Annotated in this window: 49 protein-coding genes, 4 tRNA genes and 3 pseudogenes (1 of these 56 running past the window's edge); 24 read left to right on the forward strand and 32 right to left on the reverse strand. The window is 37.5% G+C overall.

From position 1 onward, the window contains the following. Nucleotides 1-1,415, forward strand: partial view of a serine protease gene (locus PMEL_RS03205; protein WP_120173941.1) — the 3' portion only. Its footprint begins 268 nt before the window's first position; only the last 1,415 of its 1,683 coding nucleotides appear in the window; its start codon lies beyond the left edge, outside the window; its stop codon occupies nt 1,413-1,415. An 87-nt stretch (nt 1,416-1,502) separates the two neighbouring features. After that, a tRNA-Arg gene (locus tag PMEL_RS03210) sits at nt 1,503-1,577 on the forward strand. Between the two features lie 162 nt (nt 1,578-1,739). Here the strand turns inward: PMEL_RS03210 and PMEL_RS03215 are convergent. The 7 genes from PMEL_RS03215 to sppA all read right to left on the reverse strand — a co-directional run bounded on the left by PMEL_RS03215 (nt 1,740) and on the right by sppA (nt 8,287). Beyond that, complete coding sequence (locus PMEL_RS03215; RefSeq protein ID WP_120173942.1) at nt 1,740-2,723, reverse strand: transposase; 984 nt, start codon at nt 2,721-2,723, stop codon at nt 1,740-1,742. Then, a complete protein-coding gene (locus tag PMEL_RS03220; RefSeq protein ID WP_120173943.1) occupies nt 2,689-3,075 on the reverse strand; it encodes a hypothetical protein in 387 nt (128 codons plus the stop codon). The genes PMEL_RS03215 and PMEL_RS03220 overlap by 35 nt, the downstream gene beginning before the upstream one ends. Nucleotides 3,076-3,221: 146 nt before the next feature. After that, nucleotides 3,222-3,294, reverse strand: a tRNA-Phe gene (locus PMEL_RS03225). Nucleotides 3,295-3,426: 132 nt separating this feature from the next. Then, the gene (locus PMEL_RS03230) at nt 3,427-4,536 is read right to left on the reverse strand and encodes a thiamine-phosphate kinase (protein ID WP_120173944.1); all 1,110 of its coding nucleotides are present in this window, start codon (nt 4,534-4,536) and stop codon (nt 3,427-3,429) included. 93 nt (nt 4,537-4,629) lie between these two features. Then, the gene (locus PMEL_RS03235; RefSeq protein WP_231999403.1) at nt 4,630-5,394 is read right to left on the reverse strand and encodes a purine-nucleoside phosphorylase; all 765 of its coding nucleotides are present in this window, start codon (nt 5,392-5,394) and stop codon (nt 4,630-4,632) included. Next, nucleotides 5,324-6,502 (reverse strand): tetraacyldisaccharide 4'-kinase, encoded by a 1,179-nt coding sequence (gene lpxK / locus PMEL_RS03240; protein WP_120173946.1) that lies wholly within the window; start codon nt 6,500-6,502, stop codon nt 5,324-5,326. The genes PMEL_RS03235 and lpxK overlap by 71 nt, the downstream gene beginning before the upstream one ends. Nucleotides 6,503-6,508: 6 nt before the next feature. Continuing rightward, complete coding sequence (gene sppA / locus PMEL_RS03245; RefSeq protein WP_120173947.1) at nt 6,509-8,287, reverse strand: signal peptide peptidase SppA; 1,779 nt, start codon at nt 8,285-8,287, stop codon at nt 6,509-6,511. 94 nt (nt 8,288-8,381) lie between these two features. On the opposite strand from sppA, the gene PMEL_RS03250 reads away from it, so the two are divergent. Both PMEL_RS03250 and PMEL_RS03255 read left to right on the forward strand, forming a co-directional pair. Then, nucleotides 8,382-9,434 (forward strand): glycerate kinase, encoded by a 1,053-nt coding sequence (locus tag PMEL_RS03250; protein ID WP_120173948.1) that lies wholly within the window; start codon nt 8,382-8,384, stop codon nt 9,432-9,434. 135 nt (nt 9,435-9,569) lie between these two features. Further along, nucleotides 9,570-9,782, forward strand: coding sequence for a hypothetical protein (locus PMEL_RS03255; RefSeq protein ID WP_120173949.1), 213 nt, complete (start codon nt 9,570-9,572; stop codon nt 9,780-9,782). Between the two features lie 8 nt (nt 9,783-9,790). On the opposite strand, the gene PMEL_RS03260 is transcribed toward PMEL_RS03255, so the two are convergent. Further along, nucleotides 9,791-10,387, reverse strand: coding sequence for a hypothetical protein (locus tag PMEL_RS03260; protein WP_145985344.1), 597 nt, complete (start codon nt 10,385-10,387; stop codon nt 9,791-9,793). Between the two features lie 578 nt (nt 10,388-10,965). On the opposite strand from PMEL_RS03260, the pseudogene PMEL_RS12315 reads away from it, so the two are divergent. Next, nucleotides 10,966-11,191: pseudogene (locus PMEL_RS12315) on the forward strand (hypothetical protein); the annotation flags it as partial. A gap of 120 nt (nt 11,192-11,311) precedes the next feature. Here the strand turns inward: PMEL_RS12315 and PMEL_RS12555 are convergent. The 5 genes from PMEL_RS12555 to PMEL_RS03285 form a co-directional block, all read right to left on the reverse strand. Then, nucleotides 11,312-11,416, reverse strand: a complete 105-nt coding sequence (locus PMEL_RS12555) for a hypothetical protein (protein ID WP_410524635.1) — start codon at nt 11,414-11,416, stop codon at nt 11,312-11,314. Between the two features lie 212 nt (nt 11,417-11,628). Beyond that, the gene (locus PMEL_RS03270) at nt 11,629-12,114 is read right to left on the reverse strand and encodes an ankyrin repeat domain-containing protein (protein WP_120173951.1); all 486 of its coding nucleotides are present in this window, start codon (nt 12,112-12,114) and stop codon (nt 11,629-11,631) included. A 55-nt stretch (nt 12,115-12,169) separates the two neighbouring features. Continuing rightward, on the reverse strand, nt 12,170-12,286 hold the full coding sequence (locus PMEL_RS03275) for a GH-E family nuclease (protein ID WP_197715120.1): 117 nt from the start codon (nt 12,284-12,286) through the stop codon (nt 12,170-12,172). 306 nt (nt 12,287-12,592) lie between these two features. Then, nucleotides 12,593-12,997, reverse strand: coding sequence for a hypothetical protein (locus PMEL_RS03280; RefSeq protein ID WP_145985345.1), 405 nt, complete (start codon nt 12,995-12,997; stop codon nt 12,593-12,595). A 2-nt stretch (nt 12,998-12,999) separates the two neighbouring features. Further along, nucleotides 13,000-13,269, reverse strand: a complete 270-nt coding sequence (locus PMEL_RS03285) for a hypothetical protein (RefSeq protein WP_145985346.1) — start codon at nt 13,267-13,269, stop codon at nt 13,000-13,002. A 985-nt stretch (nt 13,270-14,254) separates the two neighbouring features. Here PMEL_RS03285 and PMEL_RS03290 point away from each other — a divergent pair. The 8 genes from PMEL_RS03290 to PMEL_RS03325 all read left to right on the forward strand — a co-directional run bounded on the left by PMEL_RS03290 (nt 14,255) and on the right by PMEL_RS03325 (nt 21,394). Then, entirely contained in the window at nt 14,255-15,670 is a 1,416-nt protein-coding gene (locus tag PMEL_RS03290) for a threonine/serine exporter ThrE family protein (protein ID WP_120173954.1), read from the forward strand. Between the two features lie 319 nt (nt 15,671-15,989). Further along, nucleotides 15,990-16,062: transfer RNA gene (locus tag PMEL_RS03295), tRNA-Lys, on the forward strand. Nucleotides 16,063-16,101: 39 nt separating this feature from the next. Then, nucleotides 16,102-16,174: transfer RNA gene (locus PMEL_RS03300), tRNA-Lys, on the forward strand. Nucleotides 16,175-16,270: 96 nt separating this feature from the next. Further along, nucleotides 16,271-17,695: a S8 family peptidase gene (locus PMEL_RS03305; RefSeq protein WP_120173955.1), complete on the forward strand. Its 1,425-nt coding sequence runs from the start codon at nt 16,271-16,273 to the stop codon at nt 17,693-17,695. 25 nt (nt 17,696-17,720) lie between these two features. Beyond that, on the forward strand, nt 17,721-19,025 hold the full coding sequence (gene xseA, locus PMEL_RS03310; RefSeq protein ID WP_120173956.1) for an exodeoxyribonuclease VII large subunit: 1,305 nt from the start codon (nt 17,721-17,723) through the stop codon (nt 19,023-19,025). 40 nt (nt 19,026-19,065) lie between these two features. After that, on the forward strand, nt 19,066-19,254 hold the full coding sequence (xseB, locus tag PMEL_RS03315) for an exodeoxyribonuclease VII small subunit (protein WP_120173957.1): 189 nt from the start codon (nt 19,066-19,068) through the stop codon (nt 19,252-19,254). Between the two features lie 127 nt (nt 19,255-19,381). Then, on the forward strand, nt 19,382-20,398 hold the full coding sequence (locus tag PMEL_RS03320) for a branched-chain amino acid aminotransferase (RefSeq protein ID WP_120173958.1): 1,017 nt from the start codon (nt 19,382-19,384) through the stop codon (nt 20,396-20,398). Nucleotides 20,399-20,908: 510 nt separating this feature from the next. Further along, a complete protein-coding gene (locus PMEL_RS03325) occupies nt 20,909-21,394 on the forward strand; it encodes a ferritin (RefSeq protein ID WP_120173959.1) in 486 nt (161 codons plus the stop codon). Nucleotides 21,395-21,784: 390 nt separating this feature from the next. On the opposite strand, the gene PMEL_RS03330 is transcribed toward PMEL_RS03325, so the two are convergent. From PMEL_RS03330 to PMEL_RS03365, 8 genes are all read right to left on the reverse strand, one after another. Next, entirely contained in the window at nt 21,785-22,300 is a 516-nt protein-coding gene (locus PMEL_RS03330) for a hypothetical protein (protein ID WP_120173960.1), read from the reverse strand. Between the two features lie 3 nt (nt 22,301-22,303). Continuing rightward, nucleotides 22,304-24,076 (reverse strand): AAA family ATPase, encoded by a 1,773-nt coding sequence (locus PMEL_RS03335; protein ID WP_120173961.1) that lies wholly within the window; start codon nt 24,074-24,076, stop codon nt 22,304-22,306. Between the two features lie 62 nt (nt 24,077-24,138). Further along, entirely contained in the window at nt 24,139-26,664 is a 2,526-nt protein-coding gene (locus PMEL_RS03340) for a transglycosylase domain-containing protein (protein ID WP_120173962.1), read from the reverse strand. 78 nt (nt 26,665-26,742) lie between these two features. Continuing rightward, nucleotides 26,743-27,654, reverse strand: coding sequence for a tRNA (adenosine(37)-N6)-dimethylallyltransferase MiaA (gene miaA, locus PMEL_RS03345; RefSeq protein ID WP_120173963.1), 912 nt, complete (start codon nt 27,652-27,654; stop codon nt 26,743-26,745). Between the two features lie 115 nt (nt 27,655-27,769). After that, complete coding sequence (lpxA, locus tag PMEL_RS03350; protein WP_120173964.1) at nt 27,770-28,540, reverse strand: acyl-ACP--UDP-N-acetylglucosamine O-acyltransferase; 771 nt, start codon at nt 28,538-28,540, stop codon at nt 27,770-27,772. Nucleotides 28,541-28,558: 18 nt separating this feature from the next. Beyond that, nucleotides 28,559-29,947: a bifunctional UDP-3-O-[3-hydroxymyristoyl] N-acetylglucosamine deacetylase/3-hydroxyacyl-ACP dehydratase gene (locus tag PMEL_RS03355; RefSeq protein ID WP_120173965.1), complete on the reverse strand. Its 1,389-nt coding sequence runs from the start codon at nt 29,945-29,947 to the stop codon at nt 28,559-28,561. Nucleotides 29,948-29,952: 5 nt separating this feature from the next. After that, on the reverse strand, nt 29,953-30,993 hold the full coding sequence (gene lpxD / locus PMEL_RS03360; RefSeq protein WP_120173966.1) for a UDP-3-O-(3-hydroxymyristoyl)glucosamine N-acyltransferase: 1,041 nt from the start codon (nt 30,991-30,993) through the stop codon (nt 29,953-29,955). 49 nt (nt 30,994-31,042) lie between these two features. Beyond that, nucleotides 31,043-32,263 (reverse strand): HD domain-containing protein, encoded by a 1,221-nt coding sequence (locus PMEL_RS03365; protein ID WP_120174623.1) that lies wholly within the window; start codon nt 32,261-32,263, stop codon nt 31,043-31,045. Nucleotides 32,264-32,501: 238 nt separating this feature from the next. Between PMEL_RS03365 and PMEL_RS03370 the strand changes: the two genes are divergently transcribed. Both PMEL_RS03370 and PMEL_RS03375 read left to right on the forward strand, forming a co-directional pair. Further along, the gene (locus PMEL_RS03370; RefSeq protein WP_120173967.1) at nt 32,502-32,708 is read left to right on the forward strand and encodes a hypothetical protein; all 207 of its coding nucleotides are present in this window, start codon (nt 32,502-32,504) and stop codon (nt 32,706-32,708) included. Between the two features lie 118 nt (nt 32,709-32,826). Next, nucleotides 32,827-34,368 (forward strand): phosphotransferase, encoded by a 1,542-nt coding sequence (locus PMEL_RS03375; protein ID WP_120173968.1) that lies wholly within the window; start codon nt 32,827-32,829, stop codon nt 34,366-34,368. Between the two features lie 155 nt (nt 34,369-34,523). On the opposite strand, the gene PMEL_RS03380 is transcribed toward PMEL_RS03375, so the two are convergent. Both PMEL_RS03380 and trxA read right to left on the reverse strand, forming a co-directional pair. Further along, complete coding sequence (locus tag PMEL_RS03380; protein ID WP_120173969.1) at nt 34,524-34,880, reverse strand: MarR family transcriptional regulator; 357 nt, start codon at nt 34,878-34,880, stop codon at nt 34,524-34,526. A gap of 9 nt (nt 34,881-34,889) precedes the next feature. Then, entirely contained in the window at nt 34,890-35,399 is a 510-nt protein-coding gene (gene trxA, locus PMEL_RS03385) for a thioredoxin (RefSeq protein WP_120173970.1), read from the reverse strand. Nucleotides 35,400-36,424: 1,025 nt separating this feature from the next. On the opposite strand from trxA, the gene PMEL_RS03390 reads away from it, so the two are divergent. Continuing rightward, nucleotides 36,425-37,636, forward strand: coding sequence for an esterase (locus tag PMEL_RS03390; RefSeq protein ID WP_120173971.1), 1,212 nt, complete (start codon nt 36,425-36,427; stop codon nt 37,634-37,636). A gap of 86 nt (nt 37,637-37,722) precedes the next feature. Here the strand turns inward: PMEL_RS03390 and sucD are convergent, their stop codons facing one another. From sucD to PMEL_RS03410, 4 genes are all read right to left on the reverse strand, one after another. Then, nucleotides 37,723-38,595 (reverse strand): succinate--CoA ligase subunit alpha, encoded by an 873-nt coding sequence (sucD, locus tag PMEL_RS03395; protein WP_120173972.1) that lies wholly within the window; start codon nt 38,593-38,595, stop codon nt 37,723-37,725. A gap of 12 nt (nt 38,596-38,607) precedes the next feature. Then, nucleotides 38,608-39,747, reverse strand: coding sequence for an ADP-forming succinate--CoA ligase subunit beta (gene sucC, locus PMEL_RS03400; protein ID WP_120173973.1), 1,140 nt, complete (start codon nt 39,745-39,747; stop codon nt 38,608-38,610). A 69-nt stretch (nt 39,748-39,816) separates the two neighbouring features. Further along, nucleotides 39,817-40,881 (reverse strand): butyrate kinase, encoded by a 1,065-nt coding sequence (gene buk / locus PMEL_RS03405; protein WP_120173974.1) that lies wholly within the window; start codon nt 40,879-40,881, stop codon nt 39,817-39,819. Nucleotides 40,882-40,912: 31 nt separating this feature from the next. Beyond that, complete coding sequence (locus tag PMEL_RS03410) at nt 40,913-41,824, reverse strand: phosphate acyltransferase (protein WP_120173975.1); 912 nt, start codon at nt 41,822-41,824, stop codon at nt 40,913-40,915. 149 nt (nt 41,825-41,973) lie between these two features. On the opposite strand from PMEL_RS03410, the gene PMEL_RS03415 reads away from it, so the two are divergent. The 3 genes and pseudogenes from PMEL_RS03415 to PMEL_RS03425 form a co-directional block, all read left to right on the forward strand. Beyond that, nucleotides 41,974-43,365: a toxin-antitoxin system YwqK family antitoxin gene (locus PMEL_RS03415; protein WP_120173976.1), complete on the forward strand. Its 1,392-nt coding sequence runs from the start codon at nt 41,974-41,976 to the stop codon at nt 43,363-43,365. 167 nt (nt 43,366-43,532) lie between these two features. Continuing rightward, nucleotides 43,533-45,449: a polysaccharide biosynthesis protein gene (locus PMEL_RS03420; protein ID WP_120173977.1), complete on the forward strand. Its 1,917-nt coding sequence runs from the start codon at nt 43,533-43,535 to the stop codon at nt 45,447-45,449. A 35-nt stretch (nt 45,450-45,484) separates the two neighbouring features. Continuing rightward, nucleotides 45,485-46,087 (forward strand): annotated as a pseudogene (locus tag PMEL_RS03425) (nucleotidyltransferase family protein); the annotation flags it as partial. Between the two features lie 25 nt (nt 46,088-46,112). Here PMEL_RS03425 and PMEL_RS03430 read toward each other — a convergent pair. After that, complete coding sequence (locus PMEL_RS03430; protein WP_120173978.1) at nt 46,113-47,051, reverse strand: IS30 family transposase; 939 nt, start codon at nt 47,049-47,051, stop codon at nt 46,113-46,115. 177 nt (nt 47,052-47,228) lie between these two features. Between PMEL_RS03430 and PMEL_RS03435 the strand changes: the two are divergent. Next, a pseudogene (locus PMEL_RS03435) lies at nt 47,229-47,756 on the forward strand (hypothetical protein); the annotation flags it as partial. 221 nt (nt 47,757-47,977) lie between these two features. Here the strand turns inward: PMEL_RS03435 and PMEL_RS03440 are convergent. Further along, nucleotides 47,978-48,850 carry an endonuclease/exonuclease/phosphatase family protein gene (locus tag PMEL_RS03440; RefSeq protein WP_120173979.1) on the reverse strand — a complete coding sequence of 291 codons (873 nt, stop codon included), beginning with the start codon at nt 48,848-48,850 and terminating at the stop codon, nt 47,978-47,980. A 308-nt stretch (nt 48,851-49,158) separates the two neighbouring features. Here PMEL_RS03440 and PMEL_RS03445 point away from each other — a divergent pair, with 308 nt between their 5' ends. Beyond that, nucleotides 49,159-49,563, forward strand: coding sequence for an OsmC family protein (locus PMEL_RS03445; protein WP_120173980.1), 405 nt, complete (start codon nt 49,159-49,161; stop codon nt 49,561-49,563). Nucleotides 49,564-50,333: 770 nt separating this feature from the next. Here PMEL_RS03445 and PMEL_RS03450 read toward each other — a convergent pair. Then, nucleotides 50,334-51,062 carry an HAD family hydrolase gene (locus PMEL_RS03450; RefSeq protein WP_120173981.1) on the reverse strand — a complete coding sequence of 243 codons (729 nt, stop codon included), beginning with the start codon at nt 51,060-51,062 and terminating at the stop codon, nt 50,334-50,336. A 491-nt stretch (nt 51,063-51,553) separates the two neighbouring features. Here PMEL_RS03450 and PMEL_RS03460 point away from each other — a divergent pair, with 491 nt between their 5' ends. Both PMEL_RS03460 and PMEL_RS03465 read left to right on the forward strand, forming a co-directional pair. Beyond that, nucleotides 51,554-53,095 (forward strand): sulfatase family protein, encoded by a 1,542-nt coding sequence (locus PMEL_RS03460; protein WP_120173983.1) that lies wholly within the window; start codon nt 51,554-51,556, stop codon nt 53,093-53,095. A 123-nt stretch (nt 53,096-53,218) separates the two neighbouring features. Further along, nucleotides 53,219-54,091, forward strand: coding sequence for an abortive infection system antitoxin AbiGi family protein (locus tag PMEL_RS03465; RefSeq protein ID WP_120173984.1), 873 nt, complete (start codon nt 53,219-53,221; stop codon nt 54,089-54,091). A gap of 108 nt (nt 54,092-54,199) precedes the next feature. Here PMEL_RS03465 and rpmA read toward each other — a convergent pair whose 3' ends face one another. Together rpmA and rplU are read right to left on the reverse strand one after the other, a co-directional pair. Further along, on the reverse strand, nt 54,200-54,490 hold the full coding sequence (rpmA, locus tag PMEL_RS03470) for a 50S ribosomal protein L27 (protein ID WP_004361192.1): 291 nt from the start codon (nt 54,488-54,490) through the stop codon (nt 54,200-54,202). Nucleotides 54,491-54,506: 16 nt separating this feature from the next. After that, nucleotides 54,507-54,824, reverse strand: a complete 318-nt coding sequence (gene rplU, locus PMEL_RS03475; RefSeq protein WP_120173985.1) for a 50S ribosomal protein L21 — start codon at nt 54,822-54,824, stop codon at nt 54,507-54,509. 845 nt (nt 54,825-55,669) lie between these two features. On the opposite strand from rplU, the gene PMEL_RS03480 reads away from it, so the two are divergent. Next, on the forward strand, nt 55,670-56,236 hold the full coding sequence (locus PMEL_RS03480) for an NUDIX hydrolase (protein ID WP_120174624.1): 567 nt from the start codon (nt 55,670-55,672) through the stop codon (nt 56,234-56,236). Nucleotides 56,237-57,671 lie beyond the last annotated feature (1,435 nt).

A 57,671-nucleotide genomic window follows, 5' to 3' on the forward strand; every position in this document is an offset into this window, starting at 1 on the left:
ACGAGGTGGAATGCCTGCTTGGTGCCAATGAGATTTATGACATTGTTAAGTTTCAAGTGAGCGGTAAGACTGTTGCTGCCCCTTTGGCAACAACTGTTTCTGCAGGGGATGAAGCATGGGTTACACCTATGTCAAAGGGTGGTAATGCAGAGAAAGCAGATGTGTCAAGTGTTGAAAAGTTCATGGATAAGTATAATTATACGATTCTGAAATCTTCAGCTACCGATAAGTTGAATGGTGCTCCTGTCTTTAATACTAAAGGACAGGTTATCGGTTTGTTTAATTCTGCTGGCGAATCTCAGAGTTCTACAGATGCAAACTATGCAAAGGACTTTATTGTTAAGGGACTATCACAGAATGATATTACTCTTCGTCAGAGTGATATTCGTATTGGTTTGCCAAATACGATAGAAGAGGCTGTTGTTGCTCTGATGCTCTCTTCTGAGAAACCAGCCAATATTCATGAAGCTGTTGTCAACGAATTTATTACAAAGTTCCCACAGGCAAATGATGGTTATTATGCTTTAGCGAATTTACAGATAGCAAAAGGTGAGGTCGCTAATGCTGATAAAACTATGCAAACTGCTATTAGTAAGGTCGCAGCAAAGGATGAAGCACATTATAACTATGCTCGTCTGATTTATCGTAATGCACTTATTCAAGAGTTTGCTGAAAAGACAAAGTCTGTAGGATGGACATTGGATAAGGCTTTGGATGAGATTAAGAAAGCTCAAACTGCTAAAGCAAACGATGCATATCGTCATCTTCAGGCACAGATTATCTTCGCAAAAGGTGATTATGCAAAGGCATATACAGAGTTTGAAGCATTGACAAAGACTAAGTTTAATAATCCAGAACTTTACTTAGAGATGGCGCAGAGCCGTCAGCATTTGGGAGCTAATGACCAAGAGATTCTTGAATTACTTAATAAGAGTATCGAACTTTGTGATACACCATACGTATCTACTTCTGCTCCATATTTTTATACACGTGGTCAGCAATTAGAGAAGATGGGGGAGTATCGCAAGGCTGTACAGGATTATTATACGTATGAATATTTTAATCAGGGACGTCTTGGTGCTGCTTTCTATTATATGCGTGAACAGTGTGAGGTGAAGGGACGTATGTGGCAGCAAGCTCTGCAAGATATTCTTATTGCTTCACAACTTGACCCTAAAGAAGCTTTATATCCAACAGAGGCAGGTAGCCTTTTGTTACGTCTAAACAAGGTAGATGCTGCTATTAGTGCTGCTCAACAGGCAATTCAACTTGATGCTTCTTTACCTGATGCCTATCTTATTCTTGGCATTGCTCAATGCGAAAGCAAACAGAAAGAAGAAGGTCTAAAGAATATTCAAAAGGCTAAGGAACTTGGCAATACACAAGCTGATACTTTCCTGCAAAAATACAAATAAATTCACTATATAAGTTTGTTGTAACGAAATTTGGGGAATGGAATTTGGCAGAACCGAATTAAATCCGTACCTTTGCACTCGCATGATGGTTCCGTAGCTCAGTTGGATTAGAGCAACAGCCTTCTAAGCTGTGGGTCTTGGGTTCGAACCCCAACGGAATCACTTAGTGTTATAAGAGGGATATCCGCAAGGATATTCCTCTTTTTATTTTGAAGATTAGTGAGTTATAAGAAGCTTTTCTACTGAGCCCTTGCTAAACTATATGCGTATCCCACTGAATATCTACTGACCCATTAAAAGGGCTCAGTAGGAAAAAGGTGGGGATTATGCATATAGTTTTTTGATTCTAAACAAAAAGAAACTTTTGTCTTTGACTCCTCTCAGATTGGTTCTGAATAATTTTATTTTTGAGTTGAAAGATTCTGCTGCTGCATTTGATGCTCTATTGTTGTAGAAGTTTAGGATATCATCATAATGCTCATAGAATGTAGCTGCAATAACATTGAAAGAATCAAACCCTGCCTCTTCCACCTTATTGTACCATTTAGCCATTGATAACCTTGCTGCATTTTTGATGGTATTCTTGGCAAAAATCATTCTTAAGGAATGACACAGACCATAGGCCGTCTGAAGCTTAGGATAAAGTTCGAAGAGTATCTTAGCTCTCTGTTTCTGTGAGTCTGTCCATTTCTCTGAAGACTTGAACAGAAGATATCTACTCTTGGCTAGCAGTTCCTTCTTCGTATCTCCATTCTCAAAGGTGCGAGGTTGATACTTCTTTCCTATAAGTTTGGCTTCCTGCATTTCATCATTTGCCTCCTGTATGGCTCTCCAACGATAGTCTATCCTCATCTGCTGTACAGCATCACAGGCAAGCTTTTGAACATGAAACCTATCAATGACTCTTTTGGCTTTAGGGAAGCTATGGCGTACTATCTTACGCATACTGTCTGACAAATCTAGTGTTACCTCCTCGACCTTCTCACGCTTTTGTTCATCTATCCTATCGAGGGCCTCACATACCTTCTCAGACTTTGTTCCAGTAACCACTGCTACAAGGCAGCCCTTCTTGCCATATCTATCCCTATTAGTTACTATCGTATAAAGTTCTCCGTTGGAGAGAGCGGTCTCATCTATAGCAAGATGTGAACCAATATTATCAGGAAACAGAAGCCAGTCCTCAGCGTGATCTAGCTGATCCCAATCCCTATAGCTGCTAAGCACCTCCTTATATTGTTTCTCAAACTGATGTCCATCGATATGATAAAATTCCTCAAGCGTACGGCAGGTCACTGGGGATGTCTCCATACGTTTCTTTTAAAAAAGCTCCGAACTCTTTGGAATAACGAGTACCGGAGGCTGTAATATCAACCTGTAAAGGAAGAGAGAAACTCTTGCCTGTACGCGTATCTAACCAACGACGACGGCGAAGAACAAGAATAACTTTATGGTCACGAATAGGGAAGTCTGTCACTTCGACAGCATCCATAAAGCCTTTAGACTCAAAATGAAGGTCATCGGAAAGTTCTTTCTCCATCTTCTCATCAAGATGGATACGCAATAATGAAGGACTAGGTTCTATTTTAACTATAGAGAAGTATTTCAATACATCCTTAGGGAGAACCGACGATGCTAAATGATATAGATAAGTATCTTCCATAATGCAAAGGAAAGAAAAAGATATCAAATAAAGAAATTTCCCCACCTTTTTCCTACTGAGCCCTTTTAATAGGGTGGCGTTAAACTGGAAAAGGAGAATAAAAAAAGAGCGGCCTCTTACGAGAACCGCCCTGATGAAAGGAGGAGTGGTACCACCAGGAATCGAACCGGGGACACAAGGATTTTCAGTCCTTTGCTCTACCAACTGAGCTATGGCACCATCATTATTTGCAATATTTTTGAAACTTATATGCTTGTTTTCTCAATTGCGATGCAAAGGTAGTACTTTTATTTTATTCCTCCAAACTTTTCAAAAAAAAAATATTTGTATTTACATCCTTTAACAGATGAGCTATTTCTCGTTTACAGGCCAACCTTGTGCTATTAATTCAAACTCATTACCATCACGGGCAATAAGGAATGAACCCAAGCTTTCCTTTGTAATATAACCTATCTGTCTGATATTCTCCATTTTATCAATTTTCTCATGATCACCAATAGGTATTGTAAAGAGAAGTTCATAGTCTTCTCCACCATTCAAAGCTGCTGTTGTAAGGTTCATATTGAACTCTTCGCAGGTTGCTGCAGTTTGATAATCGATAGGAATATTTTTTTCGTAAATTCTGCATCCGCAGTGACTTTTCTCACAAATATGCTTTAATTCGCTTGCTAATCCATCAGAGATGTCAATCATTGAAGTAGGGTGTATTCCTGCTGCACGAAGCTGATTGAGGACCTCACCACGTGCTTCTGGCTTCAACTGACGATCAATAAGGTATTCTTTTCCTGCAAAGTCTGGTTGGAAATCCTCTATTGCTGCTCGTTCCTGGCGTAATACTTCAAGTCGTTTCTCGTCTTTATTGCTTTGCGCTTCCTTTACCTTATTATTATACTCTTGCACTTGTTGGTAATAAACAGTCTTTTCACGTTCGAGAATTTGTAGACCCATGTATGCAGAGCCAAGGTCACCTGTTACGCAGATGAGGTCAGTTTCATTTGCTCCACTACGATAGATGATATCATCCTTTGCGGCTTCACCAATGCAAGTGAGATTAATAGCAAGGCCCGTATATGAAGATGTAGTGTCGCCTCCTACAATGTCTACGTTCCATTTAGCGCAAGCTTTATTTAGTCCTGCATAGAACTGATCAAGGTCTTCTACCTTGAAACGTTTACCAAGTCCTAATGAAACAATAAGCTGACGTGGCTGTCCATTCATTGCGAAGATGTTACTCATTGCAATCATAGCCACCTTATAAGCAAGATGCTCCATGTCTATGTAAGTCAAGTCAAACTGTACACCCTCCATAAACATCTGTGATGAGATAAGCGTTTCTTTGTCCGAATAATGTAAAACAGCAGCATCGTCGCCCACGCCCATAATAGTAGAGCTGTTAACAGGTTGAATATCTTTTGTGAGACGGTTGATTAGACCGAATTCACCAAGGTCTTTTATTTCCATTTTATTATAACTTAGTGATATAATGTCTAAGACGTCCTTTATCTATGTTTTATAGAGTAAAGAACGCCTTAGTATAGTGTTATATTTTTTGCTCTATGAGTGTTTAATCATCTCACGCATAATCTCGGTCATACGTGGTTGTGCAGCATTTGCAGCCTCCTGAACTTCTTCATGGCTTACCTTTACAGGAACATCAAAGCCTCCAAGATCAGTAATTACACTGATACCAAATACCTTAATACCACTATGGCGAGCAACGATAACCTCTGGAACTGTACTCATACCAACGGCATCACCTCCCATCTTGTGGTACATACGATATTCTGCAGGTGTTTCAAAGGTAGGACCTTGTACACCCATGTAAACTCCGTGTTGAACCTCAATATTTTTCTCTTTAGCAATTGAGTCAGCCAATTCTACCAACTTATGATCGTATGCCTCGTGCATATCAGGGAAACGTGGACCTGTTGGGAAATTACGCCCACGTAGCGGATGTTCTGGGAACATATTGATATGATCAGTAATAATCATAAGGTCACCAATCTTGAATGATGGATTCATACCTCCAGAAGCATTTGAAACAAACAATGTTTCGATACCTAACTCGTGCATTACACGAATTGGGAATGTAACATCCTTCATGTCATATCCCTCATAGAAGTGAAAGCGACCTTTCATGGCCATGATATCCTTACCTCCAAGTCTTCCAAAGATAAGACTTCCTGCATGTCCTTCTACTGTAGAAACAGGAAAATTAGGTATATCTTGATAAGAAAACGCGTAACTATCAGTTATCTCTGAAGCTAATTGTCCGAGGCCTGTGCCCAGAATGATGGCTGTCTTTGGACTTGTGGTCATCCTCTCTTTTAGCCAAGATGCTGTTTCTTGAATTTTTTCGTACATAGGATATTATTTTTTGATTGAATGACTCTTCCTTGTCAAGCATAAAGCTTACTTTAATAGGAAGCGCATAAATATTTTCTTTTACTTCGTCTGATAATTTGTCTATATCGATAAGTCGAGCCTTATCTTTCTCTGTTGTGACAATCAATTTTGGCTCAGGCATTTTAGCAAAGGTTTCATTAATACGATGAATATCCTTTGTAGTGAATGCATGATGGTCGGGGAAAGAAAGCGTTGTCAGTGCATTATTACCTGTGAAGGAGTTCAAATCCAACTCCAACTGCTTTGGTGACATGATGCCTGCAAGCAATAAAATATTTTTTCCTCTTATCTCTGTGAGGGGTATATTTCTTCCTTTATTGAAGATAGGTTCCAAGTCACAATAGTCTAATGTAGTAAAATAAAGTTGCTGGAAAGGGTAGAGTTCCATTGCCTTACTCAGCACACGATAGTCTATTGGGTTAAGACTCTTTGGGCACTTCGTGATGATAACAATATCTGCACGATTCTTTCCAGAGAGTGGTTCACGTAGTCTTCCTGCAGGAAGAAGTTTATCATAGATGATAAGTCGATGATAATCAACTAACAGAATGTTGATGCCTGGATGTACATATCGGTGCTGAAAAGCATCATCTAAGAGAATAACATCTGTATCTTTTGTTTCTTCATCAGATGTTAGCCGATCTATTCCTTCACAGCGTTTCTTATCAACAGCAACACGAATGTCAGGGAATTTTGTTTTCATTTGATAAGGTTCGTCACCAATCTCACGCATAGGAGTGTTTTCATTCGCCAACACATATCCACGACTTTTACGTTTATAGCCACGTGAGAGGACAGACACCTTCATCTTATCCTTCAGCAATCGGATAAGATATTCTACGTGGGGAGTTTTTCCTGAACCACCCACAGTAATGTTACCAACAGATATGACTGGAATATCAAACTGTCGGGATTTGAGAATATTCAGTTCAAATAACTCATTGCGCAATCTTACTCCCAGCCCATAGAGCCAGCTGAAAGGCAACAGCCATTTGTTTATTTTAATGTGGTCTCCTTCCATATATGATTAATGGATGTTAGGATAAAATGGCAGACGTGCCTGGATTGCACTCTGTTGGTCGATAGTCTTCAAGAGTGTAAAAGGCTCATAATAGTCACCTAAGCTTGCACGCAACTGCTGGCTTAAATAATTATTTGGCTTTGTCTGCTCTAACATTTGTTCCAAGATGTTTGGCTCCTTTGGATAAGCAGATGTTCTGTGATTTGGCAGCTTAGCAAGCTGTGCAGCCTTTGCTACAGCAACATCTAATCCACCAAGCTCATCAACAAGTCCTATCTTTTGAGCATCTTGTCCTGTAAACACATGGCCCTGTGCAACCTTCTCAACCTGTACTTCTGTCATCTTACGTCCTTCTGCTACACGGTGACGGAAGAGTTTATAGCCACGGTTTACATATTGGCTAAGATATGACATTTCTTCTTCTGTGAATGGGCGAGCACGTGTGCCGAAGTCCGCATATTTGTTGGTTTTCACCTCATCAAACTTTAAACCCAATTTCTCTCTCAGTAGACCGCTAACATCAGGGAACATTCCAAAGATACCAATAGAGCCTGTAATTGTTGTAGGCTCAGCAACAATCCAGTTGGCTGGAGCTGACATATAATAGCCGCCTGAAGCAGCCATTCCACCCATACTAACCACGACAGGCTTCAACTTCTTCAGTTCCATAATCTGATGCCAGATTTGCTCTGATGCATAAGCAGATCCACCGCCAGAGTTGACACGTACGACAACAGCCTTGACATCTTTGTCTTTTGCCAGCTTCTCCAAATCCTTACAAACAACTTGTGCGTCAATCTGATGACCTTGTGAGAAGAGACCTCCTACAACACCATCAACAATATCACCATAAGCGTAGTAGACAGCAACCTGATTTTCTTTATCGCCTTGATTCTTATCTTCAGTATTCAGCATATCAGCAATTGTAACTTGATTGATGTCTTTGTCAGCCTCAATACCTAATTGCTTTTTGACGATTCCTTTTATCTGGTCTGTATATAGTAAGCCATCAACGAGCTTCAGTTTTACATATTCTTGTGGGTCTGCAAAGGTTATCATACTGTCTGCGTATGCGTTCAATTGTTCTACTGATAATCCTCTGCTTGCACCAACTTCCTTTGTAATATTCCCCCAGATACTGTTTAAGTAGGCTGATGTCTGCTCACGATTAGCGTCACTCATCTTCTCACCAGTGAACATTTCAGTAGCACTTTTATAAGCACCAACCTTTACAACCTGCATTTTTACACCGAACTTCGCCAAGAGGTCCTTAATGAAAACAGGTTCAGAAGCCAATCCGTGCCAGTCAATTTGTCCTTGTGGATTTAGATAGACCTTGTCAGCAACAGAAGAAATATAGTATGTACCCTGTGTGTAAGTATCTGCGTAAGTAATAATCCATTTCTTACTTTTTTTGAAATCAAGGAGTGCTTTACGTAAAGCCTGCATTGAAGCGTATGAGTCAGAGGCAAAGCCACCTGCTTCGATATATATACCCTTTATTTTATCGTTGTCTTTAGCTTTTCTGATACCTTCAAGCATATTATCAAGACCCAAACTGTTAATCTGAGTGCCTTGCATCTGACTAAGGAAATTATTTTCACTTCGTTCTGCCATTTGTCCAGAAAGATTCAATACAAGTACTGAGTTGTCTTCAGGTTCTTTGGTGGTATCCTGCGATGCAATCATACCAGCAATAGTAAAAAGTGCAAAGAGTCCCGTAACAATGCTAAACAACATCATTCCAAAGAAAGAAGCAAAAACGAATTTGAAAAATTGTTTCATATAAGGTGTATAATTACAGTTTATCTTGCAAAGATATATATAATAGATGTAAAATCCAAATTATTCACGAATTCTTAATAACTTTGCAAGCAATATGAAGCATATTATTTTAGCAATTGATAGTTTTAAAGGTTGTTTATCTTCTGTTGAAGCAGAAGATGCTGCTGAACATGGTCTTCGCGAACGTTGGCAGGAAGTTAAGGTTGTAAAGGTTCCTGTCACGGATGGGGGAGATGGAATGTTGAATGTCTTTTTACATTTATTCGACTGTGAGAAGGTTGCTGTCAATTGCCATGATCCGCTTATGCGACCTATTCAAGCAAACTATGCAGTACGTGAAGATAATACGGTAATTATAGAATCTGCTTTGTCATGTGGTATTAACTTACTCAAGTCGCATGAATTGAACCCTTTACGTGCAACCACTTATGGATTAGGTGAACTCTTTGCAGACGCACTTCAAAGAGGATATAGAAAGTTTATTATAGGGCTCGGAGGGTCAGCTACAAGCGATTGCGGACTTGGTATGTTGGCAGCTTTGAAAGACATTCTTGGGAAAAACTGGCGTGATAAATTCTTACGAGATTTAGATATAACTTTAGCTTCAGATGTAAATAATCCTCTGTATGGCGAACATGGTGCAGCTGAAGTGTTTGGTCCACAGAAGGGAGCGACACCAGAAATGATAGTTTGTTTGGATCGTCGAGCACATACTTTTGCGCGTATGGCTGCTGCTCAGTTAGGTTTTGATTGTTCTTTAAATAACGGTGCTGGAGCTGCAGGTGGATTGGGTTATGCTTTTATGCAGTTTATGAATGCCAAGATGAGGTCGGGTGCAGATGTACTTTTAGAAACTATCAATTTTAGTTCACTTATAGAAGATGCAGATTTAATTATAACAGGGGAGGGTAGTGCAGATAGTCAGACATTAATGGGAAAGATACCGATAAGGGTTTTAGAATATGGTCTTCGCAAGAATGTTCCTGTTATGCTTATAGCTGGGAAGGTAAAGGATGCGGCAGCTTTACTTAAAGCAGGTTTCTCACAAGTCCAATGTATTACACCAAAGGATATGATGCTTACAGAAGCAATGAAGCCTACAATTGCAAAAGAGAATATTCGAAAAGCTATTATACAGTTAAATTAAGGTTTCCGATATGCGGAGTAATAGAGCAGACTAAAGTTAGTGATATAAGCATTGTTGTTTTAATTTTATTTTGCTGTCACTTTTAACACTTCATATAAAGGTGCTGCAAATCAATTGTTTATAGGCTCTTTTTGGATGATATCAGTGACAGGAAAATATATTTTGAATAAATTGTTTTGTTCTGTAAACTTTATTCATCGTATCGAACAACTCTTCGGCAATCCGCCCGATAGTGAGGGGTGGCTTGATAACGAAGCTTTATGTAAGCGTTTGATTATCAGTAAGTGTACCTTGCAATCATACAGAGATGTGGGTAAAATTCCTTATTCAATGATTGGACACAAGTGATTCTCATTTTAAAATATCTTTGGACGCATATCATAATATTTCTTAAACCTATATTCAATCGTATCAGCTATTTGTTGATCACCAATGGATATATCCCAAACTACTTTCAGAAAGGGCGTCGAAGAATTTGGTCTTACAGAGTGTAGAACTAAAGAGATTGCTTTATAACGTCCATTGGTACCTGGAGGTGGAGGTATATCGAAAGGAATTTGTTCTATTGCTATCAATTTGCCCCTTTTAACACGATATGAGTATTGATAATATAGATATGTAGGAAGAATAGCGCCTTTGCGGTCAAGTAATTTTAACGAATTAATTCTAATGAAAGGAATCGTATCTCCAGTTAATTGAAAATGATATTCAAAATTATTATACATAAAAGAATCTACAGCCAACAGGGTTTCATGGCTAAAATAAACTTTCATAGAGTCAGATAATTTATTATCTGACTCTATGTTGCTCAGGGACAAAGAACTATTAGGAGAACATTTGATTACTTGGTAATTATGAATTTCCCCTTTTACAAAATAACCCCAACCTGTTTGTATTATACATGATGTCATAAAAAAACAGGAAAACATGCAAATAACAACTAAATATTTCATTCTTCTTGTTTTGATTCTTTCGATTTTTCTATCGCATTTGTAATATCCTTTAGTGCTACAGAGTAAGCTGCATCAAAATTACTGTGCTTATCATTAAAAGCTTATTTTTCATTTTCACTTGATGCCCTTTCCTATTTTCCTAAATCCTTTGCGCCATTAACAACCATCATTGAAGCAAGCTTAGTATTGTACTCTACTTGCACGATAACTCACATAGATGGCTTCATTCTCGCCACTCGTTCTCACCATGCGCTCGCTATTGGTATCGTGCCAATGCGAGAATAAATGCTTTTGTCGTCCACTATAAGCGGATGATTTCCACGTTGGCAAATGTATATAACATTCTTGAGAAATCCAAAGAAATCGGAATTTATTTTTGAAGATTATTTGTTTTATTGTACATCTTGCATTTTATAATTATTTGAGAAGCTTTATTTTCATAGTTACAACACTCTATTAAAATCGATTTATCCTACAGAAAGGTTTTGGTTACCAGAATGTTGTCGGTATTAACACCTCGATGAAAAACGGCTTGGATGAGATTCCCTAATGAAGATGTAAGAAACTCAAAGTTAATAATCCGAGCAAGGCTCTTGGGCGAAGCCTTTAAGCTCATCACGGAATCTCCTTCAAAAGAAACTTACTTAGTGAAACTATCAGAAATCGTTGCCTTGACTCATAAGATAAGAGTTCTGTACAACGAAGTCGTGAAAATCCTCAATATTTAATCATTCTTTCGCCACTTCTCAACGACTGCTTGGAAAACCCGAAACCTATTACCAAACACTCATCAGACTGCAATAGCAAGCAGTGCTGCTGACAAAATCCCTTGAGAGTAAACAAGAATGGATGCTAATAAATCATAATACCCAATGTTAGTATCGTACTGTGATTGCCCAATCCCTCTTTGGTCAGTTATCAATGTTAGGAAGATAGGCTTTGTATATTGTAGACGGTAATAAAACGGTTCTGGCAATTCTTACATCGGTAGCGTTGTTTACCTGTACTACTTTTACCACTTTTGATAATATTGTTTGAGTGGCAATGCGGACATTGAAACTCAACTCTTAATCTGGAGCGTAAAGTGCGAAGCGTTCTTGTAAGATTATTTTTTCTTTGTTTTGGTTACAAATATGGCAAAAGGCAGAGAGTCTTTTCCAGCCTTTATGCCTAATCTTTAATAATCTTTTAAAAATCAGGTGATTGTTTTGACCTGTCCCGTTTTGGCTCATTATCCACTATCATCGTAATGTATGAGATATATTATTTTTTAAAGTTAATATTTCAATAAGTGTAGTATCAGCAAGTTCAATTGCAAAATCTAAAGGTGACATATTGTTACCATTCTTATTATTAATATCTCCGTTATTATCAACATATAACTGAACAATTTGGTAATTTTCATTGAATACAGCAGTCCACAAAGGATTATTTCCGTATTTATCTTTTACATTTACATCTCCTCCATTTTGCAAAATCAAAGCGGCTATAGATTTATCATCATATTCTGCACAATAGTGTAATGGAGTTTTCCCATTAATATCTTGATGATCCAAATTAATACCCTGTTTTATTAAATATTCTGATATTTTTTGCACCCCACATGTTATAGACTCTTCTAATAAATTTTGATGGTAAGCATTAATTACATTTATATCTATCAAGCTTAGTTTAGAAGTAAACTCCTCATAGTTACCACTTCTAATAATTTGAAATAAATCATTCATAACTTCTAATATTTATTTTTGTTCATATTTATGGCTTCTATTAGAACAAGGAGCTTCAAGGTCTATAATTATCAGGATTTCTAACTTCTTTCAAAAATTTTTCTTTTGATATTTTCCCAGCCATATAGTCTTTGTGTATTTTTTTATATTCTCTTCCTGGTTTATGACCCATATCTCTTGTACTTACCGATATAGGTTGTATTTGAGGCTTATTTCAAAATTAATCATAACTTCTTATTGTTTATGGTTATCAATTATTTAACGTCATTCTTTTCTATTTATTGCTCACGGCTTTTAATACCCATATAAGGGTATTGACCGTTACCCTTGTATGGGTAAGTTCAAACAATCTATATAGGGTTTACCATATTCTTGCTGTTTAATTGTTATACATTCTATTATTTATTGCTGTCGTGGATAGGCGTTTTCGTGCCACGTTTGTTGTTCTTTTTATTTTGATAACTTCTGATTTTGAGTATTAGCAAAACTTATTACTTCCTTTTTTTACGATAATATTAGGATTTAACCAAAACAGAAAAGACAAAACAAAAAGTAAGATAACTACATATAATCCTCTTTCAATACCTGAGTTACGACAAAACACTCTGTCAAGCAACTTGTCATAATAGAAGGTAGTAGTATTATATCCATTTTGCAATCTTTCGCCGTTGGCTATATTAGTAGTATATTTCCTATTTCGATAAATAACCTCGACTGTAGGATGTTGCCTTGAGCTATGTTCCATATATACATTAACTATATTACAAGCTATATTGCATTGAGTAGTAGAGATATTTCTTTCTCTTATATAAAGCAGAGACATATACGCCACAAAGAAACCTAAACCAATGTTTATCAAACAAACAATAATCTTTCTTTTCATTATTAGTTGATCTTTTGGGTTGCTCTTTGAATCCTACTACCTGCTGTTTTTGAAATGGGCTGTCTGGTGCCATCGCTAACAGCATCGAGAGATTCGTTAATCCTCATATTTTTCTGTGCATTCTTGAGTTTAACTGCTTGTTTCCGTGTTACCTTTGGAGTTGCTGACTTTCGTCCCATTAACTCTTTTGCACGATTAAGGTCATGCTTTGATTTATTTGCAGCCTCCTTGAAGATTTTTTTTGGTAAAAAGTGCCCTAATAAATCTCCCATACCAACTTCAACCAAAACTGCTTCTAAACTAAATTCCTCTCCATAAATTGATTTTAATCCACCTTCAAGAGATGAAAAGTCTATTTCTGTAACAACTTTCAGTTCACATAAATGGCTTCATGCTCGCCACTCGTTTTCACTGTGCGCTCGCTATCGGTATCGTAGCAATGTGAGAATACATGCTGTTGTCGTCCACTGTAAGCGGATGATTTCCACGTTGGCAAATGTATATAACATTCTTGAGAAATCCAAATAAATCGAATTTTATTTTTGAAGATTATTTGTTTTATTGCACATATTGCATCTTATAACTATTTGAGAAGCTTTATTTTCATAGTTACAACACTCTATTAAAATCGATTTATCCTACAGAAAGGTTTTGGTTACCAGAATGTTGTCGGTATTAACACCTCGATGAAAAACGGCTTTGAAGTGATTCCCTAACGAAGATGTAAGAAACTCAATGTTTATAGTTCGGATTCTTCTCGTCCACTTCGTTTTCTACGAGAAAATTGTTATCGTTGCGGCATTGATAGAAGATTCTTTGGGCATTGAAGAATAAGGAGAGGGAAAGAAACTCGTTTGTTTTTATTCATCGACTCTTTGATATATACCTTCTCAAACTTCTAATAATCCGTATTTTACTGTTTGTGAAATGATTTGGTGCAGAGGGACAGCACATATTGTGCGGAGGGTTAGCACATCTTGTGCGGGCGGTGAACACCAATGGTGCGGACGGTTACGATGCACAGATTTACTAAGCATAAGAAAACTTGTTTATTACGAATAGGTCTAAAAGAGAGTAGGGGTTTGCGTCGTAAAAATCTATAGTAGTATTACTCGAAAAGTCTGATGAGCTTTTTACTATTGAGAACAAAGTTCTATAATTATTAAGCTAAAGATTTGATTTTTAGCAGCGTAATTTTCCTATACGGATAATAAATTGTACCTTTGCAAAAGTTTTTAAGTTTAAAGATTGTTTTGTATGGACGAAAAACAGATGGATTGTTCCAAGAAAACCCTTCGTAGAAAACTCGATTTGCTCCTTCGTACAGGGCAAATTCTTATGGAAAGTTCTGCTGATACGAGTCGTGTGAAGCGAAATATGGAGCGTACAGCAGCTTATTTGGGACTTCCCAAAGAGAATCTGCACATGAACATTGATTATTATATGTTGCAGGTGAATGTTAGTGACGAATATCATAGTTTTTCTAAGATGCAGCGTTGTGATAAGCATGTAATTAATATGCTTGCTATTCAGGAAGTTTCAAAACTCTCATGGCGTGCTATTCAAAAGGACTATTCGTTAGACAAGTATGAAGAGGAACTTGAGAAGATTGCCAATGGTAAACACTATTACAAGGATTGGATGATTGCTATTGGTGCAGGACTTGCTTGTGGTGGATTCTGTATTCAGTTCGGTTGTGATTGGACAGCTTTCTTCTATGCTTCTATTGCCGCTATATTGGGTAATCGCCTTCGTATGTTTTTGAATCATTCTGGTTCTAATCTTTATGCTAACTTTGCTGTTGCTGCTTTTGTTAGTACAATTCTTGCATGGTTGTCGTCTTTTCTCTCTACACCTACCGTTCAAGCAGCACTACCAGAGTTCCTTCGTCCAATTCTGTTTACAGAAACTCCTTGGCATCCACTCTTAGCTTGTGCCCTTTATATTGTTCCAGGAGTGCCGTTGATAAATGCTGTTAATGACTTGTTAGACAATCATATAAACACGGGATTAGTCCGTGCAATGAACACGCTTCTTATTGTTATTGCAATGTCATTTGGTATTATGTTGGCAATTAAATGTGGTAGCTTTGATGGTTTTGCAAAAGACCTCCCTACTATTCCTCATCATTCTTTCTATGTCTATGCTATTGCAGCTGCAATATCTGCGATGGGTTTTGCAACGATTTATAATATTCCATATCGTTTGATGCCTTGGATTGCCTTAGGAGGTGTTATCTGTGTTTGTACGCGAAACTTTATATTCCTCGACCCTTCATCAGGCAATATAGGACTTGGTTTGGGAATTGTAGTTGGTTCACTTTGTGGTTCAGCATTGATATCTATTATTAATATTAAGGCAGTTCACCTCCTTCATACACCACATCAGTGTATTACAATTCCAGCTGTTATCCCTATCGTTCCAGGTGTATTAATGTATCGTGCACTTTATGGTTTTATGGGAATGCAGGGCGTTGTTGGAGAGGTAACTCATGCTATGTCATTTGCAATTAATGGTTCTTTAGTATTGTTTTGTATTGCTTTGGGTGTAGCTATTCCTAATATCTTTGCAAGAAAGTGGATCGCACCACATCGTAAAGCAAAGTTACAACGTATGATTGATGAGCGTCGTCAGCGTGGTGAGTTTGTTGATTTGCATCAGTATAATGTATAAACTGCTATACTATAAATATTGTATGAGGATGAAACTATTGTCGGTTTCATCCTCTTTTTTGCTTAAATTGTATAGTTTGATTAGACATTAAAGCCGTTTGAAATTACTTATCTGGCGAGAAAGATAATTATAAATACATAAAAATAATCACATCCTCTTAGATTTATGTCATTTTGTAATTGTCATATTATCATATAGTTATAGTAACCTTGTAGCACGTTACTGTAAGATAGTAGACGGATTTGTGACTAAAAAAAGAAAGAAAAGTTTGGTTAATTCGCAAAAAAGTAATACCTTTGCACTCGCAAAAACGAAATGAGCACCCTTAGCTCAGTTGGTAGAGCAACTGACTCTTAATCAGTGGGTCTAGGGTTCGAGTCCCTAAGGGTGTACAAGAATTGATTTCTGACCCAGGTCTTTTCGTTTAGCATGCACCCTTAGCTCAGTTGGTAGAGCAACTGACTCTTAATCAGTGGGTCTAGGGTTCGAGTCCCTAAGGGTGTACAAGAAGGATTTCCTGATAAAGGAAATCCTTTTTTTATTTCTCTTTTTTCCTATATCTGCAGTATAATTCGATTATTTTGTGTAAGTTTGCAGATTATGAAACAAACTCATCTAAAAAGCTACATTATATTTCTACTTCTGCTGGTCAGCACTACTTTATTAGCTTCTAATAAGGGTGGTGGACTGATTGTTTATCCTGGTGGGAAGTGCTATATGTTCCGTGTTACTTTGAAAGACAAGAATGGGACACCTTATTCTTTGGATAAGCCAGAAAGATTCTTATCAAAAGCTTCTATTCTTCGACGTGAACGTCAGGGATTAAAGCTTGATTCGACAGACCTACCAGTATCACCTGATTATATTCAACAGATCAAAAAGAAGGGTGGTGAGGTTGTTGCTGTGAGCAAGTGGAATAACTCTGTTCTTGTTCGTGGTGACAATCGCCAATCATTAGAAGACTTAAAGGTCTTGTCTTTTGTGAAAGAAAGTAAGTTGGTTTTCACATCACCAGACTCTATTCGGCCATTGTCTCAGCGTGTTCGTTATAATTCTGAACTTCAATCTCTTGATTCAACTATTCAAGACTATTATAGTATGGGTAAGGGACAAATTGAGAGTTTGAATGGTAGAAAGTTACATAACCTTGGCTTTATGGGGCAAGGAATGACGATAGCTGTGTTAGATGCTGGTTTTATGAACGTTGATAAAATCCCTGCTTTTAAGAATCTTAATATTAAAGGTACGCGCAATTTTGTAGCAGGATATGATAATGACGTCTATAAAGAGATGGATCATGGTACTAAGACTTTGTCAACGATAGCGATGAATCAGCCTACGGTATTTGTGGGTACTGCTCCAAAGGCAAGTTTTTGGTTGCTCAGAACGGAGGATTATTCGACAGAGAGTTCAGCTGAAGAAGACTTTTGGATAGCAGCTGTAGAGTTTTCAGATTCTGTTGGTGTTGATGTGATCAGCTCGTCTTTGGGTTATCATGGTTTCGATGATAAATCCATGAATTATCGTTACTCCGATTTAAATGGTCGTACAGCACCAATCTCTCAAGCTGCATCTCGCCTTGCAAGTAAAGGAATTATACTTGTGAATAGTGCTGGTAATGACGGTATGGGTACTTGGAAGAAGATTAATGTCCCTGCTGATGCTCATGATATTCTTACTGTAGGTGCAGTCTCTTTGGATAAAGTTAATGCTCCCTTTTCATCAATAGGACCTGCTGCAGATGGTCGTGTTAAGCCTGATGTAATGGCTTTTGGATGTCCAACAAATGTAGTATCGGGTAGGGGATATATCATACCTGATAATGGAACGTCGTTTGCTTGTCCACTCATTGCTGGTATGGTTGCTTGTCTTTGGCAGGCTTTTCCTAATAAGTCAGCCAAAGAGATATTAGAACTTGTACGTCAGTCGGGAAGTAATCGTCAATATCCTGACAACATAATGGGTTATGGAGTACCAGACTTTTGGTCAGCCTATGAGTCTGCAACTCGCAATATTCTGCAGTAATTCCTACAATAAATATTTCTGAAAGATGGTCAAAGCACTTTCGCTTTATGAGTTAAACAGTCTTGTGACAGATGTAATAGATACTACTTTGTCACGTTCTTATTGGGTAGAAGCAGAATTGTCCGAAGCTCGTGAGAATCGTGGACACTGTTATATGGAACTTATTGAGAAGAGCGAAGGAAGCAATGTACCTATAGCACGTGCCTCTGCAAAGTGTTGGAGTAATATTTGGATGGTTATTAAACCTGCTTTTGTTCGTATTACAGGTCAGGAAGTACGTGCAGGTATGAAAGTGATGTTGCAGGTTCATGCTCAGTTTCATCCTCAGTATGGCTTCTCTTGGATTGTTGATGATATCAATCCTGAGTACACGATGGGTGATATGATGCGTAAGCGGCAGGAGATAATCCGCCAGTTGAAGGCTGAAGGAGTCTTTGAGTTACAAAAAGAACTTCGTCTTCCGATGTTTGCTCAGCGTATAGCTGTTATATCTTCTGAGACCGCTGCTGGTTATGGTGACTTCTGTAATCAGTTAGAAACTAATGATTATGGACTCTATTTTCACGTAGAATTGTTTCCTGCTATTATGCAGGGCGACTCTGTTGAACAGAGTATAATAAACGCATTGAATCAAATCAATAGTCGTGAAGAAGATTTCGATTGTGTTGTTATCATTCGTGGTGGTGGTGCAACAGCCGACCTCAGTGGCTTCGATACTTTAAACCTTGCAGAGAATGTGGCAAACTTTCCATTACCAATTATAACAGGTATTGGACATGAACGGGATGAAAGCGTCTTAGATATGGTATCTTTTCAACGTGTGAAAACACCGACAGCAGCTGCAGTTTACCTCATAGACCATCTTGCATCAACGCTTATGAGAGTTGAAAACGCACAGGCAGCGATAATTGAAGGTGTCAGGAGGGCATTAGAGGTTGAGAAAATGCGTATTCAGCATATTGGCTCACATATTCCAGTATTGTTTTCTGTGGTTCGTACAAAGCAGGAGGCTTCTCTTGACAGCTTAAGCCAGCGTCTTGTTATGAAAATGAAAGAGAGAATAAAGCAGGCAGACTTCCATTTAAGCACGTTACAAAATCGTATGTTACCTACACTGCAGAATCGCTTGTTTAGCGAGCAGCATCGACTTGATATACTTGCGCAACGGGCAAGATTACTTGACCCTTCTTTACTCTTAAAGCGGGGGTATAGTATTACATTATGTAATGGTAAGACGATTCGTAACGCTAAAGAGCTTAAGAAAGGTGATACGATTACAACACGATTTGAAAAAGGAGAGGTTGAAAGTAAGGTAGAACGTTTATCTTAAAGAACATATTATCACATATAATATTAAAATAAATAGAGCAATGAAAGATATTAAATACGAAGAAGCAGTTCGTCAACTGGAAGCTATTGTTGATAAAATGGAACGAGGTGAACTCGATATCGATTCTATGGCAGGCCAATTAAAGCAGGCACAAGAGTTAGTAAAACTCTGTAAACAGAAGCTGAAACGTACCGATGACGAGATTCAAAAGCTTTTAGATAAGCAATAAAGTACAGGTTTCTCACTTAGAAAATAAGAAGTAAGTTTAATTAACTTGTCATTTGGTTGCATGGTAAGATAATTTTGTTTACTTTTGTACATCATTGTCATGAATAATAACTTAACACGAAAATAATATGAAGAATATCGAATGGTCAACTTTGTCATTTGGCTATATGCCAACAGATTATAATGTTCGCTGTTACTATCGTAATGGTAAGTGGGGTGAGGTAGAAGTCTGTTCAGACGAATATCTTAAACTTCACATGGCAGCAACTTGTCTTCACTATGGTCAAGAGGCTTTTGAAGGTTTGAAAGCATATCGTTGCCCTGATGGTAAAGTACGTGTTTTTCGTGTAGAAGAAAATGCAGAACGAATGCAGAACACAAGCCGTGGTATTGTAATGCCAGAGGTGCCAACAGAATTATTTGTTGAGATGGTTAAGAAAGTAGTTCGTCTTAATCAGGAGTTTATCCCACCATACGAGAGCGGTGCTTCACTCTATATTCGTCCATTGCTGATTGGAACATCTGCTCAGGTGGGTGTACGTCCAGCAGAGGAATATTGCTTCTTAATCTTTGTTACCCCTGTTGGCCCTTACTTTAAGGGAGGCTTCTGTGCTAATCCTTATGTTATTGTTCGTGATGTTGATCGTGCAGCTCCATTAGGAACAGGTATGTATAAGGTGGGTGGTAACTACGCTGCATCGCTTAGAGCAAACCGTCGTGCACATGAGCAAGGTTATGCGTCAGAATTCTATTTGGATGCAAAGGAGAAGAAATATGTTGACGAGTGTGGTGCTGCCAACTTCTTTGGCATTAAGGATAATACTTATATCACTCCTAAGTCAAGCTCAATCTTGCCTTCTATTACAAATAAGAGTTTGATGCAGATTGCAGAAGATCTCGGTATGAAGATAGAGCGTCGTCCTATTTCAGAAGATGAGTTGGATAGCTTTGAGGAAGCAGGTGCTTGTGGAACAGCAGCTGTTATTTCTCCAATATCACATCTTGATGATATGGATACAGGCAAGGTTTATAACTTTGGTGATAAGCCAGGACCATGGTCAACTAAACTTTATGAAACCCTCCGTGGCATTCAGTATGGTATTATAGAGGATAAGCATGGTTGGACAACTGTTGTAATTGAATAATCTTTGATAGAACAAACATACGTTTACAAAGATACATTGATAATATTAAGATTTGCATCAAAGCTCAGGTTTGCCTTTAGCAACTGCTTTGATGCAAATCTTTTTTTATATACAAAAGCACGATGAGATACCTTTGTATTTCTGTTTATGTGTAAACCTCATTCTCAATAATATAAAATTACAGTTTTCTAAAGCAATATTTAGTAAGTTAATTAGTGCCCCGCACTATTGGTGTTTACCATCAACACGACATGTGTTAGGCACAAACACTTCGTTTGAAAGTAGATATAAGTTTGTTTTGTGAGGTGATTTTGATAGTTTGATGCTAATGTTATGTATCTAAGATAATCCTTTGTAAAACAGTATAATAATCCTTAATATTTGTTTGTAAAATCATATTTATGAATAGATAATTTGGAAAAATAACAATAATATTGTAATTTTGCAGCTGAAATTATTATTAGTGACTAACGAAGTAAGTAATTAATTGCTAATTAAAAAGAACAAGAAATGAATATATCAAAGAAGATGCAGGATGCGTTTAATGCGCAGATCGTGGCAGAAATGTGGTCATCAAATCTCTATTTACAGATGTCATGCTGGTTCCGCAAGGAGGGCTGGAAAGGTTTTTCAAGCTGGATGTACAAGCAGGCGGAAGAGGAGAGACAGCATGCAATGGATATGGCACAGTTTGTTCTTCATCGTGGTGGTGAGGTTATTCTTACCAGTATCGATGCTGTTAAGACAAGCTGGACAGATGCTAAAGAAGTTTTTGTTGATACATTTGCACATGAGCAGAAGGTTACAGAACTTATCAATAAGTTGGCAGATGTTGCTGATGAGGAGAAGGACCGTGCATCACAGAACTTCATTGCTAAGTACATTGATGAGCAGGTAGAGGAAGAGAAGAATGTTAAGGACATTCTCGATTCATTCGCTCACTTGTCAAGTCACGCTATTGCTCACATCGATAGCAAACTCGAGCAGGCTCGTTAAGAGTTTGAAAAGATATGAAAAAAGTGTCAAGGCAAGATGTCTTGACACTTTTTTTATGCTCTTTCTTTAAAATGTAGTTTGTGCAGTGTAGGGGAGAATGTTTTATGTTTTGTAGGTTTTTTTACCCTTGAATAATGTGTTTAGGCTTAATACCATTTTAATTAAGCCTTACTTGGGCACTAAAAGATGCTCTTTTGGCATGTTAATAACGCCCTTTTGAAGTCTAATTAAGCACCTTTTCTTGTAGTGACTTGTAACTATTTGAATTTCTATTAGTTACAAACATATACTAAAATGCCATTTTAGACTTATTGTTAGATAATTTTGTTAATTGACAATGTAAATAATTTTCAGGATTATGTCGGTCTTGTTTTTATTTGAGTAATAAGCTTATTGCTTACTTTTTATCATGTCTTTATTCAGATGAGTGACAAAAATCTGCTGTCCACCTTTACTAAATACGACTTTATACATACCACCCGCTTTATCTTTTCGCTCATAAGTATAAGCAAACTTATTAATATCCCAACAAGTATCACGTTGTGCAGCAAGCTCAATACTCTGGTAGAACTCCTTGCTGGGAATAGTGTCAAGAAGAAGTGTTGCTGAATAGTTACCGCTTGCAACCGATTCTTCATCAGCTGCTAAACTAACAGAATCGGGTATGAAAGGGGTTGCTTTTGCTGTTTTATATTTTGGAAAACGAATAGAAGTAATACTATGTAAATCAACATTTAGTTTACCGTTTTCAACATGTGGAGTAAACTCTTTTGCTGCGACGGTATCTCCATTGTTACTATCTTCAATAGTTTTGCTTTGATGGCAAGATGCAATAGCTATGATAATGAAAACAATACCAAAAACGATAGATGCTATAATTTTTGAAAGACTTTTATTCTTTTCCATTGTTTATTTCTTTTTGATGGACGAAGGTTTTAATTTCTTCAATCTTTTCTGTGCTGTTGGATTGTCAGGATAGAGGACAAGAGCCTTTTCATAGTTGGCAATGGCGGCCTCAGTCATTTCTTCGCGCTCGCACTCTTTACCCATCATAACATATTCTACAGACAATTCTTTGAGGTACTCATTCTTTTCTGCTTGCTGCTTCTTGAGTAGCTCATTTTCATTACGTAGTTGATTGATAATATTTAGTTTACGTCTGATAAACCGCTTAGCTGCAGGTCGTTCAATATCATATCGGCTATGAATGGCAAGGAAAAAGTTACGAAGAAAGGCATCAAAATCTCCACTATCGAAGGCACGTGCAGCATCGTAGTATTCTTTGTCAGCCTTGCTCTGCTTGAGTACTGTTGATATAATATTATTATCATTATAGTGTCTGGCAAACTGCGATACTTCACTTCTAACAAATACCTCGTTTCTTCGTAGGGGTTCTTTGAGCGTAATACCTTCCAGACTTGTACAGCGTGATAGGGCAACGTATGCCTGACCACCTGCAAAGACACCGCCTGTAAAATCGATATTTACGTTTTTGAATGTTAGTCCTTGACTTTTATGTACGGTAATAGCCCACGCCAACTTGATGGGGAATTGTATATAAGTTCCTATCTGTTCCTCTTCAATTCTCTGTTCTTCCTCATTGAATCGATACCTTATATTCTCCCACATCTCGCGCTGTACCTGCAAGTCATCGCCTTCTTCAGTATGGACATAGAGGATGCCTGCCTCTTCATCAATCCCAATAATTATACCCAAAGTGCCATTTACCCACTGGTGTTCAATGTCATTCTTGATAAACATGATATGCGCCCCAACTTTGAGATTTAACTCAATAGGAGTGGGCAGACTGCTCTCAGGGAACTCTCCTTTAATTTCACCTAAGAACATTATAGGGTCTCCATCAAGCCTGTCAAGTCCTTCGTTGTTTATCCAGTCTACTGTATCTCGCTTAGTAGATAGGGTAATAGTGAAATCTCCTTCTGGTTTATTAGCATTCTCCAAGCTTGCACCAACACGTTCATTAATCAGCTTGAAATCAGTGTCTGTAACTTGATTGGTGCGAATGTGATCAAGAATAGAAATAAAGTGAGCATCGTTCTGACGATATACCTTATTAAGTTCAATGCTTACAAGTGGATAGTCTTGAAACACTTTCGCATCAAAGAAATAACTACTTGGATAATAAGGTTGTAAAAGTTGACGGTCTTCTTCTTTTAGGACTGGTTCTAACTGATAGATGTCACCCACTAAAAGAAGTTGTTTACCTCCGAATGGTTCGCGCATATTACGATTGTATATGCGCAGAACCTTATCTATGAAGTCGATAATATCGGCTCTCACCATACTGATTTCATCAATGATGATTAGTTCAACTTCTCGTAAGAGTTTACATTTGTCACCATTATATTTCATCGTGCTGCGTAAATTACGGGCAGAATAACGTTTATCCGTAGGGACAAGTGGATAAAAAGGAAGTTTAAAGAAACTATGTAGTGTACTACCGCCTGCATTGATAGCAGCAATGCCAGTGGGGGCAAGAATAATATGTTTTTTCTTTGTTGTAGCAGCAATGTAACGTAGAAACGTAGACTTTCCTGTTCCTGCTTTGCCTGTAAGGAAAAGGGAATTATTTGTGAACTGAATAATCTGAAGTGCCTTTTGGAACTCTGAATTATCCAAATCAATCGTATTTACATCTATGTTTACTTTCTTTTGTGACATAAATAATGGGGACTATATTTAGCCTCAATAATTTATAGTTATGTTTGCTGCTAACTTATTGCCTAAACTTCCATATCCTCACTGCGTGGCTTCTTAGCCTTCTTTATAATTTGTGGTGACTCATTATTTGAACTATTGCCCTGTCGTTCTGGCGTAGGCTGTGGAGCAGGTTCTAATATAAACCCACCTTCGTCTGTGTTATCGTTTCCATCGATAGGTTCTTCTTCCTCATTCTGATGATGTCTACGTCTGGTTGTAAAGTCATCTATCGAATCTGGTAATGCTCGATGAATAACTGTAGGTTGACAGTTATACATTGATGGATCGATATCCTCGTCTGGATCTAACTGCCACTTAGCATGATACTTTTGGAAGGCCTTATCACGCATCAAACTATAAATAAACTCTCCACAGATAGGTAACGCGGTCTTTGAACCTTGACCTAAAGCGCCTGTACGGAAATGAATAGAGCGGTATTCACCACCTACCCATGCACCGACAACGAGTTTTGGACTGACTGCTATAAACCATGCATCAGAGTGATTATTACTTGTACCAGTCTTTCCTCCCCAATCTGTATCACCAAATGTATAATGACGGAGTGCCTGACTTGTACCTCCACCTTCATTAACACCAGCCTTCAGCATTTCTTGCATGAGGAATGCTGTCTTGTAAGGTAAAGCTTTCTCATGACCTTTTGGTGCTACATATACCTCATTTCCATCCTTATCCAAGATGTGGGTAACGACAACTGGAGCGTGATGTTCGCCATCATTTGCAATAGTGCTGTAGGCATTTACCAATTCTAAGAGGTTAACATCACTTGAGCCGAGTGCTAAAGATGGCTCATCATCCAACGGACTCTTGATACCCATCTCTTGTGCTGTACGAATAATATTCTTGATACCCATCTCTTGTCCTAAGCGCACTGCAATAGAGTTGGTACTGCGTGCAAACGCACTCTTCAATGTAAGAGAGTCGTTAGAGAATCTACCATTGGCGTTGTGTGGAGTCCAAGTCTTCATCTGGCCTGTCTTCTTGTCGAGTACTTCCATGCTGATATACTCATCACGACGCTTATCACAAGGAGTAAGTCCTTGATTAAATGCTTCTGAATAAACAAAAAGTTTGAAGGTTGAACCTGGCTGACGCTGTGCAACAACCTTATCATATTTCCAAGTCTTGAAGTCGATGTCACCTACCCAAGCACGTACTGCACCTGTCTCTGGCTCCATTGCAACCATAGCACAGTGCATGAACTTCACCATATAACGGATAGAGTCCATTGATGACATCTCTTTCTCAATATGTCCCTTTTCGTAGTCGAAGAGGGTTACTTTATGTGGCTTGTTGAGATAATACAGAACGCTATCAGGCTGATTAGGATATTTCTGTAATAGCTTTTTATAGAAAGGTTGACGCTCAGCAATGCTCTCTATAAAGCCAGGGATTTCATTTCCCTTTGCATCACGCCAAGGCTGCATGCCACGCCAATGAGTATCAAAAGAGCTCTGAACCTTTTTCATCTGCTTTGTTGCAGCTTGTTCAGCATACTTTTGCATACGAGTGTCAATTGTCGTATATATTTTCAGGCCACTACTATAAAGGTCGTAGCCATTGTCTTTCATCCAATCTTTGAAATAATCAGATATATACTCTCGGAAGTATTGTGCCTGGCCATCATAGTTCTCTTCAACATGTACATCCAACTTCATAGGAAGCTTTGAATATGTTGCGTATTCATTGCGAGGTAATACGTTATGTGTTACCATGTTATATAACACGGTATTACGTCGGCGGATAGAATTCTTTGGATGAAGGATAGGGTTGTAATAGGTTGTTGCTTTCAGCATACCTACTAATGTTGCAGCCTGATCAACCGTCAAACGTGATGGACTGGTATTAAAATAAGTCTTTGCAGCTGTTTTTACACCAAAAGAGTTATTACCAAAGTCGACGGTATTGGCATACATTGTTAGAATCTCTTTCTTAGAATAGATAAGTTCCAACTTTACGGCAATAATCCATTCTTTGCTCTTCATGATGAGCATTCGTAAGCCTGGAACACTCCCCAGCAAGCCCGAAGAATACTGCGTACGAACGCGAAACATATTCTTTGCCAATTGTTGTGTGATTGTTGAAGCTCCACGACCACCACTACCTGTTACTGCATCTTTGATAGCACCTCCGATACCCATAAAGTCTATACCATTATGGCTATAGAAGCGTTCGTCCTCAGTGCTAATAAGTGCATTCCAAAAAGCAGAGTTCACCTCTTCATACTTAACTGGAGTACGGTTCTCTTTATAGAAACGACCAATAAGTACAGAGTCTGCACTATAAATCTCTGATGCAGCATAGGTCGGTGGAGTCTTGATTTCAACAAAGCCAGGTGACTTACCAAAGAGCCAAAGGAAATTGATATCTACCATTCCTAAATAGAGGAAGATAGCTACAAAGAAAGATACAACGCCTACGGCCATCTTTGTGTACCAAGCACGACCTTTATATAGTTTAGCATACCAAGGGAAGAAATTTAATATCCCACGGAATATACTTCTAATGAATTTAAATATTTTCTTAACCATTGATTGACAATCTGTAAGTTTAAAAGCTACTTGCCTGTGTTTATAATAAAGCAATAATACGTTGTAATACAAAAGTACTTATTTACTTGTATTTGGTATTGTTGTATGGATATAATTTAAGATTTCTTCAATATTGTTGGGGTTAAACCATTGAAATGCTATATCTTTTTTATACCATGTAAGTTGCTTTCGGGCATACTTACGAGTATTACTCTGTATCTTAAATATAGCTTCATCCAGTGTTGTTAAGCCATCAAGATATTCAAACAATTCTTTATATCCAACCGTGTTGAGCGAATTCAAACTTCGTTTAGGATAAACCTTTTGAGCTTCTTCTATCATTCCTTCTTCAATCATGTCCAATACGCGCTGATTGATTCTGCTGTAGAGTTCGTCTCTATCACGGTTTAAGCCAATCTTGATGATATTAAAAGGTCGCTCCTTAATAGTGTTGGTACGGAATGATGTATATGTTTTTCCTGTTTGAATACATATTTCAAGCGCATGGATAATACGACGTGGATTATTTCTGTCAACTATCTCCCAGTGCTCTGGATCCAGTTCTCTTAAGAGCTTACACATCTGCTCTAAACCCTCTGCCTCTAAACGTTGCATCATCTGTTCACGTATCTCTGGAAGGATAGTCGGGATGTCGTCAATGCCATTGCATACAGCGTCAATATACATCATTGAACCGCCTGAAAGTAAAGAGATAGGAGCGTGCTGGTTGTTAATAATATTCAGCACTTCTTGTTCGTATAGACTTGCAGAATAGTAATCTTCTAAATGATGATTACCAACAAAATAATGATGTACACGTTGCTGTTGTTCAGCCGTGGGTGCAGCAGTTCCTATAGGAATCTCAGAGAAAATCTGTCGGGAGTCAGCATTGATAACAGGTATATTAAAATGTTCAGCAATACGGAGTGTTGCCTCTGTTTTACCAACTCCTGTTGGACCAGTGATGACAATTAATGTTTTGTTTTTCAAGCTGATAAATGATTATAAATAATATTTTCCAACTCGTTTAAGTTGTGGAAATACTCAACCTCTTTGCTCTCTGTTAAAGATTCCCCTCCCTTTTGAAAGAGGAGGGGATAGTCTTTTATCTTATAATACCACGTTCAGATGATTCTACAAAATCTATAATTTGCTGAATCTCTGGTGTTATTTGTAGCTCACTCTTAATCTTCTGAATGTTCTCAGCACGTGTACCTGTGCCATAAAGAATGCGGTAAGCATTGTGGATGAGGTCAATAAGCTCACTTGAGAAGCCACGACGACGGAGCCCAATAAGATTAATACCCATGTAGCGTGCAGGTTCCTTACCCACAATGATATATGGTGGAATATCCATAGAGAAGCGGCTTCCACCCTGTATCATAACATATCCACCTATATGGCAGAACTGATGGCAGAGAATATTAGCAGAGATGATAGCATTATCATCGACTATTACCTCACCTGCAAATTTGGTTGCATTACCAATAATGTCACCAGATCCAATGACACAGTCGTGTGCAATATGTACACACTCCATCAGCAAGTTATTGCTACCAACCTTTGTTGTACCCTTTGAGGCTGTACCACGCGAAATTGTAACATTCTCACGAATAGAGTTGTTATCACCAATCTCACAAAGTGTTTCCTCATTTCTAAACTTCAAGTCCTGAGGTTTTGTAGAGATGCTGGCACCTGGGAATATTTCATTGTTATTGCCCAAACGTGCACCAACATGAATGGTTACGCTATTCTGGAACACATTATTATCACCGATAACAGTATTCTTATCAATATAACAGAATGGACCAATTATATTATTATCACCAAGTTTTGCCTCTGGATGAACAAAGGCCAATGGGCTTATCTGGTTCATAATTGTCTTGTGTAATTATTACTTGTTCTTTACAATTTGTGCAGTGAATGTAGCCTCAGCAACAACACGCTCGCCAACAAACATATAACCCTTCATTGAACTAATTCCATGACGAACAGGACCAAGAAGTTCAACACGGAACATGAGCGTGTCACCTGGAATAACTTTCTGGCGGAACTTAACATCATCAATCTTCAAGAAGTAAGTTGACCAACGCTCTGGTTCTTCAACCTGAGAAAGTACCAAGAGCCCACCACACTGAGCCATAGCCTCAACCTGCAATACACCAGGCATAACAGGCTCTTGTGGAAAATGTCCTTGGAAGAATGGCTCGTTGCTGGTTACATTCTTAATACCAATGATACTTGTTGATCCCATTGCAATGACCTTATCTACCAACTGCATTGGATAGCGGTGTGGTAAAAGCTCACGGATACGGATGTTATCCATCAATGGTTCTTCGTTTGGATCATACATTGGTGCTTGTATCTCATGCTTGCGTATTTCCTTACGCATCAGACGTGCAAACTTGTTGTTTACAGTATGACCTGGACGAGTAGCAATGATACGTCCCTTAATAGGCTTACCAATCAATGCCATGTCACCGATAATATCAAGGAGCTTATGGCGTGTACACTCGTTATCCCATTGTAATGGCTTGTGCTGGATATAACCAATATTATTAGCATCCATACGTGGAACCTTCAAGAGGTCTGCCAATTGATCGAGTTTCTCTTGTGAAACCTGCTGTTCATAGATAATAATTGCATTATCCAAGTCACCACCCTTAATCAAGTTAGCCTGCAAGAGTGGCATAATGTCACGTACAAAAACGAATGTACGTGCTGGTGCTATCTCAGTTGCATAAGTATTAATATCATCCAATGTAGCAAATTGACTGCTAATAAACTTAGAGTCAAAGTTACACATAGCGGTGATTGAGAACTGCTCGTCTGGAAGAATGGTAATAACAGAACCATTCTCATCTTTAATTTCAATCTTCTTGCGAATGATATAGTAATCCTTTGGAGCATTCTGATCAACAATACCTACCTCGTTGATTTTATCAACATACATCGTCGCAGAACCATCAAGAATAGGAAACTCTGGACCATTTATCTGTATAAGACAGTTGTCGATACCCATTGCATAAAGGGCAGACATACCATGTTCAATCGTACTAACACGTGCTTCGCCCTTAGCCAATACAGTTCCGCGCTGCGTATCAATAACGTTTTCAGCAACAGCATCAATAATAGGCTGTCCATCAAGATCAATTCTTTGTATTTTATAGCCAGTATTTTCTGGGGCAGGGTTGAATGTTACAGTAAGACTCAATCCTGTATGAAGTCCCTTTCCGAAGAGGGAAAAACTCCCCTTTAAAGTTTTCTGCTTAACTGTTTCCATGTATGTTATTTATTCTTTTTCAATTCTTCAATTTCTTTCTGCAGCGCATTTAACTGCTTGTACATTTCTGGCAAACGTTGGAAGATTGCTTGTGACTTAAAGTATGGACGTTGCTCCATTGGTGGAGTACCAATGAGTTGCTGATTACTCTTTAAGCTGCCTGGAACACCTGACTGTGCACCAAGGAAAACTTTGTCACCGATAGTGATATGACCAGCAATACCCACCTGACCACCAAACATACACCATTCTCCAACCTTAGTTGAGCCAGCAATACCTACCTGAGCAGACATCACTGTATTCTCACCAATATCGTTGTTATGTGCTATTTGAACAAGGTTGTCAAGTTTTACACCCTTACGCACGTATGTGCTGCCCATTGTTGATCGGTCAATACAAGTGTTGGCACCAATCTCTACATCATCTTCTATTGTAACGATACCTATCTGAGGAATCTTATCATAGCTATTGGTCTCTGGGTTGGGAGCAAAGCCGAAGCCATCCGCACCAATTACACAACCAGAATGGAGGATAACATTGTTGCCAATCTTACAACCATGATAAACACTTGCGTTTGGATAGACAATACAATTATTTCCCAACTGCACACCATCCATAATTGTTGCATGAGGATAAATCTGACAGCCATCGCCCAAAGTCACGCCGTCGCCAATATACGCAAAAGCACCAATATAGACATCCTTGCCAATTGTTGCTTTAGAAGAAACAAAAGCAAGCGAGTCTATACCCTGCTTCTTTGGTTTCATACTTTCATAGAGTTGCAACAATTTAGCAACGCAATCACGTGCATTCTTTACACGGATAAGAGTAGGCTTTACCTCCTTATCCAGTTGAATGTCTTCATCAATAAGAACGATGCTTGACTCTGTTTCGAAGAGATGGTGTGTATATTTAGGATTTGCAAGAAAAGAGATAGCTCCTTTCTTACCTTCTTCAATCTTGGCGAAGGTATTAATGGTTACGTTTTCGTCACCTTCAATACGACCTTGTATAAATTGCGATATTTGTTTCGCAGAGAATTCCATTTATATTGCCTTTTATTGTTTATATTTGTGCAAAGATAGGGATTTTTTATTAGAAACGTTGATAAGATAGGTAATATTTGCATATTTTTTTCGAGAGCAATTCAATGTTCAAAATCTCTGATGCTTCGGTTATATCTTTCAATGTTCCATCTTTGTACAGAATACTAATATGGTCATCGAAAGGATTGTACATATCTTTCTGTACTCGATTGACTCCAATGAGGTAATCACAATCTGTAAGACCTATCTCATACTGTTCAGAAATCTGTTGTTTAAGTTTATTAATTTCTTCTATTGTAGGTTCTTCTTCCCGCACTTCTACTTTGAATATTTTTCGATTGATTATATTTGAAGATAAGAGTGAGAGTATCTTATCATTATGCTGTTGCCACACTTTAATCGCACTCCATATATCGTTGTCATCCAATGCAATATAGTTATCTAAGGCGTTGTTATCAGCTTGAAAAGTATCAGCTGTTATGTCATTGTAAAGAAAGTAACGAAGAGCAGGCGAAGCAAAGAGTTCAACGCCTTCTTTTGCTAATTGTTTAGCTCGGCGCAAAGCGTTGATAAGAACATTCTCACAGCCAACTGTAGTTTTATGCAGATATACCTGCCAATACATTAGACGGCGTGATGTAAGATAATTTTCAATAGAATAAATTCCATTTGACTCGACAACCAACGCATCATTAACAACGTTAAGCATCTTAATAATACGTGCTGAACCAATATTACCTTCCGTTACTCCTGTAAAGAAGCTATCACGGCGAAGATAGTCAAGCCTGTCCATATCAAGTTGGCTGGAAATCAGCTGATGGAGATAGGATTTTGGGTATTCATCTTTGAAAATACTGATAGCAAGATTTAGTGTTCCATGCATATCTTGATTGATGCGGTCCATCATCATCAATGATATTTCTTCATGGGTAATACCACTGATAAGTGTATCCTCTAAGACGTGAGAAAAAGGGGCGTGACCGATATCATGCATAAGAATAGCTGCTTGTACAGCTTCTGCCTCACTATCAAAGAGAAACACGCCCTTTTGTTGTAGCGATATAAGTGCTTCACTCATAAGATGAAAAGCACCTAAAGAGTGTTGAAAACGTGTGTGTTGTGCACCAGGATAAACCTCTTGTGTTAATCCTAATTGCTTGATGCGTGTTAATCGCTGCATCAGTGGGTGACGTACAATGTCAAGTAACAGTCCACGTGGCACCTTTATAAATCCGAAAACAGGGTCGTTAATTATCTTTGCGTCTGTCATCTTATCTATGTTATCTTGCTCTTTTATCATTAAACTACAAAGATAGTATATTTCCTTAAGACAACAGCCTTTAATCAAATAATTTATTAAAAAACGTAGTAAGAAAGCAACTGCCTTAGACTCAATTATCACTTCATTTAAAACAATGAAAACAAGAAATCAGAGAGATTAGGATAATTAAAATAAAAACTTCTTTGTTTTCAACTCTTATCTGTAATCTTTTCGTTAACTTTGTAGCATGAAACAATTAATTAACTGGAAAGAATTTGCAGTGCTCTTCATAGTTATTGGAGGCATATATTATCTTACAAGGTCATGGCTTATTACGGGTGGAGTTCTTGCTCTTCTATTATTGGTAGATGGCTTGTTACGCCAGTATGACCATAAGAAACGTGGTGAGAAACAAGCTGAAGATATCAAGAAAAAGCTTGAGGAGGAAGACTAAATTTACAGACGTAAAGTTTATAGCATTCACCGATTAAGCTATAAAAATTATGTATCATTATGTAGAAAGAGAACGAAGGTAAAGCTATAGTTTCACAACTCTACATAGTAAATGAATTATGGAGCAACTATTAGAACTATATAAGAATTGGAAGGGTAGTAGCCCTTCAAATGTCGAAAAGTTAGCAGGAGCAGGTAGTAACCGTGAGTATTACCGAATGTTTGATGAAGAGGGTGATACTGTCATTGGTGTTATTGGAACAAGTCGTGATGAAAATCATGCTTTTATCTATCTTGCTAAACATTTTGAAAAAAGGCGTTTACCAGTACCACATGTTTTAGCTGTGTCTGCTGATGAGTCGTGTTATCTGCAGTCAGACCTTGGTAATACATCGCTCTTTGATGCCATACGGGGTGGACGTGAGGCAGGTGGACGATATAATCTTGCTGAGCAAAAGCTATTGCGTAATGCTATAAGAGAATTGCCAAATATTCAGTTGCGAGGCGCAAGAGAACTTGATTTCTCTAATTGTTATCCACAACCTGAATTCAATCAGGAGAGCGTACTCTTTGACTTGAACTATTTTAAGTACTGTTTTCTTAAAGCAACCGAACTTGAATTCCATGAATTGAAGCTTGAAGCAAACTTCCGTATGTTTGCGAAGGATTTAACTTCAGAGAAGATGGATTCTTTCCTTTATCGTGATTTTCAAGCACGTAACATTATGTTAGATAAGGAAGGGAAACCATATTTTATTGATTTTCAAGGTGGAAGAAAAGGTCCTTTCTATTACGATCTTGCGTCATTCTTATGGCAAGCAAGTGCTAAGTATTCTTTCCAACTTCGCCGTGAATTGGTATTTGAATACTACCAGAGCCTTAAGAATTATACAGAGGTTCCTTCTAAACGTCATTTTGTTAATCGCTTATCATTGTTTGTTCTCTTCCGTACCTTGCAAGTTTTAGGTGCTTACGGATTCCGTGGTTACTTTGAACGTAAGAAGCATTTTATTGATTCCATACCTCCTGCTATACAAAACTTACGTGATCTCTTGGCATTAGGTGATGATGTCTTCCCATATCCATACATGATGGATATGTTGAAGCGACTCACATTGTTACCACAGTTTGCACATATTGAGAAACCTGCAGCTAACAGAACAGATGGTCTTAAAATAGCAGAGAAAGATATTTATAAGGCTAATCCTTTAGATGGTCCTGCAACCTTCTCTAAATATGATGGTAAAGGACCATTGGTGGTGCGTGTTTTTAGTTTCTCTTTTAAGAAAGGAATTCCTGAAGACACATCTGGTAATGGTGGCGGTTATGTCTTTGATTGTAGAAGTACACATAACCCAGGTCGTTACGAACCTTATAAGAAGATTACGGGATTAGATGAGCCTGTCATTCGCTTCCTTGAAGATGATGGTGAGATTCTTGAGTTCTTGAAGCCTGTGTATGACTTGGCTGAGCATCATGTAGAACGTTATATGCAACGTGGTTTTACTGATTTAATGTTCTCATTTGGTTGTACAGGTGGACAGCATCGCTCTGTTTACAGCGCGCAGCATCTTGCTGAACATCTCAATGAAAAATATGGAATTGAGGTACGCATAAAGCATAGAGAACAAGGTATTGAACAAATATTAAAGGCGAAGTAACTCTCTTGCATTTAAAAGAGTTGGTATCTTGAGATAATAGATATAAATAGGGACGTATAGGTTGCGAGTTATTAAAATGCCAATTGGCTACTCACGCTCTATACGTCCCTATATTTGTTTAGCTTTACTTATGTTCAGAAAGATAGCGATATTTCTTATATTATGTCTTTTAACTCCTCTGGTACTGCTATGGAGTCACAATGAAAATGGTCTAATTTCTCTAAACCATGTTTTGTAATGTGAAACCTTTGGCAACGTCCATCCTCCGAACAGGCACGTCGGCGAATAAGCGAAGCTTGCTCCAATGAAGCGATTACCTTTGAAGCATTCGAACGTGTCAGTCCCATCTCTTCAGCTATTTCGCCAGCCAACATAGGATTCTCACTCTCTGAGAGTAGACATAACAGCATTGCTTCATTGATGTTTAAGCCTATCTGCTGTTGTAATCCACATTCAAAAGCAGTGATGACACGAAATATTTCGCGAATCTTACTGATACAATGATTGTCCATTATATGTCTTTACTTCAACAATACAGACTTAATAACCTCCTCAAACTGAGCCTTGTTCATAGCTCCATTCTGCATTGTAGGTTCACCTGTCTTAGGGATAAAGAGGATTGATGGGATTGAACGAATACCAAAGAGGGCTGCTAACTCACGCTGCTTGTCAACATCAACCTTATAAACGTCAATCTGACCTGCATAATCATTCGCTACTTCTTCAAGTACTGGTGCTGTCGCTTTACATGGACCACACCATGTTGCATAAAAGTCAATAATAGCAGGCTTATCACCCTTAAAGTTCCAAGTTTTTGGATTCTTCTTGTAATCCATAACCTTCTGCTGGAACATTTCTGAATTCATTTCTGTTACATTCATCTTAGTTTCCTTTCCTTCATTTTGATTATTTAATCCTGTTTGTTCTGTTGTCATTGCACTGTTATCCTGCTTTTTAGGACTGTTATCTGCCTTACAAGCAGTCAGTGTTAATGCCATAATAGCCACTACAAGTGTTGCTGTACGTTTCATTCTTTATATATGTAATCTTTATTTTACCGAGGTTCTATTACCTATCGGCTTGTTAATATTTATTTTGTTTCCTAAGGAAAACGTTGCAAAGGTAAGTAATTTTTTATATTCTACCAAATTTCCAACGGAAAATTTCTCACTATGTTTTAACATCTTATTAGATTATAAGTGATAAGATAATGTACTGACAATGGTTATAATTATAAATTTATAATTAAGGCTTTAGCAATAAAACGTCATTTTATATTTTATATTCTATATTATTGCACGTTTAACCCCAGTCGGTCATTAGAGCCTAAACATATTGTTGTCTAATGACTGATTTAAGTTAAAAGTAACTACCTTCATTTATAAATATAGAAATAAAGAGTGTTTCTTGTTTGTGTTGTAGTTAGGCTTTAACAGCTTTCAATCTTCATTATAACGTTCTTAATACATCTATCTTCCTATCTTTATTTGATGTGTGGTTACTCAGTACACATCGTGTTAATGGTTAACACCATTAGTGCCAAGGCTCCGCACCAATGGTGCTAAGCACTAAATACATTGAATTTTCTTACTGAAGTAGAGACAACTTGTTGTTAAACTCAAATCTTATTAGCATCTAAATATATGCTTAATTTGATAACAAGAAATAGACTTAAAGCAAAGTGTATGTTTCATATAATATGGTACGAGTTGTTGTTCTTTAATTGCACTTGACTTTTAGTTTTTTTGTTTATGTATTTGAATTTATATGATTTTTATTTACCTTTGTCTATGAGTAGAGAAGTTTCAAAAGACATAAGCTGATTGGGCTATAAACCATCTTTGAATTTACTAATTATAAGTAGTAAATAATAAAAGATATTTGAAAAGTGGGGGAGAAATCTTCATTTATCTGATACCTTTATAACTCGCTGGTAATAATGTCTTCAAGATCTTTCAACCTATGTAAACATCATCAAATATGTGTCTGCACTTCAAATAATGGTGTCCGCATACATTGAGAATTAAGTTAATGTCATAAATAAAAATACGAAATCATGAAAAGGTTCATTCTTTTTTTTGCTTGCCTTACAAGCATTTCAATAGTAACTGCTCAGGAGGTTCTTAATTGGAAAGATAATGAGATTGTGTCTCCTGTTGTAAGTACTGATAACACTTTAACTATCAGTCTTTTTGCACCAAATGCTAAGAAAGTAGAACTTACAGGTAATTTCCTATATGCAGGGAAAGATACTCCAGATAAGTATGCAGATGGAAACTGGACCCCACAGCTGATGAATAAAGATGAAAATGGACTGTGGACACTGACAACTGCACCGTTAAAGCCTGAGTTTTATAGTTATAATCTTATTGTTGATGGTGTAAAGATAACTGATCCAAAGAATATATATACGGTACGTGATATTGGTAATACATATAGTGTTGCTCTTATTGGTGGCGGTGTAGATGGCTTGTATGCAGTAAAGAATGTACTCCATGGAACGGTTAGAAAGGTATGGTATGATAGTCCAACGGCAGGACTTAAACGTCGTATGACGGTCTATACACCAGCTGGTTACGAAACAAACAAGCGAAGCTATCCTGTTCTTTATTTGCTTCATGGTATGGGAGGAGATGAGAATGCATGGGAAGAATTGGGTCGTGCCACACAAATTCTGGATAATCTTATTGCTGAGGGGAAAGCAGAGCCAATGGTTGTGGTAATGCCAAATGGTAATATTTCGCAGGAAGCAGCACCGGGTGAGGGCTCTCGTGGATTTGTTACTGCTACAATGCGATACCCTAAAACAATGGATGGAAACTTTGAAAAGGCATTTCCTGATATCATTCAGTTTGTAGAAAAGGCTTATCGTGTAAAGAAGGATAAGGCAAACAGAGCAATTGCTGGACTGTCTATGGGTGGTTTTCATTCGATTTATACTGCATTAAATAATCCAGATGCCTTTGATTATGTTGGCTTATTTTCTGCAGCATTCAGTCAAGTGTCAAAGGATGGTGATAGCCTTTCTCCTATTTATACGAACATCGACGAAAAGTTTAAGACGTTGTGTAAGAAGTCTCCTAAGCTTATATGGATAGGTATTGGTAAGGATGATTTCCTCTCACACGATGATGAAAAACTTCGTGCAGCATTGGACAAAGAATCTTATAAATACGCTTATCTTAAGACGAAAGGCGGGCATACTTGGCGAAACTGGAGAGAATATCTGGCTATATTTGCACAAAAGATTTTCAAGCATGTAAAATAAATAAGCGTGTCAGAAATAAAATAGAGGAATATCCACTAAGGATATTCCTCTAAACATTATAGAAAATGGTTTAAATACCAAGCCTTTTACTTCTTTAATTGCTTCTTAAGAAGCTCTGGTATTTCACTTGTCTCACGTGCAACAGGTACACCTACAGCCTCAAAAGCTGCAATCTTTTCGCTTGCAGAACCTGAGCCACTTGAGATGATAGCACCAGCGTGTCCCATCTGTTTTCCAGGAGGAGCCTGCTGGCCAGAAATAAATACAGCCACAGGCTTAGTTACATGCTCTTTGATAAACTTAGCCGCACGCTCTTCGGCATCTCCACCAATTTCTCCGATGAGTGCAATACTATCTGTCTCTGGATCATCTTGGAACATACGGAGAAGTTCCTCGAAATAAAGTCCAACAACTGGGTCACCACCTACACCAACTGCTGTTGACTGTCCCAAACCAGCTTGTGTAAGATTATAAACGACTTCATAGGTAAGTGTACCACTGCGACTGATAACACCAGTATGTCCTTTCTTGAAGATATTAGTAGGCATAATACCAGCCATGCTCTCTTCTGGAGAAATAAGACCAGGACAGTTAGGACCGATTACTTTTACACCCTTAATCTTTGCATAGCGCTGTGCAGCAACAGCATCGAGTGTCGGAACACCTTCGGTTATACAGATAACGAGTTTCACACCGCCATCAATCGCCTCAAGCATTGCATCCTTTGCGAAAGGTGCTGGAACGAAGATAATAGATGTGTTGGCACCAGTAGCAGCAACAGCATCCTTAACTGTGTTGAATACAGGAATGCCACAAACTTCTTGGCCAGCCTTACCTGGTGAAGTTCCACCAACAACATTGGTACCATACTCCTTCATCTTTGAAGCGTGGAAACTACCATCACGACCTGTAATGCCCTGTACGATTAACCTTGTATCTTTATTAATTAGAATACTCATAACTCTTGTGTTTTAAAGTTTTTTGCTCAGTTCTACAGCCTTATGTCCTGCATCTGCCATACTCGTGCCAACAGTAAAGTGGGTTCCTTCAAGGATTGCTCTACCTTCTGCTTCATTCGTTCCTGTAAGACGGATGACAATTGGGATATCTGTCTCAATAACCTTGAATGCTTCTAAGAGTCCGTTAGCAACATCATCACAACGAGTAATACCACCAAAGATGTTAATTAATACAACCTTTACATGTTTGTCACTCAAAAGAAGTTTCATTGCTTCAACGATCTTCTCAGGGTTAGAACTACCACCAATATCAAGGAAGTTTGCTGGTTCGCCACCATATAGCTTAATCATGTCCATGGTAGCCATTGCAAGACCAGCACCATTTACCATACAGCCAATACTACCACCAAGATTCACATAGCTGAATCCCTTGTCTTTAGCTTCACGCTCCTTGCGTTCTTCCTCTGTAGGTTCAAAAAGTTCGGCTACATCTGGGTGACGGAAAAGGGCATTATCGTCGAAGGTCATCTTTGCGTCAATGGCTTTCAAAGAACCATCCTTCAACATGACTAATGGGTTGATTTCAGCCAATGAGGCATCCTTCTCAGTAAAGAGTTTATAAATATTCTTGAAGATTGGTACAGCCTGTTTAACCTGTGCCATGTCATCGAAAAGCTTGAAGGCAGCCTCACGTGCGAGATAGTCACTCATACCAATAACTGGGTCAATGACAATCTTCTCAATCTTCTCTGGTGTCTCCTTTGCTACCTGCTCGATATCCATACCACCTGCACGGCTCAGCATTAACATAGGACACTTTGACTTACGGTCAACAAGAATACTCATATAGTACTCTGATGCGATGTCTACAGCTTCACTGACAAGTACTCTGTCTACAATGAACCCCTTGATGTCCATACCTAAGATAGCTTCTGCATGCTGACGAATCTCAGTTTCATTACATCCAAGCTTCACACCACCAGCCTTACCACGTCCACCCGTGTGAACCTGAGCTTTCACTACGGCTTTCTCAATACCTAATTGCTTGTAGGCTTCAACAGCTTCATCAGGAGTACGGCAAATAATATTGCGGTCTACCGGAAGCCCATAACTTGCAAAGAATTTCTTTGCTTGGTATTCATGTACCTTCATAAGTTCTAGTTTTAATTTATAAACTATGTATTAATTGTTTAGGATTCTTGATAGTAGTTTTTAAAAGTCTTAATACTCCTGCGCCTCACGTTCACCTCGAAGAACAGCCAGTGCATTTTCTGTCAATGCCTGCATTTCATCTTGACCAGGATAGACATGAATTGGTGCAAGATAAGAAAGGCGTTGCTTGAGACGTTCTATGATATAGTCAGACTTAGCCATACCACCTGTAAGAAGAATTGCATCAATGTTTCCACATAGCACAGCTCCTTCTGCTGCAATGTTCTTGGCAATATGCCATATCATAGCTGATACCACGAGTTCTGCATGTTTGTCGCCCGCATCAATCCAGTTTATTATCTCCTTGAGATCATTTGTGCCAAGATGTGCAATGAGACCAGCCTGACCACTTACTCTCTTTAATAACTGGTCTTCTGTATATTTACCACTGAAGCAAAGACGAATTAAGTCAGCAGCAGGTAACGAACCTGCACGCTCTGGTGAAAATGGGCCCTCACCATCTAATGCATTATTGGCATCAATAGCCCTTCCTTGTGAATGAGCTGCAATAGAAATTCCACCTCCCAAATGGCATATAATAAGGTTAAGTTTTTCATAAGTTGTACCCATATCTTTGGCAAATCGTCTACCAATTGCTTTTTGGTTAAGAGCATGCCAAATACACATACGTGGCATGAGAGGAGAACCTGACAATCGTGCTTCTGGTTCCATTTCATCTACCACGCCAGGGTCAGCTATAAAACTCTTACATCCTGGAATGTCACGCGCAATTTCATCAGCAATCATACAGCCAAGGTCACAAGCATGTTGGTGAATAGCTCTTTGCTGATCAATTATCATCTGTTCCGTGATTGTAAACACACCACTTGATACTGGTTTTGCTAATCCACCACGTCCGATAACAGCATCAAACTCCAGAGGAATATTTCTATTCTTTAATTCCTCAATAACAACTTGTTTACGAAAATGGTATTGATCGGATACACGCTTGAACTTACTCAGTTCTTCTCTGGAGTGTGCAATATCAGCAACAAAGACTGGCTGATCATCATTGGCAAGTGATATCTTGGTTGATGTTGATCCAGGGTTAATAGCTAAAATCTTGTAAGCCATAATGTTTAATTTATATACCTTAATATATATACTATCTAGAGATAAGACTTGCAAGTGCAAGACTATAGTACTTAGATTCAATTGTGTCACCACGACTTGGAAGTACTACTGGTGCCATAGTTCCTTGAAGTATAGCTGCTGTTTCTGCATGACAAAACAAAGTAACGGTTTTATAAAACAAATTACCGGCTTCGATATCAGGGAAAATTAATGCGTCAGCTTCTCCATTGATAGAAGAGTTTATTTGTTTGATTTTCATTGCTTCAATTGAACAAGAAGTAATCAAATCTAATGGTCCGTCTATTATGCATTTACCAAAAGCACCAGTTTCTGCTTCTTCTTTCAACTCTCTGTACGATACTGTATATGGGAAATGACGTTCGTCAACTTTCTCAGAACAATGGATAAGAGCGATTTTAGGACATTCGATTTCAAAGGCATGACAGAAATCTACAATATATTTTACCTGTGCTCTTCGCTGTTTATCATTTGGAGCTGGAATAACTGCAGCGTCAGTAAAGAAAAGTAACTTAGAATACTCGGGTAACTTAGCTGCAGTAATATGCGTTAATACTGTATCTTTTGGTAGGATTCCAACTTCTTTATCAAGTATGGCACGTAAAAGAACATCTGTGTTAAGAAAGCCTTTCATTACAATGTCGGCATCACCTCTTCTAACTATTTCAACAGCTTTGCGTGCTGCATCCTCTGGTGATTCCGCAAGAATAGATTGAAAAGCATTTTTCTTAGCATAGTCTTCCATAGTTTCTTTAGAGCATACTAATATAGGCTCTATAAAACCATCATGTACAGCTTTACAAACGGCTTCCTGTGTATGGCTTTCTTCAGGCCAAACAACTACTGTTCGCTTACAAATCTTCCTTTCTTTAAGAAGATGAATTAGCTGCTTAAAGTCATTGATAGGCTTTCTTTCTTCAGGCATAGTTAATCGATTTTCAGTTAAAGTTTTATGTTGTGACAAAGATAATACTTTGTTTTGAAATATGCTCGATATTTAAAGAAAAAAACAGAAGAAAATTCTTTTTTTTGTGTTGGTTGGTGTATATTTGCAAATGAATTAGAGATTTACATATGAAACGTTTGTACTTTATATTACTTGTAAGTACCTTATTTACTGTAGCTACTGCTCAACGTGTAGCACGTAGTTATATTCCTCACGGAGCTTTTTTTTATGATAGTCAGTGGCAAGGAGTTAATAGTCCTGATAAAGCTGCCTATTACAGAGTTTTAGCGGTTGATGATAAAGGTCAGAAGATGTTTTATGATTATTATATCACGGGACAACTTCAAGCTGAGAAACATTATATAAGTATAAACAAGCAGAATGACCGAAACACGGTTTTAAATGGAGTGTGTAGAACATTTCATAAGTCGGGTAGAGTAGAGTCTGTATTACAGTATAAGAATGGTAAGGCCAATGGTCGTGCTTTGTCTTTCTTCCCAAGTGGCAATATTGGTATGAAATTATCTTACCGTAATGGATTGCTTGACGGCCCTTGTTATACATACACAGAGAGTGGGCGTTTAGAATACACTACGGTTTGGCGTAATGGTACCAAAGTCAATGAGATAAAAGGTGGTAAGGATCATTATATTGATAAAAACACTAATGAGGATGAGTTCTGCGAACGTTATCGTCAAGACGAGGCTTTGATAATGGCTCAATCAAAGAGTATTTATAAAGCAAGAGAAAATACAGAGCCAAAAGATAAAGTAGAGATAAAAGACGCTAAAAAAGTAAATAATCATCTCTCAAAGGATACTAAAGAATCTTTGTCTACACATGATTATTCAACAAAGAACGATCATGGCAAGTCTGTTAATAATAAGGTAAAAGAACATGCTGCCAAGCAAACGACTAAAGAGGATAAATATCTTGCTAATATAAAGTACCCAGATAGTTCTAAAGGAAAGACTGGAAATACTAAGGGAGAGAAATCTTCAGATATGAGTTTACCACAGAAGGGTAGATTCAACTTTGCTTATCTGCATAGCCTTTTAAGCAGAGAAAGTGAAAGGTTAAAAAGTGTAGATGCGTTAACTAATATTAGTTATAATTTCCTTTTAAACTCTTCACAAATAATTGATGGATTTGGTGCACAGAAGGAAGTAATTTTTCATCATAATATGATTTATGATGTACAGAATAGTAAGGATAAGGTTACAGGTAATAAGCCAAGACAAATAGGCTATTTTGGAACAATTGTAGGAGGTAATCTCCTTGTAGAGCGCATTAATATCTTTACGTGGTCTGAGGAAGAAATGTATCTTATTGCTCAAGAAGCTATCAATGCAGGTTATAAAACTCTTGGTGGTATAGATTATAAAGGCACAGATGGAAATTTTATTCTTGAGCCAAAGATGAAATCAATGAATTATGATGAGCGTGAAGTTGTTGTAACCTTTACTCATCAGCCAAACCTTTATGCAGGACTTTATCATATTCAGATGGATGTAAGGTAATACAACTATTTTTTTAGATTAATTAAATTAAATAAAACGAGATTGATGTATATCATTTAATTATTTTTCAGTATATTTGCATCATAAAATTAATTTTCTACTAAGAGAGAACGATAAACGTTCATTATTTATAATGGGCAATCACCTGTAAACTATTTAAAGAGATTATGAAAGTATTTGACAAGCTGTTGAATTGGTATCTTTCTATAAATGCACTCCCATATTGGGTCATTTTAGCTATAGACATTGTTATCTGTTATCTATCAGGTCTCTTTGTCTTCTGGCTTTATTATCATGGTGCAGTATCTCCTCAGCACATAGTGCTGCTGACCAAAACAATCTTTATGTACATGATTTTTAACCTTATTGGTTTTAAAATTTTCCGTACATATTCTGGAATTATTCGTTACTCTTCCTTTGTTGACTTGCAGCGAGTAGTATTAGCAATGTGTCTCTCGCTTGTTATTGCAGAGGCAATGCATTATGTTGTTTACCATTGGAATCTTGAATTTGTTCGTCTTCAAGGTCGACAGATTGCAGCTATGTATCTTGTTGCAACCATAGGTATGATGGCTTTCCGCATATTGACAAAGTCTCTTTATGATGTGTTATTTAATACAGATAAAGGAATTCGTACACTTATCTATGGTGTAAAAGATGGTGGTGTAGGTCTTGCAAAAAGCATTAGAACCGATAAACCACGTAAGTTTCTTTTGAAAGGATTTATTGCTCATGACCCAGCTATAAGCGGTAGATTACTCATGGGTGAGAATATTTATCTTGTTGATGACAACCTTGCTGAACGTATCAAATCATTGAAGATAAAGGCTGTTTTAGTATCTCCATTACAAAATGAACGTTTTCGTAATGATTTAAAACTGCAAGATATACTTCTGAGTCTTGGTGTACAGATTTTCATGAGTCCTACAGAGAAGGAATGGAGTCAGAATGACGATTATACTGCTGTACAGCTCAAAGAAATTAGTATTGAGGACTTACTTCCACGTGATCAGATTAATGTTGATATGGATTCTATTGGTAATCTGTTACGTGATAAGAAAATTATGATTACAGGTTCAGCTGGTAGTATTGGTTCTGAGATGGTACGCCAGATTGCTATATATAAGCCTGCAGAGCTTATTCTTATTGACCAAGCAGAGACCCCTCAGCATAACATTCGCTTGATGATGCAATTTGAGTGGCCAGATATTAAGGCACATACTATTGTTGCAAGTATCTCTAATTATGAGAGAATGGAAAAGATTTTCCAAACTTACAAGCCTGATTATGTGTTCCATGCAGCTGCTTATAAGCATGTACCAATGATGGAAAACAACCCATCAGAAAGTATACAGAATAATGTCTGGGGTACAAAGGTTATTGCAGACCTCAGCGTTAAATATGGTGTTAAGAAGTTTGTTATGGTTTCAACAGATAAGGCTGTGAACCCAACAAATGTTATGGGCTGCTCAAAGCGTATCTGTGAGATATATTGTCAGAGCCTTAACAAAATGATTAACGAGCATGCAGATGGTAAACCTGCTACACAATTTGTTACTACACGTTTTGGTAATGTGTTAGGTTCAAATGGTTCTGTGATTCCTTTGTTTGAGAAGCAGATAAAGGCTGGTGGACCTGTTACTGTTACTGATCCTAATATCATTCGATTCTTTATGTTGATTCCTGAAGCGTGTAAATTAGTGCTTGAAGCTGGTACACATGGTAGTGGAGGAGAAATCTTTGTATTCGATATGGGCAAACCTGTCCGAATAGCTGATCTTGCTAAACGAATGATCAAGCTTTCTGGTGCTAAAAATATTGAAATTAAATATACAGGCTTACGTGCTGGTGAGAAGCTGTATGAGGAAGTGTTGAGTACAACTGAAAATACACTTCCAAGCTTCCACGAGAAAATTCGTATTGCAGAGGTACGTGAATACGACTTTAATGAAGTAAACAAACAGATTGAAGAGCTTATCGAATTGAGTCATACATATAACGATATGGCTATCGTTGAAAAAATGAAAGAAATTGTACCAGAGTACGTAAGTAATAATAGTAAATACTCTGTTCTCGACAAATAATTTATCTGTCGACTAAGTAGAATGTAAATAAACTAATGAAATATAAGAAAAAAGATTCTTCTGACCTTTTCTTTGAGTTTCTGCGCTTCTGCTTGAAAGAAGATGCTAAGGAACCAGCTAATTTGGCAGAAATGGATTGGGACGCACTTTATAAGTTTGGTAAAAAACAAGCTATTCTTGGCGTTTTATTTTACGGTATAAAAAGGTTATCAGATTCTCCTTATCGACCTAATAAAGAACAAATATTTAAATGGTATGGTGCTTGCTCTTTTATAGCACAAGCTAATAGGCAAACCTACAAAGATGCTAATGCACTTACCAGATTAATGCAAGAAAAATATGGTGTGCGTAGTTGTATTTTAAAAGGACAAACCAATGCCTTGATGTACCCAGACCCATATATGCGTACGTCAGGTGACATCGATTTATGGACTGATGCCAATACTTTAGATATTATACGTATTTCTCGCGAACTTGATAAAAAGGGAGAGATTGGATATCATCATATTGAACTTAGTTATTTTAAAACACCTGTAGAAGTACATTTCTTTCCTTCATTTATGGGTAACTTGTGGCATGAATACAAGTTGCGTCGATACTTCAATCAATGCAAAGAAAATCAGTTTAAGCATCTGACCGCAGAGTCAACCAGCAAGTGCAAAATTACAAAACGTGTTTAAAGAACTCGCACTTTGGATTAGAAAAGTTTAATTTTTCTCTTGGTCTTTCGTTCAATTTCTTTTGTATGGACATAATTCTCTTGTCCGTATATTTATCAAACGAATCCTTTTTAGGTATATACTGCCTGATTAATTTGTTTGTATTCTCAACAGTTCCCTTTTGCCATGAACAATATGGGTCAGCGAAGTACACGGGCACTCCTAAGTATTTTGTGATGTCCTTATGTGCTGCAAATTCAGGTCCGTTATCTGTTGTAATTGTCTTCAGGCTGTCTTTGTATGGCAGCAGTAGTTTCCTAACCACCTTTACCAGAGGCTTTGACATTTTTCCAAATGGCAGTTTCTGCATAAACAACATATTGGTGGATTTCTCCACTATTGTGAGTATGGCGTGCTGGGCAGGATCGACGATCAAGTCCATCTCAAAATCTCCGAATCTCTTCCCGTCAACTTCCTTACTTCTTTCATGGATACTCACCCTGTCCTTTATTGGAAGATGTCCGCCTTGGGGACGATGCCTGTATTTCATCTTATGCCTTGTGTGCTCTGCAAGCTTCCCTGTTGTGTCATTGTGGATAATGTTATAGATGGACTGGTGGGAGACCTCTATACTCTCATTTATGCGCAGATACCCTGATATTTGTCTTGGAGACCACTGGTCGTTGATAATATATTCTTTAATTCTCCAAACTAATTCGTCGGAGAGTTTGGCGTTAGTTACCGTGCTCTTTCTGCGCTGCATAGCCATATCATGCGCCTTCGTCCAGATATACTTTCCCGAAGGCGTACTGTTGCGTTTGATTTCACGTGAGAGTGTTGACTGACTAATACCGACGATCTCGGCAATTTCTTTTCTCGCTGTTTTCTTTTGGAGTAAGGCAAAAATTTGCGACCTTTGCTCCGAGATTAATTGATGATACATTTGCAATACAAAGTTAGTTAATCTTTGGGAGACTTCGGTCTCCTTTTTTATTTGTATTGCTGGTTGTTTCTTTTTCCTCTCCGAGAGATGCAGACAACCTCTCGCTACGCGTCGAGAACGTCTGCATCTCTCGGAGAGGGACACTCTTTTATTGCACTTCGTTTTGGAACTTGCATGACTGAGTTGCCAGATGGTTTAGGAAAGATTTACACTGTAACAGATGATTTTAATCGTGTATTTCAGTTGTCTCACTTGATGCATCATTTCTTTTTTGAGGGTATCGGATTAAGACAAATGATAGATTATTATTATTTGTTACTTCGAGGATTCAGTGAGGAAGAACGTCAAGAAACTCTTCATGTACTTAAAGATGTGGGAATGTATAAGTTTACTACAGCTGTAATGTATGTGATGAAAGAAATATTTGGTTTACCTGACAAATACTTATTGATGGAACCTAATCATAGAATAGGTAAAATTCTTGTCTCAGAAATATTGATGGCTGGAAATTTTGGCTTTCATGATCATCGTTATGCATTTGCAGGTAAATCAGTATACTCACAGTATTTCCTCGAGATATATAGAAATCTTCATTTTGCAATTGATTTCCCATCGGAAACAGTTTGGGGACGTCCTGTTTCAAGATGGTGGCACATGATATACAAGGCATATTTACGTCGACAACTACGACATAGTCAAAAATAAACCCCTTTAATAAGACTCAAAATAACTTTAATTTTCGATTGAAAATATTAAGTTGAACAATTGTATCATATGTGAACACCAATGGTGCTAAGTAGGAGCACCATTGGTGTTCACGTATAAACACAAACTGTGTTTCATTTATTATATTAATCTATATTGTGTTTTGCAATATAATAAAAGACTATAATACCTATATTAAATTGATATAAAGGAAATCCTAATTATCTTGTTTTAGTTTTGGCTTGTGAATATGTAAGCTTTACCATGACGGGATAATGATCAGAGATATTACGACGTGACTTACCAAGCCAATAGCTATTTGTAAAGATGGCATAATGTGGAATATTAAAATCTGAAGTAACAAAGATATGATCAATGCGTGCTTTACTACGACTATCCTGCATAAAGTCATTCCATGTTCCCGTGGGAGCCATGTATTGTAGAGCGTTAGTATAACAATCACGTAATACTCCTGAGTGAGAGAAAATTTGATAAACCTCGTCGGTTTCATCTACATTAAAGTCACCTGTTAGAATTGTAGGTAACCCTTTAGCAAGCTGTTTAATTTGCTTCAGAATAAGTTGAGCACTTTCTCTTCGTGCTATAACCCCCACGTGGTCCATGTGAGTGTTGAAGAAAAGAAACTGCATTCCCGTTGATATATCTTGGAATTTACCCCATGTACATATACGAATACAAGCAGCATCCCATCCAAAAGAAGCTTTTTCTGGAGTCGTTGAAAGCCAAAAATTGCCGCTTTCTAATAATCTAAGTTGCTCTTTCTTATAAAAGATTGCTGCATATTCTCCTTTTTCTTTACCATCATCGCGACCTATCCCTATATAAGCATAACCATCTAAGCCTTTATTTAGGTCATGTAGTTGATCTACAAGAACCTCTTGTGTACCAAATATTTCTGGCTGTTCAAAATTGATGAAGTCACACAAATGTGAACAACGTTGTGTCCATGCATTGCCTTCTTTTTCATCATTCGGGTTGTTATAACGAATGTTATATGTGCCAACATAAAGGCGTTGAGCAGAGAGGCTACAACATAATAGCATTGCAAAAAAAAGTGATGTAAGTTTATTCATGATTTAAGTTCTTTGATATTTATAACTTCAATATAAATGAAGAGTAATCTTTTTTCTTAGTATAAAGTTCTGTTTTACAAAAGTACATAATGTTTTTCAATCATCATCATATTATGTATTATTTATTGAAGGCATACAAATTGTTTTATATAATCTCAATGTCGCTTTATATACTATTTATATAGTTAATAGTAATTTTCTTTTTTAGTTGCTTTTTTCAACTTTATATATTATATTTGCCATATTATATTCTTAACATGAAATTATATATAAACCAATATTAATAACAAAATTAAAAATAATTTATTATGGTAGTAACAAAAGCAATTTATCAAGGAAAAGGACGTGTTGAAGCAAAGCATGTAAAATCAGAGGTAGTCGTAACAACAGATGCTGGTAAGGCTGTTGGAGGTCTTGGAGAAAATCAAAACCCAGTTCAATTATTAGGTAATGCTCTGTCTGCTTGTGTTCTAACGCTGATGGGCTTGCAAGCTGAACGTGGAGGAGTAGACTTCTCTGGCTGTTATGCAGAAGTTGGGGAGTGCGAAGAAGATATGAAGAAGTTTACGGTTACTCGTATTCCAATAGTTTTTCACCTTAAAGCTTCATTTGATGAAAAGCAGCGGAAGAAGTTTGAATATATAGCTAACAAGGCTTGCTTTGTCGGTAATACCTTAACTGCTGAGAAAGTATTTACCTTTGTGTATGACTAAAAATCTCATTATTATCTAAAAAGTTTATCGAAATAAGAGATGAAGAGGAGAGAATAATTATTCTTAAAGATAAAGAAAAGTCCTGCCATAAACAACATACTGATTATGACAGGACTTTATTTATGGTTCTTCCGTTAAATGCGTAGATTGTTAATAGAATGAGATTAATCCACATAAACGGAATAATTACCCCCATTTAGATGGTTTTATAAAGGGGGATAAACTATATGATAAACGTAATTAGCTGCGATATCGATCTGTCTTCTACAAACAACTTATTCCCCCATTAGTTGAAGTTTGTAAACTATTTTCATGCGTTTCAAAACCAACACATACTCTTTTGGCTTCTAAAAGACGCCCAATTGACTTGCAAAAGGTGCCCTTTAAGACCCTTACTAACGCCCTTTTGAAGTCCAATTAAGCACCTTTTATTTTACCACTTAGTAACTACTTGATTCTCTGTTGATTGTATACCTACTTCTTATATGTGTTTTTGACGTTATTTATAGATATTTTCTTTGAAATTATGTAATAATTTTTCAAACTCTTGTCTACAAGTTTTCGAAGTCTTAAAATGAAAAGGTTTTCAATGAAAGAGGATGAAAATAGGATAGAATGTTGATTGTCTTAGCCATATTTTGTTTAATGAGCAACCTCAGCTCTTACGTTAAAGCAATACGAAAAGCGTCCACACATTTAACGGAAGAGCCTTATTTATCTATATGCTATAAGATATTGGTAAACTTCAACAAAATGCATAACTATATATGTTAGGAAAGCTTACTCTCATCTATTAATCTTGCATTAGGAGTCAAGAAATTTGTAAGTTCAGCAAATCTGGATAATCTCAATAAATGTGGATGAATTTTATTAAGATAATCTCTGTCTTCATCTCCCATATAATTTGGGATGTGAACAGCCCATCCTCCAATCTTTAGTACTGGAGCTATGTCCTCAGAATACGTATCTCCAACTGTGAGAAGCTGTCCTGCCTTCACACCAAACTGTTTACAAAGACGCTTATAAGCATCAGATGTCTTTTCCGATACGATAACAATATCATCAAAGTAGGGACGTAATCCCGAGCGTTGAAACTTATTTTCCTGATCAAGCAATTCTCCCTTTGTGAACACAATCATTCGATATTTACCAGTGTCACGCAGTTTCGATAATGTTGTTTTAACACCGTCAAAAGGATGACCTGGTAGTCGTAGTAATTCCTTGCTTACCTCAAATATCTGTCCAATGTCATAACCCTTTACTTTTCCGTGACTGATCTTGACCGCATTCTCTATTAATGATAACATGAAAGCTTTACTTCCATAACCAAAAAGTGGTATGTTTGCCTTTTCAGTGGCGCGGAGAGCATGGGACACCTCATCTGCAGAAGCATACGGGGCAAGAATCTCACAGTACACTTTTTCCACTGTATTAAAGTAGGTCTGACTACCCCACAGTGTATCGTCAGCATCAAATGCTATAAGTGAAATCTCCGTCATAAGCCTAAAAAATTAGATGTTATTGTTATCGTAAACATTCTCTTCTTTATTGAACCTTGTCCAATAAAGGCCGGTCGTAGACGGTAAATAATAAACTTCCTTTCAAAAATAATAAATCCTCCTTTTCTTTCTTTTTGCAGCAAAGATAGTCTTTTTTTTCGTTATCGCAAGTTTTTCTACAACATTTTTACTCTTATAGATGTTAATTTCACTTTTATTAATTATGTGCAGATATAATATATTTATCGACAAAATAAAACTTTTTATTAATAAGCTTACTCTTTGCAGTATTTCTATTAACATTTTCAAAAGTAAAATTAAAGAAATTATAGTGGTAATTTACACAATGAAAAATTTGATTATCTCAATTATTTTTGCTTTCTTTGTGGTCGCTTAAATCTTTGGGCATGCGAGTGCTGATGGATATTATTTTCATTAAAGTTACATCTAATAACCCCTAACAATTTACCTAATCGGAAACTAAGAATAAAATGGAACAAAAACTCTTAACAATAGCCTTATTATCATCTGCAATCGGAACTGGTCAGGAGGCCTTAGCACAGACACGTGGAACAGCCACAGATAAGCCAAATGTAATTATTATATTAGCTGATGACCTTGGTTATGGTGATTTAGAGTGTTATGGTGCTAAAAACGTTCAGACACCTAATATTAATAGACTTGCAAAGTCAGGAATACGTTTTATGAATGGCCACGCTGTCGCTGCAACAAGTACCCCATCTCGCTATTCACTTCTTACAGGTGAGTATGCGTGGCGTCGAGAGGGTACGGATGTGGCTGCAGGTAATGCTGGAATGATTATTAAACCTAGCCAGTTTACAATGGCAGATATGTTTAAGAGTCGTGGCTATGCAACCTGTGCGATAGGAAAGTGGCACCTCGGATTAGGTGATAAAGGGGGTGAGCAAGACTGGAATGCACCCTTACCAGAGTCATTGGGTGACCTCGGCTTTGATTATCATTATATTATGGCTGCAACTGCTGACCGCGTTCCTTGTGTATTTATAGAGAACGGGGAGGTTGCAAACTATGATCCAGCTCACCCAATAGAAGTGTCATACGTAAAAAACTTTGATGGTGAACCTACAGGGCGGAAGAATCCTGAACTTCTTTATAATATGCGTTCAAGCCATGGCCATGATATGTCTATCGTTAATGGAATTGGAAGAATTGGATATATGAAGGGTGGAGGAAAGGCGCTTTGGAAAGACGAGAATCTTGCCGATTCAATGCTTACACATGCTGTCAAATTCATTGAAAATCATAAGAAGGAGCCTTTCTTTATGTATTTTGCAACCAATGATGTTCATGTTCCTCGCTTTCCTCACGAGCGTTTTCGAGGAAAGAATTCAATGGGAGTAAGAGGAGATGCTATTGTTCAATTTGATTGGACAGTCGGTCAATTAATGAAGAAACTACACGAACTAAAGATAGATGATAATACGCTTATTATTCTTACCAGTGATAATGGACCAGTTGTTGACGACGGATACCAAGATCGTGCAGAAGAATTACTTAATGGACATAGTCCTGCAGGACCATTCCGAGGTAATAAATACAGCGCTTTTGAGGGTGGAACAGCTGTACCTTTTGTTGTTTCGTGGCCGCGTAAAATTAAGGGTGGAATGGTCTCTAAAGCACTTGTTAGTCAGATAGACCTTCTTTCTTCATTGGGCTCACTTGTCCGTGCTCGTTTCCCGAAGGGTAGTGCACCAGATAGTCGAGACTATCTTTCAACACTTCTTGGTACTGACACAAAAGGGCGCGACTATGTAATTGGACAATCTAATACGCACGTTCTTTCAGTTCTCACCTCTCAATATCGGTACATCGAGCCAAGCAATGGACCAAAGATGATTCAATGGGGACCAAAGATTGAAACAGGAAATCTTCCAGTTCCACAGCTTTATGACATGACTGTCAGCCCTTACGAAACAAACAATGTTGCTGCTGAACATGCAGATGAGGTCTCACGTATGCAATCGATATTGAAGAGCGAGAGAAGTAAATAAAAAGCTAATTATAGGATACTTTTCCCTTCCCTTAAAGTATGAATGACATATTTCATTGCATACTATTAAGGAAGGACTCAGGGAGCTACTCTTGTAGTATGCTTTATATAAGACAACGTAATTATGGTAAAGAAGAATAGTCACACTTCAGCTTTATTTCATTATACCAGGAATCAAAATATTGTCATTAATATTTTGAGAGAAGGTTTGAAGTTCTCCTATTGTAGAGAGGAGTTCTCAGATGATTTATGTCTTGGTATTCCTATGATATGTTTTTGTGATATTCCAGTAGGTGCGAGTTTTGAGCATTCATCAAAGTATGGACAATATGCAATTGGCTTGTCAAAAGACAAGCTTTTAGACAAATATAAAGAAGCATTGGGACCAGTCAACTATGTAACATCCCTTTCATCAGTAGAAGTAGCCTTTCAATTAAGGAGTGTTGGGATTGAAAACAGACATGAGATTGATACAATTTCAAAAAAATCTCATACACCAGAAATAAATGTTACAGTTAATGGTAGACATTACAAGGGGAAGGTATTGCCTGCAGAATATACAAATAATACCTTGAGACTTTTCCTTCAAAGTATAGAATATCATCGCTCATCTACTCAAGCAATAAGTTTGATGAAACCATATCAGTCTATTCATGATGGTAATAAACAGATAAACTATGACGAATGCGAATGGAGAATAGTTTTACCTGAACATACAAAGCTCAATGAAAATACTCGTTGTCAATGGTTTTGGACAAAAGAAGAATATGAGAGTTGGAGAAAGCAAAGAGAAAATAAGTTCATTAATGAAATGCCACTCCTTTTCACTGTAGATGACATTGAGTACATTATTGTCCCTACAAAAGAATTAATCCCCAACTTTATAAAACGATTAATTGACTTAAAAGAAATTTGCGGTAATAAGATAGAGGATAAAGATAGATACTCTCTTGTTTCTAAAGTTATTAGTTTAGAACAAATTAAAAGAGACTTTTAGGAATATCAATTTAGAATAAAGTATAACTCAATAAAAGCATGAATCCCGGCTCCAAAAGGAGACCGGGATTATGTTGTTTGTTTGGAATAGTTGTTTGTTTGTTTCGCTTTAAGCTTCTGGCTTTACAGTCTTAGCAGCGTAAACTTCCTCTGAAAGAACAGAAACAGTACTCTTGTTGTACTTGCCCTTGTGGAAGTAAACAACACCGTCTGCAAGTGCATACAATGTGTCGTCCTTACCCTGTGCAACATTCTCGCCTGGGAAGTGCTTGTTACCGCGCTGGCGAACGATGATGTTACCTGCGATAATCTTCTGGCCACCCCAGATCTTAACACCTAAACGCTTTGAAGCTGATTCGCGACCGTTCTTAGAACTACCTACACCTTTTTTATGTGCCATTCTTAAGTCCTCCTTGTTAAGCGTTAATTGATTTAATTTCTACCTGAGTGAAGTGTGAACGATGACCGTTCTTCTTTCTGTAGTCCTTACGACGTTTCATCTTGAAGACGATAACCTTGTCGCCCTTTACGAGAGGAGCTACTACCTCAGCTACTACCTTTGCGCCCTCAACAGTTGGTGCGCCTACTGTGACTGTTCCGTTGTTATCAACCAACAGAACCTTGTCAAACTCAACAGCCTTGCCTTCTTCCGCATCCTTGATGTGGTTTACGAAGAGCTTCTTGCCCTCCTCAGCCTTGAACTGCTGACCGTTAATTTCTACAATTGCGTACATTTTTATATTGTAAACGGGTTTGTACCGTTGGGCGGCTGAGCATCTATTCAGCACTTGTTCTGAGCCCAGAACGGCATAATCGGGTGCAAAGTTACTAAAAATTAATGTTATGTAACATAATAATAGGTGACAAATCTTACTTAATTAACAATAATTAGAGCATTTGTTCTCTTTTACATTCTATAAAATCCTCTTATAAGGGTATTAAGATACTGTATGTATACAAAATTATGTACATTAAAAATCCATATTAATCTTATATTATGGCACTAAGAACTAAAAGCGCAAATACTAACAACCTTCATAATATTAACGAAGGTCTAATGAAAAGACATAAGTCATTAAGACCATAACAAAATAATGCTAACCTTTTATCTACATAAAGATTACACTATTATCATAGCCTTAGTTCCAAACTATTTATATGTCATATCAAGGGAGCATTCATCTAAATTATCAAGTTGACGCTCATCTTCTTGATAGATATTATCAAGATTAAACTCCTGCTCATTGTGCATTTTTGGTTTACGTTTCATAGTCATGTCCTCCATAGGGTAGCCCAGCCGCAGAGCATACCTCTGATAGTAAACAATTTAGGTTGCGGCAGTCCCTTTCCATCTCGTTTACAAATATATAAATTATAATTGATTTTTTTGTCAACAAATAAGAAATTCTTTGTTTATTCTTTCTACTGTATAGGTAGATTAATGATAAAGGAGAATTTAATACATGATTATTGTTGATGAGATATTAAAACCTAAATAAGAAAACTACAAGTAGATTATTTGCTCATTAAAATGGAATATCATAACTTTGTACTTGTAGAATCAATAGTTTATGGTCTTATGAACAAGATAAAACAACGCAGTGATAATGATATGAAATGGAGTACACTCTCCTCCGAGCAACTTATTAATCGACCTTGGTTAAAGGCTCGCCGTGATACCGTTCAGTTACCTAATGGAAAGGTTTATGACGAATATTACGTACTATCATATCCAACATGGATTAATGTTATTGCTGAAACAGAAGATGGAGAACTTATTTTGGAACGTCAGTATAGACATGGACTCGGTGTTGTGTCGACTGAGATTTGTGCAGGAGTTGTAGAAGAAGGCGAGACACCTTTACAAGCTGCACAACGTGAATTAGAAGAAGAAACAGGTTATACAGGTGGAGAATGGGAAGAGATTATGATTATCTCTGCAAACCCAAGTACAATGGATAATCTTTGCCATTGCTTTTATGCTCGTAACGTCAAAAAAACGAACAATCAACAACTTGATGACACAGAAGATATTGAGGTATTTCTTCGTTCTAAGGAAGAAGTAAAAGAAATGTTATTACGTGGAGAGTTTATTCAGTCGATGATGGTAGCTCCACTATGGAAATACTTTACCATCATAGATTAATTCAGGATGGTAGGGAATAATAGTTTCTCAAAATATAAGATTATGATTATTATTTGCTAACTTGCTGATATATTGCAATTTACATTTTTACATTATTACACGTTCTTAAGCGTGGTTCTTTTGATGTATACGGCAAAGATAAATGATTTGTTCGGAATTTCCAAATAGTTAACTTTCATTCACAAAATAAACATACCAACCCATTATATAAGGTAGTAATTGGGAAAGTTAGAATAAGAAAAGAAAAGCCCCCACCACCTTATAATATAGGTGTGTGGGGGTGTCTATATGTTGATGTTATGTAGCGTTATTAATGACACCCTTTATAATAGGGTTTCATTAATACCTTGGGTTGGTAGGTTTTTATTAGTTCCCCTTTGGGGCTGTTGTGTATTGTGTTCCTTGCTGTACTCACTTCTAACATTTTACTAAAGTAAAATAGAAAAAGAAGGAAAAACAAAATACTAATAAATAGTGCTCGCTCCAGAACTTCAGAAAATTTCCGTTTGTGTGAAAGAAAGTGGTGGAGGGGTTTAAAACATGGCCCCCCTTCAAAAAAAAGGCCTCCCCCCCCTGCCTGCCTTATTTAATTACATTACTTGTCGTTGTCTGTCTGCTTTCCTTGCTTGCTTCCTTGTTGCTTTCCTCCTGCTTTTCTTTCTTTACTTCCTCGGTAATTGCTGGCTGTTGTGCTGTCTGTGTCCTTTACTTGCCTTGGTGTGTCGTCTGTGTGTGCTACCTTGATAGTTAATAGATGATGTTATATAGTTCCTTGCCGTCTGTAGTGGTTGGTTGTTGTTCTGCCCTGCTGTGTTACTGCCTTGGTGTCACTAATCATTATACAATCAATCTAATACCAACCCTTTTATAATTCATTCATAATTAAGTCAGTCGAGAGTTACCACCCTTTGAAGGTGGTTAACTCTCTCCTTAACATTAACTAATAAACTTACTAATCTATGAAAAAAATATTTTCTTATTTAAATATCTTATTATCAAGTTATTATATTACTTAAATACTCATTCTAAGCCGTTGTAACGTCCTTTGTCTTTCGTTGTGGTGTATTGTTCCACTAATAGCGTTATATGCTGTCAGACGGCAAATAAACGGCTAATACGTTGATATTGTGTGTATTATTCCTTTACTCCTTATCTTGCTATTAATTGGTAGTGTTGTTTGCTTGCCTGCCTGCTTGACTGCTTGGTGTTTATTATTGTCGTGCGTGGTGTTGTGTCTGTTCCTTGACTGCTTGGTGTTTACTATTACTTCAATCTGTGTTATATATTTGCTATATGCCGTTTAATTCGCTTGTATTGGCTTGTTCCTTTGTTGCCTTTTAACTTTACCACCTTGCCACTATTACCGCTTTATATCGCTTGTATTAGTGCCTTGTGCTGGCTTATATTACGATAACAACACTTTGATAGTGTGTGT

Origin of the sequence: Prevotella melaninogenica (assembly GCF_003609775.1) — a bacterium.
GTDB classification, from domain to species: Bacteria; Bacteroidota; Bacteroidia; order Bacteroidales; family Bacteroidaceae; genus Prevotella; species Prevotella melaninogenica_A.

Coding starts and splice junctions, on each gene's coding strand:
- PMEL_RS03325 (WP_120173959.1), top strand. CDS start 20,909: ATGAATATATCAAAGAAGATGCAGGATGCGTTTAATGCGCAGATCGTG.
- PMEL_RS03340 (WP_120173962.1), bottom strand. CDS start 26,664: ATGGTTAAGAAAATATTTAAATTCATTAGAAGTATATTCCGTGGGATA.
- xseA (WP_120173956.1), top strand. CDS start 17,721: ATGGTCAAAGCACTTTCGCTTTATGAGTTAAACAGTCTTGTGACAGAT.
- PMEL_RS03460 (WP_120173983.1), top strand. CDS start 51,554: ATGGAACAAAAACTCTTAACAATAGCCTTATTATCATCTGCAATCGGA.
- lpxA (WP_120173964.1), bottom strand. CDS start 28,540: ATGAACCAGATAAGCCCATTGGCCTTTGTTCATCCAGAGGCAAAACTT.
- PMEL_RS03355 (WP_120173965.1), bottom strand. CDS start 29,947: ATGGAAACAGTTAAGCAGAAAACTTTAAAGGGGAGTTTTTCCCTCTTC.
- xseB (WP_120173957.1), top strand. CDS start 19,066: ATGAAAGATATTAAATACGAAGAAGCAGTTCGTCAACTGGAAGCTATT.
- PMEL_RS03275 (WP_197715120.1), bottom strand. CDS start 12,286: ATGGGTCATAAACCAGGAAGAGAATATAAAAAAATACACAAAGACTAT.
- PMEL_RS03220 (WP_120173943.1), bottom strand. CDS start 3,075: ATGGAAGATACTTATCTATATCATTTAGCATCGTCGGTTCTCCCTAAG.
- PMEL_RS03330 (WP_120173960.1), bottom strand. CDS start 22,300: ATGGAAAAGAATAAAAGTCTTTCAAAAATTATAGCATCTATCGTTTTT.
- PMEL_RS03260 (WP_145985344.1), bottom strand. CDS start 10,387: ATGAAATATTTAGTTGTTATTTGCATGTTTTCCTGTTTTTTTATGACA.
- PMEL_RS03235 (WP_231999403.1), bottom strand. CDS start 5,394: ATGACCACAAGTCCAAAGACAGCCATCATTCTGGGCACAGGCCTCGGA.
- PMEL_RS03465 (WP_120173984.1), top strand. CDS start 53,219: ATGGTAAAGAAGAATAGTCACACTTCAGCTTTATTTCATTATACCAGG.
- PMEL_RS03480 (WP_120174624.1), top strand. CDS start 55,670: ATGAACAAGATAAAACAACGCAGTGATAATGATATGAAATGGAGTACA.
- PMEL_RS03250 (WP_120173948.1), top strand. CDS start 8,382: ATGAAGCATATTATTTTAGCAATTGATAGTTTTAAAGGTTGTTTATCT.
- buk (WP_120173974.1), bottom strand. CDS start 40,881: ATGGCTTACAAGATTTTAGCTATTAACCCTGGATCAACATCAACCAAG.
- PMEL_RS03230 (WP_120173944.1), bottom strand. CDS start 4,536: ATGGAAATAAAAGACCTTGGTGAATTCGGTCTAATCAACCGTCTCACA.
- trxA (WP_120173970.1), bottom strand. CDS start 35,399: ATGAAACGTACAGCAACACTTGTAGTGGCTATTATGGCATTAACACTG.
- PMEL_RS03410 (WP_120173975.1), bottom strand. CDS start 41,824: ATGCCTGAAGAAAGAAAGCCTATCAATGACTTTAAGCAGCTAATTCAT.
- PMEL_RS03270 (WP_120173951.1), bottom strand. CDS start 12,114: ATGAATGATTTATTTCAAATTATTAGAAGTGGTAACTATGAGGAGTTT.
- PMEL_RS03380 (WP_120173969.1), bottom strand. CDS start 34,880: ATGGACAATCATTGTATCAGTAAGATTCGCGAAATATTTCGTGTCATC.
- PMEL_RS03450 (WP_120173981.1), bottom strand. CDS start 51,062: ATGACGGAGATTTCACTTATAGCATTTGATGCTGACGATACACTGTGG.
- PMEL_RS03365 (WP_120174623.1), bottom strand. CDS start 32,263: ATGACAGACGCAAAGATAATTAACGACCCTGTTTTCGGATTTATAAAG.
- sucD (WP_120173972.1), bottom strand. CDS start 38,595: ATGAGTATTCTAATTAATAAAGATACAAGGTTAATCGTACAGGGCATT.
- PMEL_RS03430 (WP_120173978.1), bottom strand. CDS start 47,051: ATGTATCATCAATTAATCTCGGAGCAAAGGTCGCAAATTTTTGCCTTA.
- PMEL_RS03290 (WP_120173954.1), top strand. CDS start 14,255: ATGGACGAAAAACAGATGGATTGTTCCAAGAAAACCCTTCGTAGAAAA.
- rpmA (WP_004361192.1), bottom strand. CDS start 54,490: ATGGCACATAAAAAAGGTGTAGGTAGTTCTAAGAACGGTCGCGAATCA.
- PMEL_RS03305 (WP_120173955.1), top strand. CDS start 16,271: ATGAAACAAACTCATCTAAAAAGCTACATTATATTTCTACTTCTGCTG.
- PMEL_RS03420 (WP_120173977.1), top strand. CDS start 43,533: ATGAAAGTATTTGACAAGCTGTTGAATTGGTATCTTTCTATAAATGCA.
- PMEL_RS03440 (WP_120173979.1), bottom strand. CDS start 48,850: ATGAATAAACTTACATCACTTTTTTTTGCAATGCTATTATGTTGTAGC.
- PMEL_RS03215 (WP_120173942.1), bottom strand. CDS start 2,723: ATGGAGACATCCCCAGTGACCTGCCGTACGCTTGAGGAATTTTATCAT.
- PMEL_RS03280 (WP_145985345.1), bottom strand. CDS start 12,997: ATGAAAAGAAAGATTATTGTTTGTTTGATAAACATTGGTTTAGGTTTC.
- lpxK (WP_120173946.1), bottom strand. CDS start 6,502: ATGGAAGGAGACCACATTAAAATAAACAAATGGCTGTTGCCTTTCAGC.
- PMEL_RS03320 (WP_120173958.1), top strand. CDS start 19,382: ATGAAGAATATCGAATGGTCAACTTTGTCATTTGGCTATATGCCAACA.
- PMEL_RS03415 (WP_120173976.1), top strand. CDS start 41,974: ATGAAACGTTTGTACTTTATATTACTTGTAAGTACCTTATTTACTGTA.
- PMEL_RS03445 (WP_120173980.1), top strand. CDS start 49,159: ATGGTAGTAACAAAAGCAATTTATCAAGGAAAAGGACGTGTTGAAGCA.
- sppA (WP_120173947.1), bottom strand. CDS start 8,287: ATGAAACAATTTTTCAAATTCGTTTTTGCTTCTTTCTTTGGAATGATG.
- PMEL_RS03390 (WP_120173971.1), top strand. CDS start 36,425: ATGAAAAGGTTCATTCTTTTTTTTGCTTGCCTTACAAGCATTTCAATA.
- rplU (WP_120173985.1), bottom strand. CDS start 54,824: ATGTACGCAATTGTAGAAATTAACGGTCAGCAGTTCAAGGCTGAGGAG.
- PMEL_RS03370 (WP_120173967.1), top strand. CDS start 32,502: ATGAAACAATTAATTAACTGGAAAGAATTTGCAGTGCTCTTCATAGTT.
- PMEL_RS03285 (WP_145985346.1), bottom strand. CDS start 13,269: ATGGGAGATTTATTAGGGCACTTTTTACCAAAAAAAATCTTCAAGGAG.
- PMEL_RS03335 (WP_120173961.1), bottom strand. CDS start 24,076: ATGTCACAAAAGAAAGTAAACATAGATGTAAATACGATTGATTTGGAT.
- sucC (WP_120173973.1), bottom strand. CDS start 39,747: ATGAAGGTACATGAATACCAAGCAAAGAAATTCTTTGCAAGTTATGGG.
- PMEL_RS03255 (WP_120173949.1), top strand. CDS start 9,570: ATGATATCAGTGACAGGAAAATATATTTTGAATAAATTGTTTTGTTCT.
- PMEL_RS03375 (WP_120173968.1), top strand. CDS start 32,827: ATGGAGCAACTATTAGAACTATATAAGAATTGGAAGGGTAGTAGCCCT.
- lpxD (WP_120173966.1), bottom strand. CDS start 30,993: ATGGAATTCTCTGCGAAACAAATATCGCAATTTATACAAGGTCGTATT.